We start from the raw sequence: 57394 nt of genomic DNA, 5'->3' as shown, positions 1-57394 counted from the left end.
ATTTCGATTAACCGTCCTGAAGTACATAATGCATTCCGTCCTAAAACGGTAATGGAGTTAATCGATGCATTTGCACAAGCACGTGATGATGCAAATGTTGGCGTTATCATTTTAACAGGTGAAGGTGGACGTGCATTCTGTTCTGGCGGCGACCAAAAAGTTCGCGGTCATGGTGGATATGTAGGTGAAGACCAAATCCCACGCTTAAACGTATTAGACTTACAACGTTTAATTCGCGCAATCCCTAAACCAGTTATCGCAATGGTAGCAGGTTATGCAATTGGCGGTGGACACGTACTTCATATCGTATGTGATTTAACAATCGCAGCAGACAACGCTGTATTCGGACAAACTGGTCCTAAAGTAGGTAGCTTTGATGGCGGATACGGAGCTGGTTATTTAGCTCGCATGGTAGGTCATAAGAAAGCTCGTGAAATTTGGTACCTATGCCGTCAATACAGTGCACAAGAAGCACTTGATATGGGCTTAGTAAACACAGTTGTACCATTAGAAGAGCTAGAAGCAGAAACAGTCCAATGGGCAGAAGAAATCTTAGCAAACAGCCCAATGGCACTTCGTTTCTTAAAAGCTGCATTCAATGCAGATACAGACGGTTTAGCTGGTATCCAGCAACTAGCGGGAGACGCAACGTTATTGTACTACACAACTGACGAAGCAAAAGAAGGCCGCGACGCGTTCAAAGAAAAACGCCGTCCAGACTTCGGACAATTCCCTCGTTTTCCGTGATTAAAAGCGGAAGCGGCTCGTTCAGAATGTGAGAGGGATGGAGCTTCAGACGAAGAGGCGTAGTTTGCCTCGCAGGAAGCAGCAAAGCCATCGACTATTCTAGCTGCTGTAGCTGGATAAGATTAAAAGCGGAAACAAAAACAAGAGACTTGATTGTACATCAAGTCTCTTTCTTTAATGGAAGGAGAATGTGTAATGGAGACAATGCCCAATTGGTTAATGCAACGTTCTTTTTTAACACCAGAGCGCACTGCGATTGAGACAAAAGAGGAGAAGATTACATTTTTAGAACTGCATGAAAAAGTAGGATCTGTTTGTGAACACCTTTCATACTTACAGATAGAAAAAGGTCAAAAAGTGGCTGTTCTGATGAAAAATGGTACCCAGATGATTACAGTAATTCACGCCTTATCTTATATTGGGGCAGTAGCTGTACTTCTAAATACACGTCTTTCAAGAGAAGAGCTACTTTGGCAAATGGATGATGCTGAAGTTGTTTGCTTAGTAACGGACCAAGAATTTGAAACAGAACAGGTACTAGTATATGCATTTGAAGAGGTAGTGAACGGACCGAAGAAAACTGCAGTCGTTCAAGAGGAGTTTTCTTTAGAAGAATCGATGACAATTATTTATACGTCAGGAACAACAGGCAAACCGAAAGGGGTTATCTTAACATACGGTAATCACTGGGCGAGTGCTGTTGGATCATCACTTAACTTAGGGCTTCGCGATGATGATTGTTGGTTAGCGTGCATGCCAATGTTTCATGTAGGCGGATTATCTCTGTTAATGAAAAATATTATGTACGGTATGCGGATTTTACTCGTTCCGAAATATGATCCTGATTTCATTCATGAGGCAATAAAAACTCGGGGAATAACAATCATATCTGTCGTTTCTAAGATGTTAATGGACTTATTAGAAAGACTTGGGGAGGAAACATATCCGAGCTCTTTACGTTGCATGTTATTAGGCGGAGGACCAGCACCAAAGCCACTTTTAGAAACATGTGTAACAAAAGGAATCCCTGTGTACCAAACATATGGTATGACAGAAACATCCTCGCAAATTTGCACACTTTCAGCTGATTACATGTTAACGAAAGTTGGTTCAGCAGGAAAAACGCTTTTCTCATGCCAGCTTCGAATTGAGAAGGATGGAGAAGTAGTGCCACCGAATGTTGAAGGAGAGATTGTTGTAAAAGGACCGAATGTGACACATGGCTATTTTAAACGTGAAGACGCAACGCGTGAAACAATAATAGACGGTTGGCTTCATACTGGAGATCTTGGGTATTTAGATGAAGAAGGATTTTTATATGTATTAGATCGTCGTAGTGATCTCATTATTTCAGGCGGAGAAAATATTTATCCAGCGCAAATTGAAGAAGTACTGCTTGCAAATCCTAAAGTGGCGGAAGCTGGAGTTGTTGGGAAAACAGACGAACAGTGGGGACAAGTGCCTGCTGCGTTTATTGTTAAGGCTGACGATATAACAGAAGAAGAACTGATTCAATTTTGTGAAGAAAAATTAGCGCGATATAAAGTACCGAGAGAAGTGCATTTCTTACTTGAATTACCACGTAATGCTTCGAAAAAATTGTTAAGGCGGGAACTAAGGCACCTGCTGGAGGAGATGTAAATGAGAATTAAAAAGGCGACGCTTTATGTAACAGAAATGCCTCTTGTGATTCCTTTTGCAGCAAGTTACGGAACGTATGAAACGCGGGAAAGTATTGTCATTGAACTTGAGGATACGGACGGATATATCGGGTTTGGGGAAGTTGTTGCGTTCTCAGAACCATGGTATACAGAAGAAACTGTAACAACGGTACTTCATATGCTTCAAGATTTTTTAATACCAGATGTATTGAAAGCTGAAATTACACATCCAAATGAAATTCCGAGTCTCTTTCAGCATATAAAGCGTAACCGTATGGCAAAAGCGGGAATAGAAGGCGCTGTATGGGATTTGTATGCGAAACACGAAAACAGGTCATTAGCGATTTTACTTGGAGGAACACAGTCAGAAATTGAAGTCGGTGTTGTGATTGGGTTAGATACGATTTCTAATATGTTAAAACGAATTGAAATGTATGCAGAAGAAGGATATCAACGTTTTAAGGTGAAAATCAAACCGGAATTTGATTATGAGCTAATAAAGGAAATACGAAGAGTCTTTCCAAAGGTTCCATTAATGGTCGATGCAAATTCAGCGTATACGTTAGGGGATATTGAGCGATTAAAACGATTGGATGAATTTCAGTTAATGATGATTGAACAGCCTTTAGCGGATAACGATTTTCTCGATCACGCTAAGCTCCAAAAACAAATAGAGACACCTATTTGTTTGGACGAGAGTATTCATAGCTTAGAAGATGCAAGAGTAGCTATTACACTTGGAAGCTGCCGCATTATAAATATTAAACCGGGACGAGTTGGCGGTTTAACAGAATCAATCCAAATTCATGATTATTGCAAGGAACATGGTATTCCTGTTTGGTGCGGCGGTATGGTTGAAATGGGGATTTCACGTGCGCAAAATATTGCGTTAGCATCACTCCCAAACTTTACGATTCCGGGTGATATTTCAGCTTCAAGTAGACACTGGGAGCGAGATATTATTTCACCAGAAGTAACATTGCAAGGCGGGAAAGTAATTGTTCCAAAAGAGCTTGGGTTTGGATATGGCGTAAACCGGGAAAGATTAGAAGAGATTACGAGAAAACGGATTGTATGTGAGAGGTGAATGTATGAGGCAGCAGGAAGATATATTGCGGGTTATACAAGCATATTTGTTAAAGGTGTCATTTGTAAAAGTTGCATATATTTTTGGGCCTCACGTAAGGAAAGAAGTAACAGATCAATGTAGTCATCACATTGCGATTGAAACGAAGAATGCTTCGCACAAACAATTTCAATGGTTATGTTTTGAGTTGACAGAAGAGCTGGAGGGAAGAGTGAAATTTGATGTGGTACATTTAAATACACTCTCTAATCAACAACTACAAAAGCGTATATTGCAAGAAGGAAAGTTGTTTGTACAGCGTATATAAAGTGAAACTTTAATCAGTGGGGAGCTTCATCCCTCACTGATTATTAGCCCTCACCAATCGGGCTTTTACGGGCAGTTCATCACCTGCTTAACTTCTTTGCTTTCACTGAATGAGGTGGGAGTGTTACTGCCCACAAATAGCGGGATAAAGAGCCTACGATGATTCAATTATCGTAGGTTCTTTTGTGATTCGCAGGCATTGCATTCTTTATTGATGGTTTATCAGTAAATCCAAGGTTTCGTTGTATCTTTTCGTAAAACAAGCCTGTTTTTGGGAAAAACAAGCTCCCGATTTCCCATGTAAACATAATATAAATTGAATCCGCTCATTTAGAACATGATAGGATCCCCTTGTTGTTACGAATGATACTAAAGGAGGAATAGAGTAATGAGTGATAAGTGCGATGACAGATGCGATGACAGACATGAACATCACCATAGACACATAAGACACGGCTGTGGAGGCGGTTTTGCGCTTCTAATCGTATTGTTTATTTTATTGATTATCATCGGTGCTAGCTGCTTCGGTGGTGGCTACGGTGGCGGTTGTGGATATGGCGGCGGCTATGGTGGCTTTGGTGGTGGTTACGGATACTGCTAACAAAAACTATTGAGAATAGCCTTGTGCGCATGCACAAGGCTATTTTATTCACAATTTAAGGCGTTGTGATAATTTATTCATGTAAAGGGAACGGATTAAAAAGAAGAAAATAATCTCGATCATCCCAAATAAAGTAAGTACAAATGATAATTCTTTGAGTAGAGAAATTGCGAGTATGTTTTGTAAAAAAACGATGGCAAATATTGTATGGAAGGCAGCGACTATATAAGGTACGAAAAATAAAATTGCCAATTGAATCGTTGCAGAACGAAACATCTCGGACTCTGTTAGTCCAATTTTTGTAATGGCAATATACTTTTGCTCTTCTCTTGTTAAATCATTATACATACGGAAGTACAAGACACTTGCTGCTCCAATAAAGAAGATGATACCGAGAAAAGTGCCAATAAAGAAACTAGAGACATTACTCTTTTTACTGTATGCTAGTTCGTCACTAGATGTAAAAAGACTGAATGGGATAGCGTTATGTTGTTTTTCTTTCTCTGTTTTCTCCAATAAATCGTTTCGATCTTTATCTATACTATTCACCACATTTTTGGTAGGGATAAGAGTGTCTTCCCAATTTTCAACAATATAGTTATAAATGGTAATGGTTTCAATATGCGGAATCATATTATCAATGACATGATCTTGCATCACAATTGTGTCAGGAAGAGCGTATTGTGGCTCTACTCCTTGATTTAAAAATCCTTTAATGAGAAATTTTTTTTTGTTAGATTCCAAAGTTATTGTTTCTTGCTTTGCAAATGGATTGGTTATTAAATTTAATAGAGTTGGTGAAAACCTAGAAATTATATATGTTTCGTCTGGTCCTAACTGAATTTCTGGTTTTTTTAACAGCGTAGCTAGTGTATTATAATCACTCATTTTCATAATAGCAACGTCTTGTTCTAGAGCTTTATCTTTTAAAACTGCAAATTTATATTTTTGATACTGAAATTGATAATTGGTAAGCTCTTGCTCTATCGTAGCAATATGTTTTTGTTCGAATGAATTTCCTGGATCAGATGTATAGGTGAACGGAACAGGATAACGTTCTAAAATAGTTGCTTTTGTGTAATTATTCATAGCAAAGAGCGGTGTAATAATTGTAAAAGCAAGCGCAGATAACATGGTAACAATAAAGAGCATATTAATATTACCACGCGTACGTGCAACTAAATCTGAAATCCATAACATATTTATTTGTTTCATATAAAATCTTCTTCTCTTTTTTAAAATAGATATAAAGAGAAGAATCGTTTGAGAAAATAATAAATACGTTCCAATTGTTACAAGTGGCAAAATGGATAAAATAATAAAGAATACGGAGCCATCTTGTATGTTTTTTTCGGTGACATATCCTTTTGGGTACCCCGCGATATAATAACATAGTCCTAAACAAGCTAAAGCAAATAAAGAAATGAGAATAGAAGGCCGTTTTTCTTTTCTTAACTTTTGCTCGTTTTTAATGAGACGAATCGTTTTACGTGTACGAACAAACATAGGTGTAAACGTAGAAACGATAAAAAATAGAACGATGAAAGTTACAGTTGTGACGATAATTGCCCTTGTAGGCCAATATAAGTAGAGCCCTGTTGCACCTGTTAATTTGGACGTAACCAATAGAAAAAAGTTAGAAAAAACAAGACCACCTTGAATACCAACAAAAATGGCTAATATTCCAATCATCATATTTTCCATAAATACAAGGCGTTTTAATTGTTTCTTAGAGATACCGAGAACTGTTAAAATACCAAATTGTTTTTTACGTACGTTTAAAAATGCTCCAATCGAATACAGCAAGAAAAAGAACGAGAACATGATGATAACAAATTGCGCCATTCCGATTAAATTCATCAGAGGTCCTTGTTCATGTAAGTTCTGTAAACGCGGATGGTACGAGTATACAGTAAGTGAGAAGAAAACCATTATCGAAAAAGCACTACTTAAAAAATATGCAAAATATGCTTTAGAATTACGCATGACATTTTTTAATGCAAATTGCCAAAATGTCATCCACGTCTTCCTCCTAATAATGCTAATACATCAAGTATTTCTTGATAGAACTTTTCTCGATATAGTCCGCGGTGTAATTCATTATAAAGTTCACCATCTTTAATAAAAATCACGCGGTTGCAATAGCTCGCTGCGAACGGGTCATGTGTTACCATTAAGATCGTTGCTTGTTCTTCTTTATTTAATTTTGTAAAAAGTTCCATTACGTCGATTGCTGCTTTAGAGTCTAAATTTCCTGTAGGCTCATCAGCAAGCAAGAGAGATGGATTATGAATAACAGCGCGAGCTACCGCAGTGCGCTGTGCTTGTCCACCAGAAACTTCGAAAATCCGCTTGTCTAAAATGTGGTCAATCCCAAGTTTCTTTGAAACAATATCTAATCTCTTATCCATTTCTTTTAGCGGAACATTGTCTAACGTTAATGGTAATACGATATTTTCACCAATTGTTAACGTATCTAATAAGTTAAAGTTTTGAAAAACAAACCCTAGTTCTTGGCGGCGGAAAACAGCTAGTTTTTCCCTGCGGAATGTGTGCGGCTGTTTCCCGTTAATAAAAACTTCGCCTGCAGTAGGAGAATCGATTGTTGAAATTACATTTAAGAAAGTAGATTTACCGCTTCCTGAAGGCCCCATAATTGCGACAAATTCTCCTTTATCTACATGTAAATTAATATTTTTTAAAGCGGTATGAGGGACTTTGCCCTCATACACTTTAGAGACATTTTTAATGTGTAAGACTTCTTCCATAAAGAATCACCTTTCTATTTTTTAAAGACTAATATGTCGAGATAGTTTTTGCATATATAAGGAACGAATTAACAAGAAAAAGATAATTTCAACCGTTCCAAATATCGTAAGAACAACTGTAATTTCAGCAAATAATGATAGATTTATGACTTCTTGTAGCATTTTTGTAGCAAACATTGTATGAATGGAAGCCATGATGTACGGAACGAAGAATAAGATCGCTAGCTGAATGGTAGCGGAACGCTTCATTTCAGATTCTGTTAACCCGATTTTTGTAATCGTAATATATTTTTCTTGTTCACTTGTTAAGTCCGTATACATACGGAAGTAAAGGACACTCCCGGCACCAATGAAGAAAATGACACCAAGGAAAGTACCAATAAAGAAGAATGAAGCGGCGCCTAGTTTAATTTGGTATAGCGTATCACTCGCTTCCCACATGATATATAAAGGTTCTTTAGATGCGATACTTTTTCGATCTTTTTCCAATTTATTAATATATTCTTCAGCGATTACATATGTCTTTTCCCAGTCTTGTACTTGAAAGTTATACAGTGTCATATGTCTCATGTTATTCGATAAAGCATGTACTGTATCATCAGATAAAATTAGTAATTGTAGTGTCAGACCAGCTGGTGTTACGCTAAAATTCTCATAATCTTTTACATGTAATGTAAGTGAATTTTGCGAAAGTGTAACGTTTTTTTGTTTGAAATCTTCTTGCAGTGGACTCAATATGTTTTGATATCCATATCCAGGTAGGATGTATGTTTCATTCTCTTTTACAAAAAGGTGCTTGAGATGTAAAGCAGTCGCAAGTTTATTATAGTCACTTTCTTTTAATACATATGCTTCTCTTTCATAAGGAGTGGTTTTGTCCTTTTGTAATGAAACTGCATATAAGTCTGTTTTGAACTTTTTATAGGTAAATTGTTCTTCGCTAAGTCGTTTTTCTAACCAGTCCATATGCTGTGAAGCAAGTGGATTGGCATCGTATGAAATATAGGTGAACGGGAATGGATTATTTTTGGCAACATCCAACTTTATGAATTTCCCAAACCCATATATGAATGTAATCATTGTAAATGCGAGAGTAGATAGCATAGCTACAATAAAAAGCATATTAATATTTGTTCGAATACGGCTTGCTAAATCTGAAATCCACAGCATATTAATTCGCTTCATGTAAAATTTTCGTCTTGTTTTCAAAATCCGAATGAGCAGGAAGCAAATTTGTGAAAAGAAAAAGTATGTTCCAATTGCCACAAGTGACGGAATGACGAAAATGCTAGAAAACATGTAAATCGATCCTATCTTTGGATCTAAAGATAGAAAGAACATTGGATTTCCGGCTAGTATATATCCCGACAGCAAACATAAAGCACCAAATAAAGAAATAAGTATAGATGGTTTTTGCTCTTTTTGCTTTACTTTTCCTTCTTTTAAAAGGCGTACTGCTTTTCTTGTTCGGATGAGCATAGGAGTAAAAGCAGAAACAACGATAAAGAGTCCAAGGAAGACTGTTGCAGTTAAAAGGATGGCCCCTGAAGGCCAATATAAATACAATCCTGGGACGTGTGTGATTTTTCCTGTTACTAACAAGAAAAATTGTGAGAATACGAGTCCAAGTTGAATGCCAACAAAGATGGACAATATCCCAATCAACATATTTTCCATAAAAACAAGACGTTTTAATTGCCTTCTCGATATTCCTAAAACGGTTAAAACTCCAAATTGTTTTTTACGAACTTTTAAGAAAGTACCGATGGAATAAAGCAGAAAGAAAAAGGAAAAGCACACAATGACCACTTCTGAAAATATCATTAACCCTGTAATTCCATCAACTGTACTAAAATTTTGTAGCCGAGGATGAAATAAATACACCGCAAATGAGAAGAAAATCGCAATGGAAAACGCACTGCTTAAAAAATAGGCAAAATAAGCACGGGAATTTCGCGTTACGTTTTTAAATGCAAACTGCCAAAAAGTCATGCTGTATACCTCCAAATCGAAGATATAGATGTAGTCATGTTGCAAAAAATGTATGAGAGTGAGTTCTCATACATTTCGCTGAAATTGTGTATGTTCATTCTTCAATCACCTTCCCCGAGCCGTCTGCTTGATGATTTAAAGCATTATGGAAGATGATCTTAATGCTAGTCCCTTTACCTACTTCAGAGTCTAACTTCACGGAATGACCTAAATAAGAGCAAATTTTACTGACAATATAAAGCCCCATACCAGTTGATTCTCCGAAAGTACGTCCATTTTTCCCTGTATAAAATGGTTCAAATACTCTTCGGATATCTTCCTGCGGGATACCAACACCTTCATCACGAATTTCCAAAATAATATCTTTCCCATTTCGATAGCCAGATAAGAAGACTTTCTTGCCTCGCTCGCCAGAATAGCGAACCGCATTCGTCATTAACTGATAAATAATGAATTTCAGCCACTTTGCATCAGAAGCAACCATAAGATCAGAATGAACTTCTAGAACAGGGAATACACCGTTACGAATAAAGAGTTCTTTTAAGCCGTTAATATTTTTTGTTACGGCATCCTTTAGTGAAATCGTTTCTACATGGAAGTCTTCGTGGAAGTTATTGAGTCTCGCCATATATAACGCCATATCAAGTCCTTGATTTAATCTTTCTAGTTCTTTCTTAAACTTCGGAATGAGATGTTCATCTTCCATTTCTAGTACCATCAGCTGCATAATAGAAACTGGCGTTTTCATTTGATGTACCCAGTGGTTAATAAACAATTGGTGTTCTTGTTGTTTGACTTCATATGATTGCAGTTCTTTTTGGAACAAACGATATTGAGTCCGAACAAGCTCATTTACGCCGTGTGGCATAGGTGCGGTCGCTCTTTCAATAAACGCATCTTCCATTTTTTCCGGTGGCTCACTTAATCTGTGATACATTCTGCGGTTGCGAACATAACGATAAACAAGGAAGCAAATAAATAAATATAAACTTAATACGATGAAATAAAATTTATTGTTTTGAAATCCATCAACTGCATCATAGAGAATAAAAATGATACCGAAATTTAATGCATATAATAGAAAAAATGCAAAATGATCACGCAAAAATAACTTCATGCTTATTCACTCCAAGTTGCGTTAAAACGATACCCTAATCCGCGTACTGTTTCAATTGCGTTTTCAATACCAAGCTCATTAAATTTCTTACGAAGACGTGTAATGTTTACGTTTAACGTGTTTTCTTCAACGAAGCTTTCATCATCCCAAAGCGCAGCTAATAGATCTTCGCGGTTTGCTGTACGAGGGTGTTTCGATAATAACATTTCAGCTAAGATAGCTTCTTTCTTTGTAAGAAGAACTTGCTTCGTTCCAAAATGGATTTCTGGTCGTTCCGGGAATAATTTTAGCCCTTCAACTTCAACAATTCGTTCTGAAATATTTGGAGCATAATCACCGTAAATACGGCGTAATTGACCTTTAATTTTCGCCATTACAACATCGTAGTGGAATGGTTTTGTAATATAATCATCCGCACCGCTCTCAATCGCCATAATTTGTTCCATCTCACCAGCACGAGCAGAAATGAAAATAATCGGGCAAGTAGATTCATGACGAATTTGACGGCACCAGTAGAAGCCATCGAACTTCGGTAAGTTTACATCTAGAAGCACTAGGTGTGGTTTCACTCTATTAAAAGAATCCATAATATCATCAAAGTTATCCGCAACAACAGCTTCATAACCATATTTTTGAATGTGAGACTGAAGTAAAGATGAGATATTTGGATCGTCTTCAACGATTAAAATTTTATACATATGTATATTCCTCCTAAAAAAACAATTGTAGCTATAGTGTACCATGTGTTTCTTGTCTTTTCATTACCTTGAAACGAGTGCTAGTAAACAGTATAGGACAAAAGTGGAAAAAGTAAAAAGGGTTATGGATATAATTGACAATATACGTTTTTTATTTTAACATTTAGATAAATATCTAAATGTCTAATTATTGAAAGGAAGAAAGACATTGAACCAAGCATTTAAAGCATTAGCAGATCCAACAAGGCGAAAAATATTAGATTTATTAAAAGAAGGCGATTTAACAGCTGGTGAAATTGCCGAACAGTTCAATATGACAAAGCCAAGTATTTCACATCATTTAAGTGCACTTAAAAATGCGGAACTTATACAAGATGAAAAAAGAGGGCAATTTGTTGTGTATTCCTTGAACACAACTGTTTTTCAAGATTTATTAACTTGGGTGTTTACGTTTACGAATAAAGGGGGAGAGGGGAAATGAAAAAGCATCTTTTTGCAATTATATTAATTCTTACAACTTGCTTAATATGGGCAATTTCTTGGCCATACTTGCCAGATACAATCGCAACCCATTGGAGCGGCGGGACTGCTGATGGATTTTCATCGAAATTAACTGGAATGATGTCTATGGTTGGTATCATGATTGGTTGTTATGTATTTCTAAATGTTTTACAAAAAATTGATCCAAAGAAAGAAAACTATGAAAAGTTTTCTAAAGCTTTGATGATGATAAATAATAGCCTGCTAGTTGTCTTATTTATCGGAAACATAGATATCATTACAAATGGCTTAGGTTATAAATTATTTATTAATCGGGTCCCGGAATTACTTGTTGGAATTTTATTTTTAATTATTGGTAATTATTTACCGCAGTGTAAACCGAATTTCTTTGTGGGTATGCGTAACCCATGGACGTTAAGCAATGAAGAAGTATGGCGCAAAACACATCGCTTTAGCGGAAAAGTATTTGTAGCTTTAGGACTTATGATGATGGTAAGTATTGTTGTGCCAGCTGAATGGAGATCTTATATGATGCTTACAATGATATTAATTGCTGTGGTGTTGACGAATGGATATTCTTATATTTTATATAAAAAGGAACAATTATAAATAGTAGATACGATTCTGTAAGGACGTTTGCAAGTAATGATATTTGGTAAGGATGAAGTCTTATTGCGTATCATTTTAGTTATTCAGGTCTGAATATTCAGTCTTGGTATACGCGAGTTTAAATTGTTTGGGGGAGAGGGCATGTTAGAAATCATAAATTTTAGCAAAACCTACAAAGGTGGCAAAAAAGCAGTAGATGATTTGAGTTTAACTGTTCAAGCGGGAGATATTTTTGGGTTTATCGGACATAACGGCGCTGGGAAAAGTACGACGATTAAGTCACTAGTAGGTGTTATAGACTTTGAGGAGGGCGAAATTTTTGTTGATGGACATTCAGTAAAAAAGGACCCGATTACGTGTAAGAAGGTCATGGCATACATTCCTGATAATCCAGATTTATATGAACAACTAACAGGGATTCAATATTTGAACTTTGTGGCGGATGTTTTTGGGGTGTCTGTAAAGGACAGAGAAGAACGGATACAAACATATGGAGATGCTTTTGAGATTACACCATATTTGGGGGATTTAATATCCTCCTACTCACACGGTATGAAACAAAAAGTAGCGATTATATCAGCAGTTGTGCATCATCCCAAATTATTAGTTTTAGATGAGCCTTTTGTTGGTCTCGATCCAAAGGCGGCTCTTGTACTTAAGGGGATGATGAAGGAACTTTGTGAATCAGGCAGTGCGATTTTCTTTTCTACTCATGTATTAGATGTAGCAGAGAAGTTATGCAATAAGATAGCGATGATTCATAAAGGGAAACTAGCAATCTCGGGGGAAGTAAAGTCTTTAATCAAGGGAAATTCATTAGAAGAGCTCTTTATGAAGGTGCTTGCTGATGAAGAATAATACGCTAGCGCTTTTAAAGATCCGTCTGATAACGCAGCTTGGTCTAAATACTTTCAAGTATGAAAAAGATAAGAAAAAGAAGCAGAGTAAAATTTTAATTTCAGTATCAATCGCCTTGGTTGCTGCCCTTTTGATGCTATATTGTGGAGGCGCGGCATATGGATTAATCAAACTGGGGATAGGGGAAGTCATTCCAGTTTATGCATTCGTTATTAGCAGTATATTAGTTTTGTTTTTCACTATGTTTAAGGCGAATGGTGAAATTTTTGCCTTTAAGGATTATGATTTTGTCATGTCTTTACCGATTCGTGTAGATACGATTATTGCTAGTAGATTTTTGTATTTGTACGTATTAAATACTGTCTTTTCAATGATCATCATGCTGCCGATGGGGATTATTTATTGTATATATGAGAATCCATCAATATCTTTCTATGTAATGTGGATCATAACTCTGTTTACAGTATCTTTAATTCCAACAACAATTGCGGCTGTTTTTGGTGCATGCATTACGGCGATAGCATCTAAGTTTAGACATGCGAATCGAGTCACTACCGTTTTAAGTTTTATGGCAATTATTATATTTGGCTACTTTATGTTCAAGCAGGGAAATGCGAAATATAGTTTTACTGACTTAGAAGGGATTGGAGCAATCGTTTCAGAGCAATTGACTAAAGTGTATCCGCTAGCTAACATTTTTCAAAAAGCAATTGTCGATGCGAATATAGGAGCTTTTATTCTTTTTGTCAGCATATCAGTTATTTGGTATTATCTTTTTGTAAAAATACTCTCTTTCAAATATAAGCAAATCAATACAGGAGTTTCTACGTACCATACGCGTTCCGATTACAAGATTGATCATATGAAGAAAGAAAAAGTGTTGATTGCATTATATAAAAAAGAACGGAAGCGTTTCTTTTCTTCTACAGTATATGTGATTAATATCGGTATGGGAGTTGTCATGGCAGTCATATTCTCACTTGCAGTCGTTATAGTAGGGCCAAGTCAATTTATTGGATATCCTGGAATCGAAACGCTTTTACAAAAGGTTGCTCCATTTGTTATTTCAGCAATGATTGCAATGACGTGTACAACGTGTGTGTCATTGTCGCTCGAGGGGAAAAACGTATGGATTATCAAGTCATTGCCTCTTACACCGAAAATGATCTATGACAGTAAGATTCTCATGAATCTTTCACTCAGCATACCTACATCAATTATTAGCGCTATCCTTATGATTATAGGTTTAAAGCCAGGTATTTGGACTTCAATTTTAATCGTAATTACCCCAATCACATATTCCTTTTTTTCAGCAGTATGGGGTGTTTTTATTAATAACCGATTTGCTTATTATGATTGGGTATCAGAAACCCAAGTAGTGAAACAGAGTATGGGAGCTGTTCTTGGTATGCTTGGAGGCATGATTCTGGCAGTCATTCCTGCCTTCCTTATAGGTACTGCTGTGATATCAAACTATAGAATGTTTACTTTTGTAGTTGTTGTAATGATTTCGATTATGACTGCAGTGTTGTATAGCAATGAGTCTAAAAGAAGGATAAAGTGAAGCATTAGTCTAAAAAAGCTGTCTCCAAAAGGGTGTTAAAAATGACCTTTTGGGACAGCTTCTTTACTTTAATAATCAACTAGGAATATATTACCTTTTTACAACTGGTATCCATATTTCACTTTTAAAAGTAGATGAAGTCACATCTTTATTTTCATTCCATAGGATTTCCGGTCCTTCCATTTGTTCATAATTCGAAGATGGAAACCACTCGGAATAAATACGTCCCCATACATTTTGCAATGCATTAGGAAATGGCCCAATTGCTTCAAATATAGCCCATGTTGAGGCAGGAACTTCAAGTTGCTTGAACTGCTCTGGACAAGTTTTCGTTGTTGCGACGCCAATATAGTGATCAAGTTCTCCTTTTTCCTCCATTCTCCCTTCAGAAAAATTGGTAGAAGCACTGATGAGTCCTGTAGGATCCACATTCGAAAGGGTCTTTAATGTGTGAATTGATTGACTGTCTAAGCTTTTCCACATAGAAGCAATTTCTTGATTTACACCACTAAAAATAATCGGTACTCGTTTCTTTATACCAACGATGCGAAACGTCTCTTTTTTTTCGATTCGATAGTTCATTTCATTTCCTCCTTTAATGGATAACTGGAAGGTCATTCGTGAGTAAGCCTTAAGGGTATGGCTGCTATTTCTAGCCTCTGACGGTGTTATCCCATGCAGATTTTGAAATGCACGTGAAAAGGAATCTGGCGAGTTGTATCCATATTTTATAGCGATATCAATGACTTTTACATTGCTAGCATTTAGCTCAAATGCTGCAAGAGTAAGGCGTCTACAACGAATATATTCTGAAAGCGACGTGCCTGAAAGGAAGGAAAACATTCTTTTAAAATGGTATTCCGAGCAGAAAGCTAGCCTAGCCACTTCTTTAAAGTCAATGTCATTCGTAAGATTGTCTTCAATATACTGTATTGCTGCATTCATATTTTTAAGCGAATCCATCATATGACCTCCTTTGTTAATAGAATAGCAGGAATGAAATAACCTCATCCGACATTTCGTGCACAATTATATAGGGTACCTTACAGAAATGTAATGTTTCTGTAAGGAGAATGAATGGATGGCTATTTATCCCAATGCTATAGTAGCAAAGTAGTTATTTCATGAAGTTAAATGTCCATATCTTCTGCTAAGTAGCCTTACATAACTGTCATGTTTGTGTAAGAAACATCGATAGTGGCAAGAGTAGGAGTTAGATATAGTGAAAATAGAGAATAGAAGAAGTGAGGGATATAGAGATGAAAACAGTGTTAGAAGCGAAAAATATTAAAAAAGTATATGATACAGGTGGAAATAAATTTGAAGCGTTAAAAGGTATTAACTTACAAGTGCAAGAAGGTGAATTCGTTGGAATTATGGGACCTTCTGGATCTGGTAAAACGACTCTTTTAAATGTTCTTTCTACAATTGATAATGCAACGAGCGGTGAGATTTTAATTGATGGGAAAGACATTGTGAAAATGAATGATGATAAATTAGCATTGTTCCGCCGTGATCATTTAGGATTCATTTTCCAAGATTATAACTTATTAGATACGCTAACGGTGAAAGAGAACATTGCATTGCCACTTGCGTTATCAAAAGTGAAAGCGAATGAAATTGATCGCCGCGTTCTTGAGATTGCGAAGAAGTTCGGCATCGATCATATTTTAAGTCAATTTCCATACCAAGTATCTGGTGGACAGAAGCAGCGCTGCGCAGCATCACGTGCAATCGTTACAAATCCAAGTATGATTTTTGGGGATGAGCCAACAGGAGCACTTGATTCCAAATCAGCAACAGACTTATTAGAAAGTATGAAGTCATTAAATGAATATGATAATTCAACAATTTTAATGGTAACGCATGATGCGTTTGCGGCAAGTTATTGTAAACGTGTTATCTTCATTAAAGACGGTGAGTTATATAAAGAATTGCACCGCGGGGAATTAACTCGTAAACAATTCTTCCAACAAGTAGTAGACGTAATGTCCGCAATTTCCGGAGGTGCCATGGATGACGTTATCTAGCATTGCCCTCCGCAATATACAGCGGAACTTTAAGGATTATTTTTTATATTTTGCATCTATGATCTTTAGCATCGTCATTTATTTTACATTTAAAGCGCTGCAATATAATTCACAAATGGAAAAAGCAGCGGAAGGATCTAAGAAAATTAGCGGAGCATTCCAAGTTTCCAGTGTGATGCTGATTATTTTCGTAGCGGTATTTATTATATACTCTAACGGGTTCTTTACACGGAAACGTAAAAAAGAAGTTGGATTATATTCACTGCTTGGTATTCGAAAAAGACAAATCGGTAAAATGTTATTTTATGAAAATATGTTGATGGGCTTAATGTCATTAGTAATCGGGATTGCGATTGGTAGTGTACTGTCGAAGTTGTTCCTTGAATTGTTAGTAAGTATGATGGGACTGAATTTAAATGTTCATTTTGAAGTACCAATGTCTGCAATTATTGATACGGCAATTATCTTTTTTGTGATTATCCTTTATACATCACTTCAAGGATATCGTTTAATCTATCGCTTTAAATTAATTGAACTTTTCCGTGCAGAACGTGAAGGAGAAACGATGCCAAAAGGATCAATGATTATGGCATTGATTTCAGTGTTCTTAATCGGTTCTGGCTATTTCTTATCACTGATGTATATTAAAGCAATTAAATATATAGACTTTATGACAGTTGCGCTTTATATTTTACTTGCAACAGTACTTGGTACGTACTTACTATTCATGTTCTTTACAGTATTTGTATTAAAACGAGCAAGACATAAGAAATCATCTTTCTATAACGGTATGAACATGGTAACGACGTCACAGTTACTGTACCGCATTAAAGGAAATGCAAAATCTCTAGCAACTATTGCAATATTAAGTGCGGTAACATTAACGGCAGTTGGTACGTCTGTTACGATGTATTACAACACGTTTAAACAAACGAAAGATTATGCGCCGCACAGTTATTCTTACGAGAAAAAGGATGCGGCACTTGATAATAAAGTAAATGCGATTTTGGGTGAAGAGAAACAGAAGCATCCTGTAACGAACCAATTCGAAATAGAAATGGTTCCTGTTAAAGGGAAGTTTGAAGGCGAAAAAGCAGATATGGGTATGAATACAAATTATTTAGTTACCGAGAAATATCAGCTTGTATCGCAATCAGCATTTAATAACATAGCAAAGAATATGGATATAGAGGCTGTAAGTTTGGCGGCTAACGAGGCATTCGTATTTGATGGTATGTATATTGAAGGGCATGAGTTCAGCACTGTATATAAAGGGAATAAAGCGGTATTCCCGATTGGTAATGAAGCGAAAACATTAACGATTAAAGGTGCTGAAGGACGTAATATAACGAACTTAGGAGAACTATTCGTTGTTGTACCAGATGAAGTATATAAGAGTGCGAAGGCAGTAGCTGACACACGTATCGTTAAAAATATCGATGTAAAAGATGAGAGGAATAGTAAAGTGCTAACAGAGAAATTAAAGAAAGTGATGCCAGCTGGAGAATCAGAAGTTGCGCGACCTTTCAATGATTTCTACACGGGTTTCCATGGTATGCTGGAAGCAACAGGATTAATGATGTTTATCGGTCTATTCTTAGGACTTGTCTTCTTACTAGCAACAGGCTCTATCATTTACTTCAAACAGCTAACAGAAGCAAGTGCAGACCGCGATCGTTACGTTGTACTACGTAAAGTCGGGGTTACAAAACAAGAAATGAAAAAGGCAATTGCGAAACAAGTAAGCTTTATCTTTGCAATTCCATTAGTAGTAGGGATTTGCCACAGCTTATTTGCATTAAAAGGATTATCAACGTTAATGCCATATGAAATTTTGATTCCATTATTAATGAGTATTGGTGTGTATAGCGTCATTTATATTGGATATTACTTCTTAACAGTTCGTTCTTATTACAAGATCGTGAGCTCGAAGTAATGAAAGGAGCAGCTATCGCTAGAAGCGATAGCTGCTTTTTTACATCTTCATAAAATCTTAAGAAATTCCCATGCTATTTTTTAAAAAATGATAGTTATACTGGGAGCTATATTAGACGATATTGAATGAACGGGAGAGGTTAGAGATGCAACTTATTACATTCTTAACCGAATTTGTGAAACATCCAAAGAATACTGGAGCAATTGCACCTAGTTCTAACATATTAGCCAAAAAGATGGTAGGCGCGATTAATTTCGAAGAAGCAAAGTATATTCTAGAATTGGGACCTGGAACAGGATCATTTACGAGAGAGATTATAAAGAGAAAAAAAGAACATACAATATTTATCTTGATTGAAATTAATGAAGTTTTTTTCAAAAAGTTACAGAAGCAGTTTAAGGACGATCCAAACGTTTTGGTTATACATGGATCAGCCGAGAACATAAAGAAATATATAAAGGAGTTACAAATAGAGAAGGTGGATTATATATTATCAGGGTTACCTTTTACATCCTTACCAACGGAAGTATCATCTCGTATTTTATCCAGTGTAATGGAGTCATTAAGTGAGGATGGCGAGTTTATTACGTTTCAATATTCGCTTGCAAGGAAAGCATTTATCCAAACCTTTTTTCAGGAAATTTCACTAAAAAAGGTTTGGTTGAATCTTCCTCCAGCACATGTTCTTAGTTGTAGAAAAAGGCTAGGAGGTCATACGCCTAATGGAATTACATGAATTGTTATCCTATATTGAGCAGTATGGCTATGCGGCTTTATTCTTTTGTTTATGGCTTGGGATTGTAGGTATGCCAATTCCAGATGAAATGATTGTGATGAGTGGTGGGTTTGTATCGTCAGTAGGCATACTAAGTGTAATTCCGGCATTTTTATTAACCTATTTAGGTGTCGTATCCGGCCTCTCTTTAGGATATATACTTGGAAAGGTTTTTGGTGATAAAGTACTTGATAAATTGATGAAAAAGAAAAAGGCGAAGTATCTTTTACAATCACAAGAAATGATTGGTAAATATGGACATTATGCATTAGTAACAAGTTATTTTATACCTGTCGTTAGACATATTGTTCCTTATTTGGTTGGTATGAATCGTATGTCATTTAAAACATATGCTTTGTATTCATACACGACGGGATTTATGTGGACGTTGCTTTATTTTATGCTTGGTTCTATGTTTGGTAAACACATCGAGGCGATTGTAGAACTTGCGACGAAGTATGGCCTCTATTTTGGTGGCACAATTGTCGTCATAGCAAGTGTTTTATATTTATATATACAAAAGAAAAATCAGGTAATAGGATAGATTACTTGTCTAAATATTCGTAGACAGTAAGGAAAAAAGCAGCTATTTTAAGTAATAGCTGCTTTTTTCAATCATTTATTTCAAATTCATAATTAGGAAGTAAACTTGCACTGTAGATAAGGAGAAAGAGGATCTTCTCTTTATTGGATTTCATAATTGAGGAATGTAGGGGAAATGGAACCTAATCTTTACAATTTTTGTAGTAGTCGTGTCCCGCTATTCATATCACCTTTACATAAAGGACATTTGGGTTCTTCTTCTAAAGAAAAGTTTTTACGCATCCATCCTAAACAATCTTCTGTTTGGCATTCCCATACAGCGATTTCTTCTGGATCTTCTACAGGCTTATTATTTCTTTTCCAATACATACAATCACTCCTCTAAAGTGAAAAATTTTTCTAAAAAAAATAAAAAGGTTGTTAACGTTTTTTGTTAACAACCTTTTATATTTTTAATTATAATGTTTATTTTATAAAAATGCGAACTTTATAAATTACCAAAGTATAACAAGGACTCTATTATACTAATTCTGGGTTATAAATCATCGTAAAATGTCCTGGCAATAATTTAATTTGGCACGGTGTATGAAGAGAGCTCTCTCCTACCTAAAAAGAAAGGTTTTATGTTGGTTTTTTAATTTGTATTTATATAGTAGTGGATGATATGAATAAACTTCCATCAAAAATTGATGGAAGTTGTATGTGGTTTTATTTTTCTGTTACTACTGAAGCGATAAATGGTAAGTTACGATATTTTTCTGCACAGTCAATGCCATAGCCGACGATAAATTCATCTGGAATTTGGAAGCCTACATACTCGGCTGTCAAATCAACTTTACGACGCTCTGGTTTATCAAGTAATGTACAGAACTTTAATGCTTTTGGTTTATGCATAAAGAAGTGGTCTTTTAAGAAGTGAAGTGTTAAACCAGAATCGATAATGTCTTCTACAACAATTACATTTTTGCCTGTAATGTTGACATCGATATCTTTTAACAATTTAACTTTTCCTGTTGTTTCCGTTTGGTTGCCGTAACTAGATGCAGAGATAAAGTCGATTGTTACTTCATTTTTAATGTGACGAATTAAATCAGCAGCAAAGACGAAAGAACCTTTTAGTACTGCGATCACAACGATTTCTTCTCCTTCAAAATCGCGTTCAATTTGCAGTGCTAGTTCTTTTACCTTTGTTTGTAATGCTTCTTCAGAGATTAAAGTATCTTTTATTTCAATTTTCATTAGGATCCTCCTGCGTTGTAAAACTTGTGAACATTTTGACTGTAAAGGATTGAAGGGGAAAAGTCAAAAAAGAGAAATACATATTGGCTAAAGGTTTATATTAGGAAAGCCAGAATAAAATAAAATGAAAGTTCGATTTGAAGTTTTCATGATCCGTTCATGCTAGAGAAATTGAGAGGAGAATGGAATGTTTAAAAAAATAATCTCAATAATTCTTCAACTATTTATTATGATTATGCTATTTGTAGTGATTGTAAGTCTTCCGATGTTATTTATAAATGGGAAGAAAGTTGGAATACATGTAGAGCATTTTTTTACACAATGTATACATGTTATCTCTGCACTTATACATCCAGAAGAGTTAAAGCTGAAAATGGCTACACAAGTAGCGACTGTTTCAAACAATGTACAAATATTTAAGATACAAGAAAGGGAATTTCCCTTATTTCCACTTATATTTAAGCCATATACATATTCACTCGTGCTTATACTTGGAGCGCTTATAGTTTCTATATGTTCGTCTTTTTTATGTAGTATCATTGCGGCGGTTTCACCGAGGCGTGTACAGAGAGTGATAGAAGAAGCTGTATTTTTTCTTAAAACAATTCCAGATGTCTTCCTAATTTTTTTTCTTCAACTTTTCATGGTAAGTATATATAGGTATACCGGATTTTTACCACTACATCCATTTTCTACGATGCAAAATACATCTATTGTATTACCACTTCTCATTTTAGCTATTATACCTACCATCTCTTTATTCCAATTTCAAATGCTACTTATAAATGAGGAGCAGAAGCAAGGTTATGTTATGTTTGCGAGAGCGAAAGGGTTTGGTAACATGTATATTTTGTGCAGGCATATTTTTCGCAATATGGTTGTTTCAGTTGTGAATCATATTGAATCAATATTACTAGCCTTGATAACGAGCTTATTCGTTTTTGAGTATATGTTTAACATAAGAGGTTTATTTTCGATTTTGATTAGCGGTCAAGATCTGGTGGTTATCGTTTATTTGCTGCTGTTATTTATAGTGCCTATGTATGGAGTAATAGTAGGATTGAATTGGTTAAGGAGGAAGTTGTATGCATAGCCAGCGTTATAAGTACTTCTTATTCCCGATTATTTTATTATTAATAATAAGTATTGCACTCCCATATTTTCAAGAGGAGTCTAAGGTAGTGGAATATCGATACAATGAAAAAGGAGAAATTGTTGAAGCGGCTCCTTTTTCAATTTCCCGTGCACATTGGTTTGGAACGGATCGAGAAGGAGAAGATTTATTTTATAAAGTAATAGATGGGGCTAAGTACACAATTTTAATTTCATTTTTTGTGGCAGTTGCTAGAGTAATCATTTCTTTATTGATGAGCCTGTTCATTCATAATGATAAGTGGGGAATTTTTTTCTTACAACGTGTTACTGTTAGTTTGCAATTTTTTCCGCAAACGTTATTTTGTATCTTATTTCTTACACCATTTATCATTTATGAGCTACGAACGAAACCTATTGTCACAAATATAGAAGTACTATGTATACAATTTCTTGTATTCGTTTTTGTAGCAGTGCCAGGAATGACACGATTTTTTCATAAAGAAGTTCAGCAACTTTGGAACAAGGAATATGTAAAGAGTTCTTTCTTATTAGGAGGAAGCAGATGGCATGTGTTTCGAACTCATATTATGAAAGTATTACAACCACAAATTATATTTCAAATTGGAGAGCAAATGGTGCAAGTATTATTAATTATGTTACATCTTGCTCTGTTTAAATTATTTTTAGGGGGAACGAAAATTGTTTCCGGGCAAGCTCATGATCAATTTAGTATATATGTTCCATACCTAAATGACTGGGCAAATTTAATTAGTTATTACTATGGAGAATTAATGCTAGAGCCAAAAATTATTATAATCCCAGTTATGTTTTATATGATTCTTTTATATTGTATGACGAAAGTAGTGAACGGATATAAACATAATAGAATAGAGTAAGCAGAAGATTTATATAGAGTATTATTTTTCGTCCAACGTGGTTAGAGAGTAGAGGTGAGGAAATAAAAAAGAATTTGATTTATCTTAGAGGAATTCCTTTATTTGTATAATAGCATTCTTTTTACAAAAATCCCCACAAAATAATCTGATGATATACTGATCATATTGAGAAAGCGCTTCTATGGAGGGTGATAATCATGAAAAAGAAACAGTACACAAGTGTTACATTTATAAAAGCATTACTTTTAACAATTGTTCTTGGTATGTTGGCTTACTTAATTGATGTTCCTGCTATTCGCATTCCACTCATTGGGATGACTTTAGTTCTTGGAGCAATTTCTCATGGAATGATGTTGCAACTGTATGAAGCTGGATTAGATGATATGAAAAAATATATAGATGAAAAATGATTAAAAACCCTCCATTCGTTTAGATGAAGGTTTTTTTCATTTCTTACAAAAATGTAAGGTGATTTGTAAGAAAAATCGATAGTTGAGTAGTCGTCTTTTGGATAAACTTATAGATGTAAGGTAAAAGGCAAGCACATTTTAGGTAAAATAAGCTTTAGGCACTATATGTGAAAAGGAGTAGGAGGGAATGGAGAAACGTTGGACGACCCTTGCTTTGTTATCAACTAGTAATAAGATGGTACTAGATGAAGAGATGTGCCTTTTGCACTTGTTTGATCGGGAAAACGATCATTCTTCTTCACAGTTTACAATGAAGTGGTGTAAATGGAGCGAAAGTTGTAAGTTTGAAGAAGAGACCCCTAATGAAGAGCAAAGGATCATTCTCACAAACCCGATAGAGGCATGGGCCTTCCAACGTCGTAAGTGTAACGTCAAAAATCACTTAAAGAAAACTGAGCCGAGACAATTAGTTATCACTCCAGCCCCTTTTATTCTAAACTCACGCGAAAGTAACAATTAGACACTGAGACACAGAAAAAGCATTGTAGAGGGAATCTACAATGCTTTTTTATCCCGTATAAATTTCCATTTATACGGGATAAAAAAGGAATTTAGTAAAAGAGAAACATCTATATTAATTGTAAGGATGTAACGGTGAAATGTTACTATTAAAATATAAAAGTAACAAAAATGATAAAAATATTACATTTGTATTACAAAATAGTTGTTTATCCCTATAATTCGTAATATAATTTACTTGTAGGGTATAGAAACTAAAAAATAATTTATTATTTGGGAGACTGGGAAAAATGAAAAAAATTATTTTGCTAGTTTTAATGTCTGTAATGTTTTTAGTACCTGCCGTTTCTCATGCAGAAACAAGTGGAAATGTAAATCAGGCTGTCCCGAAAGAAGAACAAGCTATACAAAAAATGGGATGGGTAAAAGATGGAGATTCATGGTATTACTTTGATAAAGATGGAAAAGCTCATGAAGGATGGTTAAGTTATAACGGAAATTGGTATTACTTTATAGATAGAATCATGGTGCAAAAAGATTATGTTAGGGTAAATGGAAGAGATTATTATTTAGGTAATGATGGTGTTATGCAGACTGGTTGGATAGCAGATGGTGAAGATCGCTGGTTATATGCAAACCAAGATGGATCATTCAAAACAGGTTGGGTGAAGGAAGGAAATAAGTGGTATTATATTCATCGTGGATTAATGGCAACTGGATGGGTAAGAAATGATACAGGTTGGTATTATATGAATCCGAATGGTACGATGAAAACAGGTTGGTTACAAGAATCTGGGAACTGGTATTATTTAAAATCTGACGGTGCAATGGCAACAGGCAAACACTTAATTAATGGTACTTGGTATTCATTTAAAGATAACGGTGTTATGCTCTAGATATTTAAAAAAAGAGGCTGTCGAAAGTAGTTGAATTAGCTACTTTCGACAGCCTTTTTTTATTCCGTAAATAGAGAGGTGTGCATAGGGAATTTTGCTTTCTTGAAGGTAATTGAATCTTTAAGAAAAATCCATTTCATCTGCATCTCATATTTACATAACAGATATATTCTATAAATACATCCGATGCGATGTGAAAAAAGTATACTAAGGAGAGATATAAAATGAAAAAGAAACTTTTACCAATCTGTGCGATGGCACTTTTATCAGTAGGATATTCTTCGGTAGCAAGTGCGTCTACTGGGACAATGACAAAGGAAGAAGTAGCACAAGTACAGCAAGATACAACGAAAAAAGAAGCAGCAATGCAGGAACAACAAAAACAAGATAAGATGAAAAAAGAAGCGGCAGTGCAAGAGCAACAAAAACAAGATCAAATGAAAAAAGAAGCGGTAGTGCAAGAGCAACAAAAACAAGATCAAATGAAAAAAGAAGCAGCAATGCAGGAACAGCAAAAACAAGATAAGATGAAAAAAGAAGGAATTCAAGAGCAACAAAAACAAGATAAGATGAAAAAAGAAGCAGCAGTGCAAGCTACAAAAGGTGAAAAACTACCAAATACAGCATCAAATAGCATAACAATGATGACGTTAAGCGCGTGCCTTGTAGCATTAGGATCATTGTTTGGATTTACGCGCCGTAAAATTAAAGCGTAAAACAAAATATAAATTAGTCTATAAAGAATGGGATAATTTCATATATTAAAAATGGTAGGATATCCCTACCATTTTTTGCATGGAGGGATTAAAGTGAGACTTATAAATCGTATTGGATTTGCTTTCATGATAGTCGGTATTCTTATGGGGACGTATTATTTTTTTGAATGGTATAAAGGAAAAAGTTCCGCACAAGATTTAACGACAGAAGAGATAAAGCATTTTGAAAAAATAGAATTAAAAGGGCATTCCACTGAAACATCTGTGAATTCTCAAGTACCTTCTTCTCAAATGCAATATAAAGAAGGAGAGAAAGTAGCGATGTTAAATATCCCAAAAATAAAGAAGAAGTTCTCTATATATTGGGGGGCAAGTGATACCACATTGAAAAAAGGGGTAGGTATGTTTGTTAGTGATATGACAACAGCTCCATCTGAAGGAGGACACACTGTACTGAGTGGACATCGCGATACTGTATTTACAGAGCTAGGAGAGCTTAAAGAAAAAGATAACCTCATTGTGGAATACGATAATAAGATTTATACTTATGAAATTCAAAAAATGTGGATTACACATGCGGATGATCGCACAGTCATAGTAAAGAAAGAAGAACCAACATTAACGCTGACGACGTGCTATCCATTTGATTATATAGGTGATGCACCAGATCGATATATTATTGAAGCGAAATTGATTGCTACTGATTCAAAATGAGAGTATAGTACTCTGTCTTTAGCTATTTAGAATGAGAGAAGGGGGAAGGGAATATGACAAAAACAATTTTAATTGTTGAGGATGAAGATATTTTACGCGAAATATTGAAAGATTATTTTCTAAATGAACAATATAAAGTACTTGAGGCAAGAGATGGGAAAGAAGCTTTATCCTTGTTTGAAGAAGAAGAGGTTCATTTAGTTATTCTTGATATCATGTTACCGGAATTGGATGGTTGGTCTGTTTGCCGAAGAATCCGTAAAACGTCTCAAGTGCCGATTATTATGCTCACGGCACGTGTGGATGAAGATGATACGTTACTTGGATTTGAGTTAGGAGCGGATGATTATGTAACGAAGCCATATAGTCCGCCTATTTTACTAGCGAGGGCAAAGCGATTACTTGAAAGTCGAATACTTACAAGTAAATCTCCAAGTAATGAAGATGATACGCTATCTATTCATGGAATTTGTGTTCATTTCCCATCACGTATCGTTACGATAGAGGGAGTGGACATTAATTTAACACATACAGAGTTTGAGATATTGACCTATTTTATGCAGAATCAAGGGATTGTTTTGACAAGAGAGCAATTGATTTCAAGAATTTGGGGATATGAATTTGCTGGTGATGACCGGACAGTGAATAGTCATATCCGTAATTTACGAAATAAATTAGGAGATAAAGCAAAGTACATTACGACTGTTGTTCGGATGGGGTATAAATTTGAGGGGAATGTATGAGCAAAGGGATTGTACTCAAATTATTTATTCTTACAACAGCACTATGCATGTTGATTTTAGCGACGATTTTTATTGGACAAACGATATTTTTTAAACAATATTATGCCAACAGAAAAGTTAGTGATATTAAAACAAATATAAGTTCCTTTGAGAGAGAGTATTTGAATAGTGATGGTAACACAGAAGCAATTCAGAAACTGGAACAAGATTTTTATAGAGAAAATAATACATGGATTACAGCATTAGATAGTGATGGGAATTTAAAACATGCGACTGATTTTTATTTAGAAGTAAAGCTGGATCGGCTATCGCAGAAGGAACTTGGAAAAACAAACCTTACAATCCCTCTCTATTATCTTATAGGGATAGAAGAGGTTGAAAATGAAAAAATGCCGTATTTTTCAGGGTTGCAAATTTCAGTTTATGGAATGGTTAGAGATTCTACATTTGTTCCTGCTGTATTAAATTTAAGTAAGGGTAGTATAAATTGGTCCAACAAGCCATTAGATAAGAAAATAAATGAAATAGCTCCTAAGGTGAAAGAGGAAAAGAAAAGTGCTGCTCAAGTTCCTAGTACTGGTTTTGGGGGAACCGTTACAAAAGTGCAACTACCTGATAGTAAAGGGATAGTGAATCCACTTTATAAAAACACTTTGTTCTTGGAGAGTATAAAAGAATTTCAAGCGGACTTACTGTTAAATGAAAATAAAGATAACAATGATGCCTTAAGAATAAATGACTATGAAAAAAATGATATAAAATATAAATTATTAATCAAACCGATAAAGGAAAAGGATGGCTCTTTAACATATATATTCGCGATGGCGTCCTTGCAGCCCGTAGATGAAGCAGTACAAATGGTAAAGGATTATTATGTATATATTATTGCATTTGTGCTAGTACTTACCTTGTTGGCATCTTTTTATTACTCAAAACAAATTGCAAAACCGCTATTACGAATTAATGATACAACGAAAAAAATTGCACATTTAGATTTTTCGGAAAGAATCCCAATTACTTCAAAAGATGAGATTGGCGATTTATCTAACAACATTAATATATTATCAAATACATTGCACACACATATTGAACAATTAGAACAAGATATTGAAAAAGAAAGAAAGCTAGAAAATACGAGAAAAGAATTTATTTCAGGTGTCTCACATGAATTGAAAACACCGCTAAGTATTATGAAAAGCTGTATTTCGATTCTAAAAGATGGGGTAGCCGAACATAAGAAAGAATATTATTTTCAGGCAATGGAAAAAGAAGTGGATAAGATGGATATGTTAATTTTGGACATGCTGGAGTTAGCTAAATTTGAATCTGGCACGTATAAAATGCAGATGGATACTTTTCATATTGATGAGGTCATTGAGCATATATGTGGACAACTATCATTAGAAATAGAGAAGAAACAACTTCATATTCACAAACACATATCTCCAGCTCAAGTTGTTGCAAATCAACATCGCATTGAGCAAGTAATTGTCAATTTCATTACGAATGCAATCCGTTATACACCTGAAAAAGAGGATATTATTATTTCTACAATAGATGAGCTAAATCAAATAAAGATTTGTATAGAAAATAAAGGCACTCATATTGAAGAAGAACAATTAGATAAAATATGGGACCGTTTTTACCGTATAGATACAGCTCGTCAACGTTCAAACGGTGGAACGGGACTCGGACTTGCTATTTCCAAAAATATTTTGGAACTTCATGGCGTAGAGTATGGTGTAAATAATACAGCAGATGGTGTGTTGTTTTACTTCTATTTAAATAAAAAAGTGTAGTAGGATTTGTCTAAATACACAGAATGAAAAAGGTCTTTCTCAGTAGAGAAAGGCCTTTTGGTTTTTATCCCGTATTAACGGGCAGTAAGACCCCCACCTTCACTTCGTTTAGAGGAGGGGATCTTCTCGGTTAAAATGATAAAAAATAAGACTGCCATTTAGGCACTCTTATTTTTAAAATTCATATTATGCGCACCAATACTTTTAAATAAGCGTGGTGAAGTTGAAAAAAGGAGTAGTAGTAATACTGTGCATAATGCAAATGAACCGAGCATTGTACTACCATTCACGATCAATGAATAAAGAACAGCTGACTGTCCTGGTGGTGCGTACTTCCCAAAGAAGATAACACCAGCAATAAAGTGACAGAAATAACGGGCAAAGCTACCAACAAATGTAGCAAGGATAATATAAAAAAGCGCCTTTTTCCCTTGCCCGCTTTTTGATGAAGGTTTATCTTTGCGGCTACCAATGTCGGATTGTACGTTAGATGTATGTTGGTTGTTCGCAAGTGCCTTTTGAATTGGACGATAGAATAAACCAGCAAAACCGATAAAAGCAAATGCAACGAAGTACTCAATAAACGCTTGAACTGGCGTTAAAATGTAAACATCGCCGACTACAATTTGTAGTAGACCCCAAATGAGTCCTCCTAAGAAAGCAGTTTTAAAGCCCCAGCGGTAAGCGATAATAAAAATAGGAATCATTGCAAATGAAACAGAACCGCCTGTTGGAAGTTTAATTGATAATGGTAAAATGTCGATGATCAAGGCGAAGGCTGCAAGGATTGCAGATTCAATCATCGCTTGTAAATTGGTGTTACGCATGTTGTTAATCCCCCTAAATCCAAGTTGCACAAAAAAGAATACTTATCATAGGGAGATATGAAATACGTAAGTAGAAAAAGAATGAGGTATTTCAAGTTCAACGTTTGCACAATTCCTACGTTAGCATTAACTAACAGGTTCTAAGGGTCGGAACGAAGTGTTCCCTCTCAGCAGCAAAGCTCCCCCTGTGATAACGAGATTCTTTATTTGTTAGGTTTATTGTAATTGAAATGGATGAGAATGGCAAATGAATATATAAATACAAATTGAAACGGCATAAAAACCTTCTTTCTAGGTGGAAGAGAGGATTCGGCCATGGATAGAAGCGGTCAGACCCTCTTCCTGCTCCACGCCAAGTGAAAGCAAAAGGAGAAAACGAGTGGAGATCTCCTTTTGTTTTCATAGCAGCGACTTATATGCCAGCAAATCAACATGGATATATATAATTCTCCCGAAATGTTAATAAATAGGAAGAAAAAATATATAGTACTTGATTCATAGAATGTGATATAATTTTCTTGAAAATAATTATCATTCTCTTTCGAGGGGGAAGATTATGAGCTTAGTTGATATTAAAATAGGTGAAAAAGTATTAGTTAAAAATTTACAAACGTTAGATAAATTATTAAAGCGGAGATTAGCTGCTTTTGGTCTTTCAGAAGGAAGTGAACTTCGTATGAAACAAAAAGCGATGTTTAAAGGGCCGTGTACATTAGAGTGCCGTGGACAATTAATTAGTATTCGTCATTGTGACGCGAAAATGATAAAGGTGGAATTAGCGTGAATAAGGTTGCATTGCTAGGGAACCCGAATACAGGGAAAACATCATTATTTAATGCGCTGACGGGTTCTTATGAATATGTAGGAAACTGGAGCGGAGTAACAGTAGAAAAGAAGGTTGGTAAGTTAAAGGGGAAGCAAGGGACATTAATTGATTTACCAGGTATATATGATTTAAATCCTGTTTCTCGTGATGAAGGTGTCGTTACAAAGTTTCTACTAACAGAAGAATTTCATCATATGCTAAATATTGTTGACTCTTCTCAATTTGAGCGCAATATGCATTTAACATTGCAACTACTAGAGTTTGGTAAACCAGTTTCTATCGGTTTAAATATGATTGATGTTGCGAAGCAACGCGGAATTGTTATTAATGCGAACAGATTGTCAGAAATATTAGGAGTAACGGTCGTTCCTGTTGTTGCGAGAAGTGGTAAAGGTTGTGAAGAATTACTGGCTACTCTTCATGAGAACGAGAAGAAAGAGAAAAAGTCTTTCATTCTTTCTTATGGTAAAGAAGTAGATGCAGGTATTGAAGAAATCATGGATCTTTTAACTCAAGCAAATTATGAGCATCCTAGATGGCTTACACTTCAATTTTTAAGTAATAACGAAGTAGTAGAACAAGAAGTTAAAAGATTGCCTGTTTATGAAAAGTTTGTAGCAATTCGTTCTAAATTAGAAGCGAAACTTGATAGTACGCTAGAACAGCATATTTACCGGACACGTGCAGCGTATATTGAAAAGTTAAAAACAAATGTCATTCAGCATGAAAAGGAAGGAAAGATTCCCTTTTCAGAAAAAATTGATAAGTTAATTACACATAAAATTTTAGGACTTCCAATCTTTTTAGCAGTTATGTTTTTTATTTTTCAGGTTACGTTTACGTGGATCGGTACGCCTTTATCAGATATGCTTGATGAATTTCTTGGTGGGCAGTTTACGGATTGGGTAACGGCAGGTTTAACAAACATTGGTGCCTCTGAGTTTATTCAAGCGCTCGTTACAGAGGGGATTATTGCCGGCGTTGGTGCGGTATTAGTATTCGTTCCACAAATTTTTGCATTGTTCTTCTTTATTTCGTTATTAGAAGACTCAGGGTATATGGCCCGCATTGCAGTTGTAATGGACCGTATTATGGAATTCTTTGGTTTAAACGGAAAAGCATTTATTCCTATGATTATCGGTTTTGGTTGTAACGTTCCTGGGATTATGGCAGCGAGAACGATTGAGCAGGAAAAAGAAAGATTACTTACCGTTTTAGTAACACCATTTATGTCTTGTTCAGCGCGTTTACCTGTATATGCATTATTTGCGGGAGTCTTTTTCCCGAATAGTCAAGCGACTGTTGTGTTCTCTTTATACATTGCAGGTATTGTACTTGCTTTACTCGTTACAAAAGTAATGTCTCTTACTGTTTTAAAAGAAGAAAAATCTATTTTCGTTATTGAGCTTCCGCCTTATCGTGTACCACAAGCAAAAACATTGTGGCTTAGTACGTGGGAAAAAGGAAAAGGTTTCGTACGTAAAGCTGGTACATTTATCTTTGGTGGATCTGTTGTTATCTGGTTACTCAACTATGCTGGTCCATCTGGATTTGGCGTAGATATGGGAGATAGTTTCTTAGCAATGATTGGTGGGTTCGTGGCACCAATTTTAGTACCGCTCGGTTTTGGAACGTGGCAAGCAGCGGCATCATTATTAACAGGATTTTTAGCAAAAGAAGTTGTTGTTTCTACAATGGCCATTATTTATGCGGTGAAAGAAGATGTATTAGGAAATGTAATGGGAGCGCACTATACTGCATTATCAGCATATGCATTTATGTTCTTCATTTTATTATATGTTCCATGTTTGGCGACAGTAGCTGTTATTCGTCGTGAAACAGGATCTGTCAAGTGGACAATTTTCTCTGTTGTTTATCCACTTATAGTGGCTTATGTATTAACATTCGTTATATACCAAGTCGGATCCTTACTCGGATTCTAGAAGGAGATGTATCATAATGATGGTCAATATTGTAATTGGAGCTATCATTTTTGGTTATGCAGGATATACATTATTCAATTTCGTGAAGAGAAGTAAAAAAGGGAAATGCGCAGCATGTTCCTTAAATAAATCATGTCAGTCAAATAGTTGTAGTCCTGATATGGAGCAAGTCGTTAATAAGTAGAAAAAAGCTTTGCGGATTTCGCAAAGCTTTTTTTATCCCGCATTAACGGACAGTATCACTCCCACCTCAAAATTCAGCGAAAGCAAAGAAGTTAGGTGGGAGATGAACTGTCCGTAAAAGCTCGATTGGCGAGGGCTAATAATCAGTGGGGGATGGAGAAAACCCCCACTGACTAAAGTTTCACTTTATGACTTGCTATTTAATTTTCACAAGTTGTGATGCGTCTAACCCGATCCCTACTAATTTTTTCATTTTTCCTGTCTCCTTTTTATATAATAGTAAATACAAATGTATTGTTTTTAAAATTTAGAGAAGCAAAAGTGTTTTTGGTTTTAACCTCGACTTCTGATTTCATTTTATAAGAATAACGCCCTTCTACCTATCGAGTTAGCTTACAGTAACATTACAATGATGTAATTTAGTGAAAAGAGTTAAAAATGTGAGAAATGGCAACTAAAAACAGCACATAACCTTTTTTGATTAGATGTTATTTGTATTACGAACGTTTTATTTAATAAACTCCGAAATTCCTTTTAACAGGAAAAGAATACTTACTACCCAAGTGATTCCTGATAAGGCTAATTGAAGTGAATTTTCTTCTGATGCCATATTGTAGTTAGAAAAGTTAGGTCCAATTAGGAGGGGTATCAGGAGGAATAAACTTAAAGAAAGGGTTAAGAAGTGTGCAATAAACCAGATGATATTTTTTTCTTTGTACTTAATGAACCAATATATTAGAAGTATTAAAGAAACAATAACTACAAGATAGGAACCTGTAACTAAATACTCTCTAACCCCTTGTTCCATCGGTATATACATATCACTCATTTCATCTAAGCATCTATATCTATTTTTAGTATGAGTCATTATTATTTTAGATAGTCCTCAGGGTGTTGGGAATTGCTTCGAATTGATTGTATATCAATCAGATGTGCCTTTTTGTTCTGACTTCTTTATTTATAGTAGTTTGAATAATTGATTTTGAGGATATCAAAGGATTTGACATGAGGTCAATGTTGAGAAGGGAATGTCATATTATAGTTTGCATATTCAAGAAATAACATGTAAGGACATCTTAGTTTTGATATAATGTACACATAGGCTTTAAAAATGAATATTCTTACTGTAGAGGAAGAATTTTTAGTTTTCCAGGTATTGAATTTGAAATATGAAGCAGTTTATAGGAGGAGTTTAAATGTCTGTTTTTAAACGATTGAGAGATTTAACGATGTCAAATGTGTATGCATTAATTGAAAAGGCAGAAGATCCAGTTAAGATGACGGATCAATATTTACGCGATATGCAAGAGGATGTACAAGAAGCTGAGAAGAGTGTAGCAGCTCAAATTGCGCTTGAGAAAAAGTTTAAATTATTGTTTGAAGAACAAGAAGCACTTGTAAAGAAACGTGAAGAACAAGCACATATGGCTGTTCAAGCAAATAATATTGATCTTGCGCGCCGTGCTTTAGAAGAAAAACAAAATGCAGAGCAAAAGATGAATGAATACAAAGCGAGCTATGAGCAAAATAAAGCAGCAGCTGATAATCTTCGTGCGAAATTGGAAGAAATGCGCAAACAATTAACTGAACTGAGAAATAAACGTGAAACACTTGTGGCGCGTGTGAACGCAGCGAAAGCACAAAAGAATATTAATCAAGCAATGTCTGGATTTGATGCAAATACAGCAAAAGCTGGTTTAAGCCGTATGGAAGAAAAAGCTCTTCAATTAGAGGCTGAAGCAGAAGCAAGCGGTGAAATTTATAAAAAAGAAAAGTCGTTAGATGATGAATTTGCGGCTTTAAATAAAAACTCAGCTGTGGATGATGAACTAGCACGTATTATGAAACAGTATGAGAAATAATATAAAAATGAAAAACTTTTCTTTTTAGGTTGGAGAGAGGAGCGGTCAGTGCCCTTTTTCGCCCCATGCCGCGTGAAAACAAAAAGAGGAGACCTGTTTTTGTTTTCATAGCCGCGGTTTATGTGTTGGAAAATCAAAATGGATATATAGAAGATAAAGGAACCGACATGTCATGAAAATCAATCATGTCGGTTTTCTATTATTCTCTAGAGGAGGTTTCACCATGACATGGATGAATGTGTTAGCCATGCTTGTATGGACAGGAGCAAGCGCTGTTCTTTTATTTGTACTTATGTGGGTTGATTCTATCTTTACAAAATATAATGATTTGGCAGAAATTAAAAAAGGGAATATTGCTGTGACAACGCGCTTTATTATGAAGTTATTTGCGCAAGGATATATTTTGTCACAGTCGATTACGAAAGCAAATGATTTATGGCAAGCGCTGCTTGCATCGGCAGTTTCATTCGTTATTTTGTTAGTTGTAGAAATGTTTATCGAACTCATTTTGAAAAAAGTGGCTGGTTTAGATTTAGAAGGGGGAACGAAACAAGGGAATGTTGCACACGCTTTATTAGCTGGTTCGTTACATGTTGTCGGGGCCCTCATCTTAGCAGCTTGTCTATAACGAGAAAAGGAGGGGATAGATTATGAGTTTATTCAAACGAATTAAAAATATAATGAAAAGTCCGGAGCCCGTTAAGCCAGAAAAAAGCCTATTAACGTTAACGCCTGGTGATATGATCGAAGTTTCATTAGTGATGTACGAAATGATTGGAAAAACAAGTATGCATTCTCGGAATGAAATTATTTTAACATTGCAGGACGGAAAGACCATTCGCTATTTAAAAATTGAAAATCGTGAAAGCACCTATTATAAACTATATGCACCAATTGATGGTCGTTTAGATTCTATAGATGAGATTCCAACAACGATTGAAATGGATGATATCGAGTATCATATGGAAGAGCAATATAACGGACGTGTTGTTGTGATGGGGAAAACGCCATTTGCAATATCTGATGAACAACACGTATGGGAGTTCCAATCTGACAACCGGAAGCTACTTCGCATTGAGTGGCAAGATGGCCGTACAATGATGTATGAGGGAGAATCGATTCTTTCTGCTGATGTACAAATTATAAGGGCAACGTAAGGGGGAGGTAATCATGTCAAACCGATTGTTTACCATGATTAAATCATTCATAATCCCTATCTTTGCCATTGTTACGTTACTTGTAATTGCTGGTTTTGCTTTATCGGGGTGTCAAAATGAAAAATCGATTCAAGATCGTTACCCATTAGAATCAGTTGCAAAAGACGGCAAGCAAGAATCATATGTGTATAGGGCCGCCAATCGATCAGTTCCAGAGGTGGCAAAGGAGCTGATTGATGAAAAGGAACCAAAACAAGCGTCTAAAGAAGATGAAAATCAGATGTTCCTTGTGTATTCTGATAAAATATACAACATTCAGAAAGACAAAGAGAAACCATCGGATACATTAGTTGAGATAAGTAACAAAGAGTTTGTCCGTCAAAATTATCAGCCATCTTTCTTACAAGGTTATATTTTAGCAAGTATATTAGACGATATATTTGATTCGCGTAAATCGTATCATGGCGATTACCGTGGATATACAGATCGGAAAAATCATAAACCGGTTATTCCAGAAAGACCGCCTACAAAAGAAGAGAAGAAGACACCACCGCCTATTACAAAGCAAGGTAAGGGTTCTATTATTAAGAGAAGTGATAAAGTAGATCCAAAGACATCCGTAGGCGATAAAGGAAGTATTACAGAAAAAGAGACGAAAACTGTACCACCGTCTACTGAGAATAAAGGAAAGATTATTAAATCACCGGGCGGTTCTAGTGGTTCAGATGTGAAGCCGAAATCTTCGATTAAAAGTCCGCCGAAGAATACGTCTCCCCCTAAAACACGGGTTGGCGGATCTGGGAAGATTACGAAGAGAAGATAAACATAAAAAAGCTCAAGAAGTGAAGGAAATGCTTCTTGGGCTTTTTTTCGAGCACTATGATACAAATATAATTATTTATCCCGCTATTCGCGAGCAGTAATACTCCCACCTAGCGTCGGGCTATCGTCCTACACACGCTTGAGGAAGGAGCATTCTTTCGGATAGAGTGTTAAAAGAAGGAGATAGAGGCCTATTGTTTTAAATAATGATTTAGTGAGATTTACGTACTTTTACAATTTTTTTTACCGATAAAAAGGATTTGTCCTCCTATGGCTAAAAGTAATATACCAGCTATTATATAAGGCAAAGTGATAGGTTCTATTCCTTTTTCTAAAAATATTCCGTTTGTCATTGTCCCAATGGAACCAGAAAAATAATTAATAGAGCTAAGTAAAGCAATTGAAATGGTAGCGTGATCTGGACTAATTTCTAAGAGTGTTTTTTGCAGGGTGGCCAGTGCCGCCCACCCTGTACTTCCCCAAAGAATTAAACAGATGGCTAACAATAACGCAGTTTCGTGGAAAACTCCCATACATATAAATGAGAAAAACATGATTCCCATTAAGTACAGTAATATGATCTTTGGCTTTTTATAAAAATCCATTATAAACCCGATTATAAAACTTCCGGCAATTCCGCCGATTCCCCACATCCAAATAAATAGGATAGATTTTTGGAATCCATATGCAATAATGATGGGATCTAAGTATGTATACAAGCCCAGACTACAAAAGCTTAATATCATTGTAATAAGCATGACAAGAGAGATTTTTTTGTTTTTGAACATACTTAGCCGTTCTTTTAATGTTGGCAAAGGACTAGATTCTATCATAGGGAATTTAGTAAAGAGAGCAAATATCCCGATTGCCCCAATTGTGACGATAAACCACATCGCCATGCGCCATTCATAAATGGAAGCGATATATATACCAAATGGAACGCCAATTACGGTTCCAGCACTCATTCCGAGTAAAACAGTGCTTAAAGCTCTCCCCCTTCTTTTTTCAGAAACTAATGTAACAGCAGCAGATGACGCCAATGGTGAATAAAGACCAGCACCTATGCCAGCTAGGCCTCTAGAAATTAATAGAATAATAAAATGATGAGTCACAGCAGTCAGGAAGTTAGAGACTGTGAAAAGGAATAATGCTGCTAATAATGTATGTTTTGTATTCGTCTTTCTCATACATGTAGCAAATAAAGGTGCCGCAATGGCATAACAGATTGTGAAGATACTTACGGTTTGCCCAGCAGTCCCGATTGAAACATGAAAATCATCGGCGATTTGAGGCAAGATTCCTGCCATTATATAAGCATCTACTCCTAGTGCGAACATCCCAAATGTTAATAAAAAAATCTTATTCAATGTGAGTCCTCCTTTTGATGAAGTGTTCTATTTTTATCGTAACGAGTATAATGAAATTAGTGAAATTCATATTTTACATAGGAGGTATGAACAAAACTCATGACGATAGCTAGATATGAAATTTTTCAAAAGGTAGTAGAGTTAGGGAATTTTACTAGAGCGGCAGAGCAATTAAACATGACACAATCAGCTGTGAGTCATGCGATTGCTAGTTTAGAAAAAGAGTTTGGTCATCCTTTATTACACAGAAATAAGCAGGCTGAAATAAGAAGAACTGAGTTTGCAAATCGTATTTTTCCGCATATTCAAAATGTGCTAAAGAGCGAAGCGGCGATTAAACAAGAAGTGTCTATACAAAATAAGAGATTGGAAGGTACGCTCAAAATCGGGGCATTTACGAGTGCGGCGGCACAAATACTACCGTCTATGTTATTGCAGCTTAAAAAGAGTTACTCAGGTGTTAAGGTTTTATTATTTGAAGGTACATATGGAGAAGTAGCAGAATGGATTGAGAATGGTACAGTGGATATTGGATTTGTATTAGAATCAAATACAAAGAATCAAATAAAATCAATCCCAGTTAGCAAAGATGAAATTGTATTAGGGTTACCGAAAAATCATTCGTTGATGAATCAAAAAGTAGTGGATGTTCAGCAAATTGATGGAATGGATTTTATTATGCCAAAAGGTCCGTATCAGCCATTAGTGATAAAAAATTTAGCTGATTATCAAGTAAGTCCAAACATTATATTAGAAGTACTAAATTGCGAAACGATTGTGAATATGGTCTCGCAAAATATTGGAATTACAATGGGGCCTGAGCTGTTTTTTAAATCACATAAAAACATTGAAATGAAAAAATTAAAACAGAAACAATATCGTCATATTCATTTAGCATGTAAAGAAAGTTCACCGATAATTGATGCTTTTTTAGCATGTAATCAATTATCGATCAGTTCCTAGGACTGTATGGAAATTAAAAAGGCTAGAAGAGGAAACGAAATGAAAGTATAACATGTCCACATATCGGCGATTTTTAAGATATATCGATGGAAACGATTCATATATCGGCGATTTTTACAATATATCGACCATTCGGCACAGTGTAATAAAAATATCAGTTTCAAAAAAGCCATCCTTTCATAAGGATGGCTTTTCCAACATAAATTAACTAAATAAAAAGCTAAGGGCTGATAAGAAAACAGAGAATCCTAAAATAACTCCTACGACCTTAGTATGACGCTTACGACTCATAACGACGATCGCAATGTACTCCCGAATCATCGCATTTGGCCAGTAATAGAAAGCAGTTTTTGAGCCGATTCCTTGGCTGTTTAATCCAGCTTGCTTTGCATATAGTCCAGCACGGAAAAGATGAAAATTGTTCGTTGTAAAGATGCTCTTATACCTATCTTTTAAAGAATCCATAATTTGTTTTGAGAAAAGCATGTTTTGATACGTATTGACGGAACGATTTTCTTGCACTGTATGTTCGATAGGAATGCCTTTTTCAATAGCGTATTTTTGCATAGCCTCAGCTTCAGGAAGATTTTCATCTGGACCTTGTCCACCAGAAAAAATGATTGTAGGCGGAGAAGCGACCGCTGCTTGCTTATGGTAAAAATCAATCGCCTTATTAATTCGGCTTGCTAAAAGTGGTGGCACTTTATCATTGATTAACCCACTGCCAAGAACAATAATGAAATCTTGATTACGTCTTGGTCTATTAAATTGATACAGGAAATAAGCGGTTAAGAAAGTCGATATATGGAAAAAGAAATAGACCATAATGAAAAATATTCCTGTAAAAATGGGCTGGAAGTGAGGAGAGAAAAATCGAGTTGGATCAACTATTAAGGACAGCATAATAAGCAACATACCCATTCCAGCAATTAAAGTTAAGCAGTTAGATAAACGACGTCCTTCTTTTCTCATTAAAATTCTCGCATTGAGAAATAGTCCAATCATTAAAGCAAATACGCCAAAGGTTAGCATTAAGAAAATGATTATAAATGGTATAATTGCAATAAATCTAAATATCGCATAATTCGAGCTGAAACCTAAATAGAGGAAAAGGATAAGGGATGAACAAAAGAATAAATTAAATAGAAATCCGATTAATAAACTTCGAGGATCTCTTAAATAAAAGAATAGAAAAATAACGAGTAAAATAAGCGTAATACTTCCAAAAAACATCAATTTTGTAAACACCTCAATTTTTTTATATGAATAATTTTCTCATTTATTATATATTACATTTCATAAATAACGTAGTTGAAAAATAATTCATTATAAACATTGTTGTAGAATATCTTTTTCTTTTTTACTGTAAACATGCTATTTTTTTAGGCTCTTTTCATAAACTGAAAATAACATAATGAAGGTGAGTGATACGATGCCTGCTGTTATTGATGGTGTAGTTATTGAAAACTGTAATGGTTCAATTAATTTAGGTGATAAATATAATGTACATCCAATCGAACAAACGAAAGCATATAACGGTTCTGGATCGTCTAATGTAGGATTTAGTGTGAGAGCTTTTAATGGAATTAGTGCTACAGATGTGTATGATAACGATGTGAATGATCAAGGGATACAATTTACGCTATAAGCCTTAAATGAAAAAAGACGCTCCTAAGCGAGCGTCTTTTTTCATTCTAGTGATATCCTTTTGCAGAGTCTTTATGAATTTTTTCTTTGAAAATCGTGTAGCTCCATAATTGATATCCGATAACGATTGGTACCATTACCATTGCGACGAAGAACATGATTTTTAAGTTTAGTTCACTGCCTGCTGCTTGGTATAGTGTTGTACTATATGCATCGTTAATACGTGATGGCAACATTCTTGGGAACATACCTGCAAATCCGGTTGTCATAAACATAGCAATTGTTAAGCATACAAATGTAAATGCAAAACCAATTTTATGTTTGTAAACCATAATGATTGCTAAGACACTCATTAACATTGCTAGTAGCGGAAGAATGAACAGTACAGGATATTCCGTAAAGTTTTGGAATAAGTTTGTACGGTTTGCAGTAGCTACATAGAAAATCGCAAGAATAATCGCAGCTGCCATTGAAAATGGCTTTGCAATTTTATAAGCACGATCTGATACTTCACCAGTTGTTTTAATCATAACCCAAAGTGCACCGGATACGACAAAGATTGCGGTGAAGAAGAGCCCGCCTAAAATACCGTAATGGTTTAATAAGCTGAGTAATGTTCCTTCGTAGCCGTCTTTTCCGATTTGCAGACCGTAGTAAAGGTTAGCAAATGTAACACCGAATAAGAAGGCGATAAGAAAGCTACCAATTGCAAACGCCCATTTACAAATGCTTTGCCAAATTGGTGAGTCATCTTTATGCATAAATTCAAGCCCTGCTGCACGAGCAAAAAGAGCAAGTAATACTAAAAATAGTGGTGTATATAAGTAGCTAAACATATTCGCATATGTGATCGGGAAGGCGGCGAAGGTTGCACCGCCCGCTGTAATTAACCATACTTCGTTACCACCCCAGAACGGGCCAATTGCTTCTTGCATTTGATTTCGTTCCTTCCGGTCCTTGGTAACGAACGGGAAAATCATTCCGTTACCAAGTGCATAACCATCAAGAATAAAGTAAACTGTCCAAATTACGCCCCATAAACCGAACCAAATGACTGCAAGCATATCATGAGACATGAGCTGCACCTCCCTGAGTAGGCTCTTCTAATGCTGCAGGTCCTTTTTTTGCGAACTTCAGCATGAGATATACATCGGCAATTAAAAGCAATGTGTAGAACAATACTAAACTAATTAACGAGAACCAAATTTGTGGAACGGAAATTGGTGAGACAGATTCAGCTGTGCGCATCAATTTATATACTGTCCATGGTTGACGACCTGCTTCAGCAACAATCCATCCAGCGTTAATCGCAACATATGGAAGTAATACAGACCACATTGTAATTTTTAAGAAACGTTTTGAGTTTTCTAGTTTTCCTTTTCGGTTTAAATAGAAACCAAACCAAGTTAATGCCATGAAGAATACGCCAAGTGCAACCATTAAACGGAAGCTATAGTAAACAAGGTTTACGTTCGGACGATCTTCTTTCGGGATATCTTTCAAACCGACAATTTCTCCATCAAATGAGTTTGTATAGAAGAAGCTGCCGAGTTTTGGAATTGTTAATAATTCAAAGTTCTTCTCATTCTTCACATCGGGAATTTGGATGATTGAGAAGCCTTGACCTTTACCAGTTTCCCAAACTGCTTCCATTGCAGCCCCTTTTGCAGGTTGCATTTTTGCAGCGAAAGCACCAGATTGGTGACCGATGAAAGGTGTTGCAGTTGCTGCAAATAATCCTAAAACTAAACCAAATTTAAATGATTTTTTAAAGAACTCCACATCGTTTTTACGTAATAAATGATAGGCACTGATTGCCATAACGAAGAAAGAACCAACAATATAACAGCCAACAACTGTATGGAAGAACATATGCCATGCATATGGATTTGTAACAAGTGCCCAGAAATCATTTAACTCAGCGCGGCCATTACGCACCACGTAGCCAACAGGGTTTTGCATAAATCCGTTTGCTGTAATAATCCAAAGCGCGGAAATATTTGTTCCAAGTGCAACCATCCACATACAAAAAGCACGGAACTTTGGTGAGATTTTATCTTTACCGAATAACCAAATTCCCATGAAAGTAGATTCTAAGAAGAAAGCAACAAGTGCTTCGATTGCGAGTGGTGATCCGAAAATATCCCCCATATATTTTGAGTACTCAGACCAGTTTGTCCCAAATTGGAACTCCATCGTAATACCGGTTATAATCCCCATTACGAAGTTAATCGTAAATAGCTTACCCCAGAAATTCGCCATTTTTCGATAAGTGGGATTTAATGTACGTGCATATTGTGTTTCCATACACGCTACTAAAATAACAAGTCCGATTGTCAAAGGTACAAACAAAAAGTGATAAAAAATAGTAATTGCAAATTGAAAACGACTCAGTAACAGAACGTCGGACATAATAAAGATTCACTCCTTTTTAACATTATCTACATTTAGTTTATAGTGGAAACGTGAGTAAAGTATGGGAGAGTTGTTACAGAGCTGTGTGTATATTATGAAGAAATTATGTCGATTGTCTGAAAAATTATATATTTGCAATAAAGTAATATCCTTTTGGTATTTTTTTGATTTTGGTACACTTAGTATGTAGTTTAAATGAAAGAAAAGAGGGGCTATTTACTATGAAGTCATTAGAAGAGATTTTGCAGTATAATGAAAAATTCGTTGAAGAGAAAAAATATGAAGAGTATGAGGCAGGAAAATTCCCGAATAAAAAAATGGTAATCATTTCTTGTATGGATACACGTCTCGTTGAATTATTACCAAAAGCAATGAATATGCGTAATGGTGATGTGAAAATTATTAAAGTAGCGGGCGCTGTTATTTCCCATCCATTTGGAAGTATTATGCGTAGTATTTTAGTTGCTGTATATGAGCTTGGCGCAGATGAAGTATGTGTTGTTGGTCACCATGATTGTGGTATGGCAAAAATACAGGCGAGCAGCACAATTGAAAAAATGAGAGAGCGCGGCGTGACAGAAGAGAAATTAGATACACTTCGTTATTCTGGAATCGATTTAGAGAGATTCTTACAAGGATTCTCTAGCGTAGAAGAAAGTGTAGAACATAGCGTTTCTGTACTTCGTAACCATCCATTACTTCCAGCAGAAGTGCCTGTCCACGGTCTTGTTATTCATCCTGATACAGGAAAATTAGATCTTGTTGTGAATGGCTACGAAGCTTAATTTCTTTTTTCTTTTTTGTCCGGGACGGGGTCAAATCCTCCTGGATGAAAAGGGTGACATTTTAAAATACGTTTTAGTGTGAGCCAAAAACCTTTGAAAGCACCGTGTTTTTGAAACGCCTCTAATCCATAATGGGAGCATGTTGGATAAAAGCGACATGTAGGTGGTGTCATCGGAGAAATAAATTTTTGATAAAAGCGTATGATTCCGATAAAAATCTGTTTCATAACGGTCTCCTTTCCAGCATATTCTTCTAGTATTATAGCACGGGCTATACATAATACTTTACTAATTCGAATTTCCGTTATATCATATTGGATATAACGGAATTAAAATTAAAGCGGGAGAGATGTTTTATGCCATCAGTAGAAAGCTTTGAATTAGATCATACGATTGTAAAGGCACCTTATGTAAGACATTGTGGTGTTCATAAAGTAGGTAGTGACGGTATTGTTAATAAATTCGATATTCGTTTTTGCCAACCGAATAAACAAGCGATGAAGCCAGATGTTATTCATACGTTAGAACATTTATTAGCGTTTAATTTACGTAAATATATTGATCGTTATCCGCATTTTGACATTATCGATATTTCACCAATGGGTTGCCAAACAGGATATTATCTTGTTGTAAGCGGGACACCAACTGTTCGTGAAGTCATTGATTTATTAGAACTTACATTAAAAGATGCGGTTCAAATTACAGAAATTCCAGCTGCAAACGAAACGCAGTGTGGTCAAGCGAGGCTTCATGATTTAGAAGGAGCAAAACGCTTAATGAATTTCTGGTTAAGCCAAGATAAAGATGATCTTGAGAAAGTATTTGGTTAATAGATGAAAAAGCTGCCTGTGAAAAGGCAGCTTTTTATAGTTTAAAGAACATCTTAGAGGAGTTAATAAATAAAAATTTAGAGGGTTTTCTGCGCGATTAAACCAATTATGATGGCTTGAATCATCATATTTAACTTTTACTGTCAAATTAAATTAAGAAAATATACTTTGTTTTCACTTTAATCGAATAAAAATAAGCCTCTTTAATCACTCCAGCATCATTAATAAAATTAGATAATGGATTAGCAGTTAAATGATCGTTTTTCTGAAAAACAGAGAGCGTGGTTTTTAGTTAGATTTTCTTTCGTGGTCTCCTATGTATATTTTTCAGTCCAGTTTAAAATATGAAGTAAAAAGGTGTAGTATTTTTTACTAAAATATATAGCGATATGACAATGTTTTTCACTAAAAATATTTTGACTTTTTTGAATTTTTTTAGTAAAAAGATAATATGACTTTATTTTTTAGTGGAATGAACTCGAAGTTAGGAAGGAAAACAACTCGTGCGAAGATGGGGGATAGTGGGCATTATAGATTTCATAGTTTAATGGGCAGTAAACCAGATTTAGAAGCCGAGTTGTGTATGGGATAAAGGAAATTCAGTATAAAGTGAAACTTTAATCATTGGGGAGGTTATTCATCCCCCAATGATTATTAGCCCTCACCAATCGGGCTTTTACGGGCAGTTGATTCCCGACTTAACTTCTTTGCTCTTGCTGAAATTTGAGGTGGGGGTCTTACTGCCCGTTAATGCGGGATAAATAGCATGAGGAGGATCTTAGATGATACATAACCAGTTAATGGAGAGTTTTAAGAAAATATTTCACCAAGAGGAGTATCGTACTTTCTTTGCTCCTGGTCGGATTAATTTGATTGGAGAACATACTGATTATAACGGAGGAAATGTGTTTCCATGTGCCATTACTTTCGGCACTTATGCGTTAGCAAGTAAACGAGATGATGCGTTAATATGTGCCTATTCATTGAACTTCCCCGAAAAGGGTGTTATTTCATTTTCTTTACAAGAATTAGATTATAAGCAAGAACATGATTGGGCGAATTATCCAAAAGGTATGATTCGTTATCTCATAGAAGCTGGATATAGCATTGATTCAGGAATTAACATTATGTTTTATGGAAATATTCCAAATGGTGCGGGATTGTCATCATCTGCCTCTATTGAGCTTGTAACAGGAGTAACGATGGAAGGATTATTCCAATTTGAATTAGATCGTATAGAATTAGTTAAAATTGGTAAAAAGGTGGAGAATTATTTTATCGGTGTAAATAGTGGCATTATGGATCAATTTGCTATTGGGATGGGAAAAGCAAGATATGGGATGTTGTTGAATTGTCAAACACTGAATTTTACGTATGCGCCATTGCAGTTGGATAACTACAATATCATTATTATGAATACGAACAAGCGTCGAGAGCTTACTGCTTCTAAGTATAATGAGAGAAGAATGGAATGTGAACAGGCACTTGCAAAATTGCAAGAGGTAATTGATATAAGCTCCTTAGGAGAACTAACTGAAAAAATGTTTGAACAATATAAGCATGTAATTAAGGAAGATAGCTTAAGAAAACGGGCTAAACATGTTGTGTATGAAAACTGTCGAACATTGCAATCTGTAAAAGAGTTAAAAGAAAATAATATAAAAGAATTTGGAAGATTGATGAATGAATCTCATTGTTCTTTACGTGATGATTATGAAGTGACAGGACGAGAACTAGATACATTGGTTGAATCAGCTTGGAAACAAGAAGGGGTTATAGGAGCACGTATGACAGGTGCAGGGTTTGGTGGTTGTGCGATTGTGATCGTTGAGAAAGAATATACGGATCAATTTATTAGTAACGTTGGACAAAAATATAGAGACACCATCGGTTACGAAGCGACATTTTATGTTGCCGAGATTGGGGATGGGGCAAGAGAATTACAGAAAGAGGCCATGCAATAAATGGCATATTACATTAGTTCCTGTGCTTGTATAGCAATTAATAGAGCAAACTTCAATGTAGTAGTTACAGTTAATGTATAACTATTTTATTTCTCTTTATAGATGTTTAGGATGGGTATGAAAATAATCCGAATGGATATAACGATTCAGCGGAGGGAAAGTATCATGAATGTTTATCAAGTCATTGAGCAACTTATAAAACGGGCATGTTCACTTCGGTTTATCGAAAGAGAAGATAGAATTTATATAAGAAATCAAATTCTTCACCTTCTTCATTTAGAGCGTTTTGAAATGCAAAAAAGTAAAGCGGAAGAAAAAGAAATAACAGATTTACTAGAAGATTTAGTTCAGTATGCGAGTGAACAAGGAATTATCGATGGTCATTCTCACAATAGAGAAATATTAGCGAATCAAATTATGAACTGCTTCATGTCAAAACCATCGACTATTAATCAATGTTTCTATCAACATTATGAGTGTCATCCAGAATATGCAACCAATTATTTTTATGAATTAAGTCGAATAAGCAACTATATTCAAACGAAGCGTGTTCAAAAAAATATTAGTTATAAAGCTAATACAGAGTATGGAGAATTGGACATTACGATCAATTTATCTAAACCGGAAAAAGATCCAAGGGAAATTGTAAACGAAAACGTAATACAAAACACGGATTATCCGAAATGTTTGCTTTGTATTGAAAATGAAGGATATGTGGGCAGAATTGGCCATCCGGCACGTTCTAACCATAGAATGATTCGAATGGAATTATTAGGAGAGCGATGGTACTTACAATATTCTCCGTATGTGTACTATAACGAACATTGCATTGTGCTAGCAGAAATGCATCGGAATATGGAAATAAATTGCCAAGCTTTCGGAAGATTACTTTCTTTTGTGAAACGGTTCCCTCATTACTTTATTGGCTCCAATGCTGATTTACCTATTGTAGGCGGGTCTATTTTATCACATGATCATTATCAAGGTGGGAAATATGAATTTGCGATGGCAAAAGCAGCAGATGATTATGCATTTAAATTGGATAGATTTCCGGGGGTTCAAGGTTCGGTAGTGAAATGGCCCATGTCGGTTATTCGCCTAAAAGGTAAGGATTCTAATTTATTAGTAAATGTGGCTGATTACATTTTGGAAAAATGGAAGCAATATAGCGATTCATCTGTTCATATTTACGCACATACAGACGGTGTGCCACATAATACGATTACGCCTATTGCTCGCAAGCGAAATGAACAGTATGAGTTGGACCTCGTATTACGAAATAATCGTACAAGTGAGAAGTATCCCTTTGGTATCTTTCATCCGCATCAGGATGTACAACATATTAAGAAGGAAAACGTCGGTTTAATTGAAGTGATGGGATTAGCTGTACTTCCAGCAAGGCTGAAATTAGAACTACAAGAGGTAGAACGATATATATTGTATAAAGACAATTGTGTAGCAGAATATCACAAACGATGGGCAGAACAACTGAGAGAGCGGTATAAAAAGGAAGCGAATGAAGAGGATATTCACCATATTGTTCAAAAAGAGTTAGCGGCTAAGTTTTTAAGGGCATTAGAAGATGCTGGGGTTTTCAAACGAAACGATGAAGGAATAGCTGCATTTAAACGTTTTATACAAAGTTTAGAGGAGCGGAAGATAGGGATATGAAAGCCTTTCAAAATGTATTTGGTAAAGTAAATGGAGAAGATGTGTACGCTTATACATTAAAAAATGACAATGATATAGAAGTTACGTGTTTAAATTACGGTTGTGTGATTACAAAAATCATTACTCCTGATAGGAAAGGAAATTATGAAAATATCGTTTTAGGTTTTGAAGAATTAGAAAACTATGAGAGATATTCTCCATACTTTGGAGCAGTTGTAGGAAGAGTGGCTGGTAGAATCAAAGGTGCTCAATTTGAGTTGGATGGCAACACATATACGCTAGTAAAAAACGATCAAGACAATCACCTTCATGGTGGTTTAAAAGGATTTAGTTATATCGTTTGGGATGCTAAAATAATAGGAAATAAGAAGGAAAATGGAATTGAATTTACTTATACTAGCCCTAACGGAGAAGAAGGATATCCAGGAACTGTACATGTAAAAGTGATCTATACATTAAATAACGCGAATGAATTTTTGATTCGTTATGAAGCGCAGTCAGATAAAACGACCATATTAAACGTAACAAATCATACGTATTTTAACTTAAGTGGTAATTTAAAACGGGATGTCTTACAGCATACTTTAAAAATGAGTAGTGATCAATTTCTAGAATTAAACGAGCAATTATTACCAACGGGTGAAATATTGGATGTAATAGATACGCCCTTCGATTTCCGAGCAGGAAGGCAAATAAAAGAGGGAGTATATTCTCGCTATTATCAAAATGAATTAGTAGGAAAAGGATATGATCATCCTTTTCTTTTGAATAGCAACTGCGACCAGGAAATCATATTATGGGATGAAGAAAGTGGTCGCAAATTAGTTGTGGAAACAGATGAAGTTGGGGTAGTTTTGTACACAGGAAACCAATTACCAGGTGATTTTGAAATATGTGGGGTACAATCCAAAAAGTATTTAGGGCTTTGTCTAGAAACGCAAGGATTGCCTGATGCCATTCATCATCCGAATTTCCCTTCTTATATTTTAAATAAAAATCAATTATTCTCCTCCTCAACGAAATATACGTTTCGGATTGAATAATTGAGAAGAGCAGGTGAATCAGGTATGGCAACGATTAAAGATATAGCAGAGAAGGCAGGCGTATCCATTGCTACTGTTTCTCGGGTGTTAAATAATGATCCATTGCTTTCTGTCAGTGATGGAACGAAGAAGAGGATATTTGAGGCAGCAGAGGAGTTTTCTTATAAGAAGCGTACAAAGCGTAGAAAAGAATTGCCGAAAATTACTTTGGTTCATTGGTATACAGAAGAAGAAGAGCTTAACGATTTATATTATATGTCCATTCGTTTAGGAATAGAAAAAAGATGTGAACAGAAAGGTTTGAAAATTGTAAAACTTTTTCATAGCCAAATGGAAGAGTTGATGCAAGAAAACATTCAAGGCATGATTGCAATAGGGAAGTTTAGTGAACGAGAAATAGGTTTATTTGAAACGATAACAAAAAACATTGTATTTGTAGATTATTCTCCAAATGAAGATATTTTTGATGCGGTTGTGGTAGATTTTGAAAAGGTAACCATGAAGGTGATTGATCATTTAATAGAAAAGGAACATCAAAAGATTGGATACATAGGAGGACGGGAAACATTTAAAGATCAGACTTCTGAAATTGAAGATCCAAGGGAACGTGCTTTTATAAAATATATAAAGGAAAAAGAATTATTTTGTGAAAAGTATATATACACGGGTCAGTTTTCAGTAAACGATGGTTATTTATTAATGAAGCAGGCGATAGAAGAGCAGCAGGATCAGTTACCGACGGCTTTTTTTGTTGGAAATGATGCTATGGCAATCGGATGTTTGCGGGCACTACATGAATGTGAGATTCCTGTTCCAGAAAGAGTAAATATAATTGGTGTAAATGATCTCAGTATTTCTCAGTATCTTTCTCCTGCGCTCAGTACAGTGAAAGTATATACGGGGCTTATGGGAGAAACAGCAGTAGATTTATTAATGGAAAGATTTTCAGGACGGAATGTAGCTAAAAAGGTAATTTTGTCAACGAAATTAAACATTAGGAAAAGTAGTTTTTAGTAAATGAATAAATGAAAAAAGAAACTCCTGCTTATTGAAACAGGAGTTTTTTTTTATGGGGGTATATTAATGGGTTAGTGTGTGGTGTAATATGGGTTTAAAAGGATTATATTCAAGATTATAGGGGATGATTGAGTGAACGATGCAAAAATTCAAATCAAAAAAATCAAGAGAAAAGTAGCATTGGTATTATTTATTGCGCTAGTAATGATCATTGGCTTCGGATATTGGAAGTTTTTTAGTTTGCAAGGCGTTCCAAAAGGAGAATTGATTCGAACTGTGAAATCTCCAGATGGAAAACATGCTATAAAAACTTATTTTCATAACGCCGGATCATTAAGTGCAGATGCTGTTAGAGGAGAATTAGTTAACCTTAGTTCCAATTCTGCCAAAAATATATATTGGAACTATCCAGATACAGATCCACACATTGAATGGATAGATAAAGATAGAGTTAGAATTGGAGATCAAGCGTTAGATATTTCAAAGAAAGAAACTTATGATTGGCGTGACGATGATAAGCATATTAAAAAAGAGCCGAAACAGTTTATTCAGTAAATGATATGTAGTAAGAGAAGTAGAGTATGGCTGGTTATTTTAACTCTATAAATTGCCTTATTTAGTGAAAAAATTTTGATACCATAACGAAGAACATAAGAGCGGAAATCCCAAAATAAGGAATGCTCATTGATTTTCGCCCTGCTTTTATTTCATTTATGCCGATAAGGATAAATGAACAACTAAAACTAAGTTGTACGTAAGGGGTGATTGCGAGGCTATTGGTAAAAAAAGAATATATACAAAGAATAAGTGTAAGCAGGAGAAAAATACGTAATCCAGTTAGCATTAAAGTCCCTCCTTTGAAAGTTCAAATTAACGGAATAAATCGAATGTAGCTAGAAATAAAGTAAGTGTTCCGGCTAATAAATAGAATGTTCCAGTTGCTTTCTTTTGTTTACTCAACTCTTCAATGCTCATAGTAAGAGCCACTAAGCCTAAAGCAATGAACAAAGCATAATGCCTCTGTTATCTGTGATAAAACTATAGATAGACAAAGCGAGTGCAATGAGTGCAAATGTAATTCGAGCGATTTTTAGCATATTAATCCCTCCGTAAGAAAATAGTCGTTACATAATATACTTTACTGCGAGAACAGCCCACACGAAAATTCCTGCTACCATACAGGTCAAACCTGTGCTTGGGTCTTTCCTTTGTATTTGTTCAATCGCGATTATAAACATTAAGGCTCCTAAGAAAAATTGTGAAAGAGTAAGAAATGAATCATTATGTGTAAATAGACTGTACAAGGATACGATAATGACAATGAAAGCAGTTAAGAGGCGGAGTATACGAAGCATATTATTGATCCTCCTTTTTATTTGCCAGATAAGGATTGTCCTCTGGTTTATCAACCGAATGTTTATATGAATAGCCCTTATTAATCGTTAACACAGAGAGTACCAATACGAGAATGACAATAATGACGCCGATGATTAATATTTTTAACATCCAGTTCCCCTCCTGTTCTTAATTTTACCATTAAATGAAACTTCGTTTTACATAATTTTGTAATTGTTGAAAACAATAGAAAGTAAAAGGGTGAAAGAAGGGCGTTATATGGATAATAAGAAAACTTACTATATATCAGTAGGAAATGGTCAGATTTCGCAGGTGAAAACGGCAGATACATATAGCTTTGAAATCCAGGCGAATGATGAGGAAATTACCCAGCTTCGGGAATACTTCGATCAAGCGTATCGTGAAGATCTTGGCTCTTTTGTACGTTCGCACGTTCCGTATGTGGAGTATCATCATGATTCGAATAATGACCGGTATGATGAACAACTGCAGAAAGCCTATAAGATGATTTATGATTTAGGGAATCATGAAACGAAAGAATTAGTCGCGCAAATGGGAATAATCAATGGATTGTAGTTGGATAACATTATGCATATGAATGAGAATTGTGCTACAATTTGTGGTAGGAAAAACTTGTAACCATCTATAGGGGAGTAATGGCATGTACAAATTTAAAGATTATTACCACAACACTGTACAATTATCGTTTGAACGTTACCCATTTTCTCCTGAGCCAAAGCATGTTTGGGTTGTATGCCGGTACGGGGATCAATGGTTATTAACGCATCATTTGCGCCGCGGTCTTGAATTTCCAGGTGGCAAGGTGGAGCTGGGGGAAACACCGGAAGAAGCGGCAGTTCGAGAGGTTCATGAAGAAACCGGTGGTATTGTTTCTGATTTAACTTACTTAGGACAATACAAAGTATCTGGAAAAGACAAAATAATCATTAAAAACATTTATTTCGCAACAATTAGTGCAGTAGAAGAACATACGCACTATGAAGAGACAAAAGGGTCTGTTCTATTAAAAGAAATCCCGGATAACATTAAAACTGATAGGAAATTTAGCTTTATTATGCGTGACGATGTATTAGCGCGTACGATGAAACATATAGAAGAACTCGGCTGTTTTACGAAGTAAAGGGGCCGGGTTCTTTTTGTTATTAAAATTATATTTGTTCCTTCGGTATATATTCCGGCAGAGTGCTTGTAATGTAGTGCTACCGATATATATTCATGGAAAAACTTATATGGAGTGTTAAAAAAGATAGAAACAAACTCACGATATGTATCATAGAGTAAATTTATATAAGAGGAAGACAAAATAGCTATTTCATAAAAATAAATTAATTTTTTTCTGGCTCCCCTGTAAAATGCTTCACTCGTTCGAATCCTATAATAAAAAAATGATTTAAGGAACATTAACATAAAAAGAAGGTTTGTGCGTATGAGTATACACCGTACATATATGCAATAAAAACACACAGAGTTATAACTAATACTATTACATGCAATCAAAAACTCACTGGATTAACTGAATAATATATTGTCTTAATATTATTCAGTTAACAAAAACTTAAAAAGGAAAATTTATCTTTTTAATTGCATTTAGAATGTTGATATTATAACATTAGAGTTAAATTGAATTATGAAAATTAGTGTATAGTAACACCTAATCCTAGTGGATTTTGAGAACTTGACTTATGGCAATCTCCAAACTAAAAGGCCCTATGTAGTCATATCGCGCTACATAGGGCCTTGAAACGTTTGGGGGCTGCTTTTTTTTGATTTAATATGTTTATAGAAATCAAATGTTGAGTTTTTAATTATCTTGCTAGAATTAGATCTTTATATTTTTAAATCAAGTGGATAAGGAAAGGTGAACTACACATGTTGAAGAAAACTGCAGTAGCTGTTTTAACATTAGGCTATGTGCTTAGCCCAATGCAAGCTTTGGCTGAAACAGAGAATGAACAGCTACCTTTGGAACAAAAAATTAGTACTGAGCAACAAAAACAATCTAAACAGGGCAATCAATTACTACCCGAGCAAAAGAAGCAAGAACAAGAAATTAGTACTGAGCAACAAGAACAATCTAAACAGGGCAATCAATTACTACCTGAGCAAAAGAAGCAAGAACAAGAAATTAGTACTGAGCAACAAGAACAATCTAAACAGCAAGATCAGCTATTACCTGAGCAAAAACAGCAAGAACAAAAGACAATACAGCAAGATATAACAAAGCAGCCTGGAACAGCAGGTGTAAAAAGTGAGCAACCACTAGGTACTAGTGAAATAGAAACGAATCAACCTACTGTTAAAACAGTACAGGCAGCACCTAAAACACAAGTAGGTTGGGTGAATAGAGATAATAAGTGGTATTATATTCAGCCAGATGGAAAACAGAAAACGGGTTGGCTGCAAGAAGGAACTACTTGGTACTATTTGCAACAAGATGGGGCAATGAAAACAGGCTGGTTGAAAGAAGGGACAACCTGGTATTACTTGCAAAGCAATGGAGCAATGAAAACGGGCTGGTTACAGGAAGGGACAACCTGGTATTACCTGCAAAGTAGTGGAGCAATGAAAACGGGCTGGTTGCAGGAAGGAACTACTTGGTATTATTTAGAAAGCAATGGAGCAATGAAAATAGGCTGGCTACAGCTTGGAGATAAAAAATATTATTTAGAAAGCAATGGAGCAATGAAAATAGGCTGGTTGCAGCTTGGGGATAAAAAATATTACTTCGAAAGCGATGGAGTAATGAAAACAGGTTGGCTGCAGCTTGGGGATAAAAAATATTATTTAGAAAGCAGCGGAGCAGCGAAAACAGGTTGGCAGTCAATTAATGGAGCATGGTACTACTTCAACGGAAGTGGAGCAATGCAAACAGGCTGGCAGTCAATTAATGGAGCATGGTACTACTTCAACGGAAGTGGAGCAATGCAAACAAATTGGCAGTCAATTAATGGAGCATGGTACTACTTCAACGGAAGTGGAGCAATGCAAACAAATTGGCAGTCAATTAATGGAGCATGGTACTACTTCAACGGAAGCGGAGCAATGCAAACAGATTGGCAGTCAATTAATGGAGCATGGTACTACTTCAACGGAAGCGGAGCAATGCAAATGGGCTGGTTGCAGGAAGGAACAACCTGGTATTACCTGCAAAATAGTGGAGCAATGAAAACAGGCTGGTTGCAGGAAGGAACAACTTGGTACTATCTGCAAAGCAACGGAGCAATGCAAACAGGTTGGCTACAGGAAGGAACAACTTGGTACTACCTGCAAGGCAATGGGGCAATGAAAATAGGCTGGTTAGATGAGAATGGTAAAGTATACTATTTTGATACAAATGGTGTTTGGATTGACAATCCAATCATATTTGGTAAAACAATTATAGTTGATCCAGGACATGGTGGATATGATTCAGGGACATTATATGAAAATATATATGAAAAAACGATTGCCCTGCAAGTAGGTTTGAAGTTAAAGAGTTTATTAGCTCAGAGTGGTTCAAATGTTGTGATGACACGAGCAACAGATATCTTTATTCCATTAGGAGATCGTGTTCGTATTTCAAATGAAAACAAAGCAGATATTTTTGTTAGTGTGCATGTAAATTCAGCTGATGCGACTGCAGCAGAAGGAATTGAAACGTTATATAATTCTGAACACCCAAAAAGTAAACAAGCACTTACTTTAGCAAATGCTGTACAGAATGCTTTAATTAAAAATACAGGTGCTAAAAATAGATTTGTAAAAGATCGACCAGAACTTCGTGTGTTAAAGGCAGATAATAGTGCACCACCTATATTAGTAGAAACAGGATTTTTATCAAATCCTAATGAAAGAGTAAAATTGACTTCTGACAAATATCAAAATGTACTGGCACAATCTGTGTTTGAAGGAGTTCTAAAATATTTTTCTAATTAGAGGTAGCGTAACATTGCTAGTAAGCTAGGAAAAAGAAATACACTCTTAAAATGAAAAAACGCTATTCTTTCTCTAGAATTATAGGAAAGGATGGCGTTTTTGTATCTGATGAATTACAACTTTAGCTTTATACTAACGTGAAAAGTGAATTCTTTAAGGGTGACGACTTATTTATCCAAGTTTTACGAATGAAAGTACCTCAAGTAAATTTTCAACTACACGAGAATGTTCAAACTCTCCCCAAAATGAATCTTTCTTCCAAACTGCAGGAATCCCGGCGTTTTCAGCACCGGTTACATCGTTTTCCGGATGATCTCCAACATAGATACATTCTTCTGATTGGACGTTTAATTGTTTGAGGGCACGCTCAAAGATAGCTGGATGAGGCTTCTTAATACCTTCTGCTTCCGAAATGAGAATGGTATTTGTATAAGTATGTAAGTTCAAAGCGCGAATATTGTTCATTTGAAATTCGGTTATGCCGTTTGTAATAATCCCCACTTTAATATTCTTGTTTTGTAATTGCTGAAGTAATTCATGCATATTTGGAAAAGGAATGCAGTGGTTTGCGAATTCTGTTACGTAATCATGCAAGAGTTGTTCGGCTGTCACACTTGTAATTGCATATTCTTTAAGCAGGGTAGCGTATACTTTATCTTTCCAAGTATAGCCGTTATTGTCTAGCTGAATGAAACGAGAACAGTATTCTGATTTAATAATGCTGGTAAAATGATGAGCATAACGATCATATTGTTCATGAATAAAATGTTCTAAAGATTGATGCCGATCTAACAATGTTCCATCTAAATCAAATAGCACAGCACGAATCATAATAATCCCCCTTAAAATGAAAAAACTTCCTAGAAATAATTATCGCATATTTCTAAAAAAATGCATGGCATAAAACTTTTTGACGTGGAAGAAGGGACCAGAATTTCCAAATAGAATAGGTATAAAAGAGATATTATCGCAAAATTAAAACAATTATAACGCGCATGTTGAAGATGCAATGAATTCATTCTCAAGAAGGTAGAGCGTATGAAAACCATTCTTGCTATTGCTGGTCTCATCTGGGTAATGTCTCATGGTGTTCCGATTTTCGAAGGAGAACAAATCCGTAATGTATTAAATCAACATTTTGATGAGTATCATATTGTGGATCGGAAAGATAATATCGTAACAGTGCGTGTGAAGGATTGTTTTCATACGGTCATGATTCAAGGAAACACTGTAATGAAAGATACAAAAGTATGTGATCAGAAATAAAAAAGCTATGATTTCTTAAAAATAATGGTATAAAAAAGAAAGAGCTGACCCAAGTATTTTGTTTTGAGTCAGCTTCTTTTTTTCTTACCTATTAATAGTTTCTCGAATCCTTCAACAAACACATACATAAGAGTAGCAAGTGCACATGTCAGTAATACACTCAGCAGTACAAGCGTAAAGTTAAATACTTGGAATCCGTAGCTAATTAAATAACCGAGTCCTTGTTTGGAAACAAGAAGTTCACCGAAAATAACACCAACCCATGATAATCCAACGTTTACTTTTAAAGTTGAAATGATAGCTGGAAAGGAAGACGGTAAAATAACTTGTTTATAGCATTGCCATTTATTTGCGCCGAATGTATCCATTACTTTTATATAATTAGAATCAACTTCTTGAAATGCACCGTAAATAACAAGAATGGTGATAATGATGGAAATAATAACTCCCATTGCGATCGAAGAGGAGATGTTTGGGCCGAAAATAACGATAATAATCGGGCCAAGTGCTACTTTTGGCATTGCATTTAACACAACAAGGTATGGGTCTAATACGCGAGCTATAAGCGGTATCCACCAAAGAACGGTTGCGATAATTGTTCCGAGAACTGTACCGAGAATAAAACCAATACCTGTCTCAAGCAGTGTCGTCCATATGTGAATCCAAAGTGATCCGTCTCCCCATTTACTTACAA

62 protein-coding genes and 1 riboswitch (2 of these 63 cut by a window edge) are annotated in these 57394 nt (G+C 35.4%); of the genes, 42 read left to right on the top strand and 20 right to left on the bottom strand.

Features of this window, described 5'->3' with window-relative positions; genetic code table 11:
- From menB to ORL93_RS15540, 5 genes are all read left to right on the top strand, one after another.
- Positions 1–747: the 3' portion of a 1,4-dihydroxy-2-naphthoyl-CoA synthase gene (gene menB, locus ORL93_RS15560; protein ID WP_003201443.1), read on the top strand. It extends 72 nt beyond the left edge of the window; the window shows 747 of its 819 coding nt (coding positions 73–819); the start codon falls outside the window, past its left edge; it ends in the stop codon at positions 745–747.
- A gap of 195 nt (positions 748–942) precedes the next feature.
- On the top strand, positions 943–2388 hold the full coding sequence (locus ORL93_RS15555) for an o-succinylbenzoate--CoA ligase (RefSeq protein ID WP_097795688.1): 1446 nt from the start codon (positions 943–945) through the stop codon (positions 2386–2388).
- Complete coding sequence (gene menC, locus ORL93_RS15550; RefSeq protein WP_097795689.1) at positions 2389–3495, top strand: o-succinylbenzoate synthase; 1107 nt, start codon at positions 2389–2391, stop codon at positions 3493–3495. It abuts the gene before it with no gap.
- A 4-nt stretch (positions 3496–3499) separates the two neighbouring features.
- On the top strand, positions 3500–3802 hold the full coding sequence (locus tag ORL93_RS15545; protein WP_018764639.1) for a hypothetical protein: 303 nt from the start codon (positions 3500–3502) through the stop codon (positions 3800–3802).
- Positions 3803–4189: 387 nt separating this feature from the next.
- Entirely contained in the window at positions 4190–4402 is a 213-nt protein-coding gene (locus ORL93_RS15540; RefSeq protein WP_018764638.1) for a YjcZ family sporulation protein, read from the top strand.
- A 48-nt stretch (positions 4403–4450) separates the two neighbouring features.
- Here the strand turns inward: ORL93_RS15540 and ORL93_RS15535 are convergent, their stop codons facing one another.
- The 5 genes from ORL93_RS15535 to ORL93_RS15515 all read right to left on the bottom strand — a co-directional run bounded on the left by ORL93_RS15535 (position 4451) and on the right by ORL93_RS15515 (position 10977).
- Positions 4451–6421 carry an FtsX-like permease family protein gene (locus ORL93_RS15535; protein ID WP_033799175.1) on the bottom strand — a complete coding sequence of 657 codons (1971 nt, stop codon included), beginning with the start codon at positions 6419–6421 and terminating at the stop codon, positions 4451–4453.
- On the bottom strand, positions 6418–7170 hold the full coding sequence (locus ORL93_RS15530) for an ABC transporter ATP-binding protein (protein WP_006096319.1): 753 nt from the start codon (positions 7168–7170) through the stop codon (positions 6418–6420). The genes ORL93_RS15535 and ORL93_RS15530 overlap by 4 nt, the downstream gene beginning before the upstream one ends.
- Before the next feature lie 21 nt (positions 7171–7191).
- Positions 7192–9162 (bottom strand): FtsX-like permease family protein, encoded by a 1971-nt coding sequence (locus ORL93_RS15525; protein WP_097795690.1) that lies wholly within the window; start codon positions 9160–9162, stop codon positions 7192–7194.
- Positions 9163–9256: 94 nt separating this feature from the next.
- Positions 9257–10279, bottom strand: a complete 1023-nt coding sequence (locus ORL93_RS15520; RefSeq protein ID WP_006096321.1) for a sensor histidine kinase — start codon at positions 10277–10279, stop codon at positions 9257–9259.
- 2 nt (positions 10280–10281) lie between these two features.
- Positions 10282–10977: a response regulator transcription factor gene (locus ORL93_RS15515; RefSeq protein WP_006096322.1), complete on the bottom strand. Its 696-nt coding sequence runs from the start codon at positions 10975–10977 to the stop codon at positions 10282–10284.
- A 208-nt stretch (positions 10978–11185) separates the two neighbouring features.
- On the opposite strand from ORL93_RS15515, the gene ORL93_RS15510 reads away from it, so the two are divergent.
- The 4 genes from ORL93_RS15510 (at position 11186) to ORL93_RS15495 (ending at position 14509) form a co-directional block, all read left to right on the top strand.
- A complete protein-coding gene (locus tag ORL93_RS15510) occupies positions 11186–11458 on the top strand; it encodes an autorepressor SdpR family transcription factor (RefSeq protein WP_033799176.1) in 273 nt (90 codons plus the stop codon).
- A complete protein-coding gene (locus tag ORL93_RS15505) occupies positions 11455–12087 on the top strand; it encodes an SdpI family protein (RefSeq protein ID WP_018764633.1) in 633 nt (210 codons plus the stop codon). The genes ORL93_RS15510 and ORL93_RS15505 overlap by 4 nt, the downstream gene beginning before the upstream one ends.
- Positions 12088–12228: 141 nt before the next feature.
- Positions 12229–12945 (top strand): ABC transporter ATP-binding protein, encoded by a 717-nt coding sequence (locus tag ORL93_RS15500; RefSeq protein ID WP_003204770.1) that lies wholly within the window; start codon positions 12229–12231, stop codon positions 12943–12945.
- Complete coding sequence (locus tag ORL93_RS15495; RefSeq protein WP_033796497.1) at positions 12935–14509, top strand: putative ABC transporter permease subunit; 1575 nt, start codon at positions 12935–12937, stop codon at positions 14507–14509. Before ORL93_RS15500 ends, ORL93_RS15495 begins: the two co-directional genes overlap by 11 nt.
- 90 nt (positions 14510–14599) lie before the next feature.
- On the opposite strand, the gene ORL93_RS15490 is transcribed toward ORL93_RS15495, so the two are convergent.
- Complete coding sequence (locus ORL93_RS15490; protein ID WP_033799178.1) at positions 14600–15472, bottom strand: AraC family transcriptional regulator; 873 nt, start codon at positions 15470–15472, stop codon at positions 14600–14602.
- A 296-nt stretch (positions 15473–15768) separates the two neighbouring features.
- On the opposite strand from ORL93_RS15490, the gene ORL93_RS15485 reads away from it, so the two are divergent.
- The 4 genes from ORL93_RS15485 (at position 15769) to ORL93_RS15470 (ending at position 19794) form a co-directional block, all read left to right on the top strand.
- Positions 15769–16539, top strand: coding sequence for an ABC transporter ATP-binding protein (locus tag ORL93_RS15485; protein ID WP_003201420.1), 771 nt, complete (start codon positions 15769–15771; stop codon positions 16537–16539).
- Positions 16526–18475 carry an ABC transporter permease gene (locus ORL93_RS15480; protein ID WP_033796499.1) on the top strand — a complete coding sequence of 650 codons (1950 nt, stop codon included), beginning with the start codon at positions 16526–16528 and terminating at the stop codon, positions 18473–18475. The genes ORL93_RS15485 and ORL93_RS15480 overlap by 14 nt, the downstream gene beginning before the upstream one ends.
- Before the next feature lie 145 nt (positions 18476–18620).
- Positions 18621–19211: a class I SAM-dependent methyltransferase gene (locus ORL93_RS15475; RefSeq protein ID WP_097795694.1), complete on the top strand. Its 591-nt coding sequence runs from the start codon at positions 18621–18623 to the stop codon at positions 19209–19211.
- Entirely contained in the window at positions 19198–19794 is a 597-nt protein-coding gene (locus tag ORL93_RS15470; protein WP_018782046.1) for a DedA family protein, read from the top strand. Before ORL93_RS15475 ends, ORL93_RS15470 begins: the two co-directional genes overlap by 14 nt.
- A gap of 188 nt (positions 19795–19982) precedes the next feature.
- On the opposite strand, the gene ORL93_RS15465 is transcribed toward ORL93_RS15470, so the two are convergent.
- Positions 19983–20162 carry a cold-inducible protein YdjO-related protein gene (locus tag ORL93_RS15465; protein ID WP_006096330.1) on the bottom strand — a complete coding sequence of 60 codons (180 nt, stop codon included), beginning with the start codon at positions 20160–20162 and terminating at the stop codon, positions 19983–19985.
- 339 nt (positions 20163–20501) lie between these two features.
- On the bottom strand, positions 20502–21032 hold the full coding sequence (gene hpt, locus ORL93_RS15460; protein ID WP_003201413.1) for a hypoxanthine phosphoribosyltransferase: 531 nt from the start codon (positions 21030–21032) through the stop codon (positions 20502–20504).
- 187 nt (positions 21033–21219) lie between these two features.
- Here hpt and ORL93_RS15455 point away from each other — a divergent pair, with 187 nt between their 5' ends.
- The 9 genes from ORL93_RS15455 to ORL93_RS15415 all read left to right on the top strand — a co-directional run bounded on the left by ORL93_RS15455 (position 21220) and on the right by ORL93_RS15415 (position 28820).
- Complete coding sequence (locus ORL93_RS15455) at positions 21220–22125, top strand: ABC transporter permease subunit (RefSeq protein WP_006096331.1); 906 nt, start codon at positions 21220–21222, stop codon at positions 22123–22125.
- The gene (locus ORL93_RS15450) at positions 22118–23023 is read left to right on the top strand and encodes a peptide ABC transporter permease (RefSeq protein WP_265959182.1); all 906 of its coding nucleotides are present in this window, start codon (positions 22118–22120) and stop codon (positions 23021–23023) included. Before ORL93_RS15455 ends, ORL93_RS15450 begins: the two co-directional genes overlap by 8 nt.
- 194 nt (positions 23024–23217) lie before the next feature.
- On the top strand, positions 23218–23433 hold the full coding sequence (locus ORL93_RS15445) for a hypothetical protein (RefSeq protein ID WP_029427337.1): 216 nt from the start codon (positions 23218–23220) through the stop codon (positions 23431–23433).
- Between the two features lie 187 nt (positions 23434–23620).
- The gene (locus tag ORL93_RS15440) at positions 23621–23953 is read left to right on the top strand and encodes a hypothetical protein (protein ID WP_018764625.1); all 333 of its coding nucleotides are present in this window, start codon (positions 23621–23623) and stop codon (positions 23951–23953) included.
- A 289-nt stretch (positions 23954–24242) separates the two neighbouring features.
- On the top strand, positions 24243–24848 hold the full coding sequence (locus tag ORL93_RS15435; protein WP_006096334.1) for a PspC-like choline-binding domain-containing protein: 606 nt from the start codon (positions 24243–24245) through the stop codon (positions 24846–24848).
- Between the two features lie 224 nt (positions 24849–25072).
- Positions 25073–25564, top strand: a complete 492-nt coding sequence (locus ORL93_RS15430) for an LPXTG cell wall anchor domain-containing protein (protein ID WP_006096335.1) — start codon at positions 25073–25075, stop codon at positions 25562–25564.
- Positions 25565–25657: 93 nt separating this feature from the next.
- Entirely contained in the window at positions 25658–26278 is a 621-nt protein-coding gene (locus ORL93_RS15425) for a class D sortase (protein ID WP_265959181.1), read from the top strand.
- 53 nt (positions 26279–26331) lie between these two features.
- The gene (locus ORL93_RS15420; protein ID WP_003201411.1) at positions 26332–27021 is read left to right on the top strand and encodes a response regulator transcription factor; all 690 of its coding nucleotides are present in this window, start codon (positions 26332–26334) and stop codon (positions 27019–27021) included.
- Positions 27018–28820, top strand: coding sequence for a sensor histidine kinase (locus tag ORL93_RS15415; RefSeq protein ID WP_097795698.1), 1803 nt, complete (start codon positions 27018–27020; stop codon positions 28818–28820). Before ORL93_RS15420 ends, ORL93_RS15415 begins: the two co-directional genes overlap by 4 nt.
- Positions 28821–28978: 158 nt before the next feature.
- Here ORL93_RS15415 and thiT read toward each other — a convergent pair whose 3' ends face one another.
- Positions 28979–29647: an energy-coupled thiamine transporter ThiT gene (gene thiT, locus ORL93_RS15410; protein ID WP_097795699.1), complete on the bottom strand. Its 669-nt coding sequence runs from the start codon at positions 29645–29647 to the stop codon at positions 28979–28981.
- Positions 29648–29741: 94 nt separating this feature from the next.
- A riboswitch (TPP riboswitch) is annotated at positions 29742–29843 on the bottom strand.
- Positions 29844–30203: 360 nt separating this feature from the next.
- Here thiT and ORL93_RS15405 point away from each other — a divergent pair.
- Genes ORL93_RS15405 through ORL93_RS15395 form a run of 3 tightly spaced genes read left to right on the top strand, consistent with a single transcriptional unit; the run spans position 30204 to position 32600 of the window.
- On the top strand, positions 30204–30431 hold the full coding sequence (locus tag ORL93_RS15405; protein ID WP_003208854.1) for a FeoA family protein: 228 nt from the start codon (positions 30204–30206) through the stop codon (positions 30429–30431).
- Entirely contained in the window at positions 30428–32416 is a 1989-nt protein-coding gene (gene feoB / locus ORL93_RS15400; protein ID WP_097795700.1) for a ferrous iron transport protein B, read from the top strand. Before ORL93_RS15405 ends, feoB begins: the two co-directional genes overlap by 4 nt.
- A gap of 16 nt (positions 32417–32432) precedes the next feature.
- Entirely contained in the window at positions 32433–32600 is a 168-nt protein-coding gene (locus tag ORL93_RS15395) for a FeoB-associated Cys-rich membrane protein (protein ID WP_003201403.1), read from the top strand.
- A gap of 507 nt (positions 32601–33107) precedes the next feature.
- Here ORL93_RS15395 and ORL93_RS15390 read toward each other — a convergent pair.
- Positions 33108–33428 carry a hypothetical protein gene (locus ORL93_RS15390; RefSeq protein WP_097795702.1) on the bottom strand — a complete coding sequence of 107 codons (321 nt, stop codon included), beginning with the start codon at positions 33426–33428 and terminating at the stop codon, positions 33108–33110.
- 367 nt (positions 33429–33795) lie between these two features.
- Here ORL93_RS15390 and ORL93_RS15385 point away from each other — a divergent pair, with 367 nt between their 5' ends.
- From ORL93_RS15385 to ORL93_RS15370, 4 genes are all read left to right on the top strand, one after another.
- Positions 33796–34461 carry a PspA/IM30 family protein gene (locus ORL93_RS15385; protein WP_003201365.1) on the top strand — a complete coding sequence of 222 codons (666 nt, stop codon included), beginning with the start codon at positions 33796–33798 and terminating at the stop codon, positions 34459–34461.
- 223 nt (positions 34462–34684) lie between these two features.
- Positions 34685–35089 carry a DUF350 domain-containing protein gene (locus ORL93_RS15380; protein ID WP_003201367.1) on the top strand — a complete coding sequence of 135 codons (405 nt, stop codon included), beginning with the start codon at positions 34685–34687 and terminating at the stop codon, positions 35087–35089.
- Between the two features lie 22 nt (positions 35090–35111).
- Entirely contained in the window at positions 35112–35618 is a 507-nt protein-coding gene (locus ORL93_RS15375) for a DUF4178 domain-containing protein (RefSeq protein ID WP_097795703.1), read from the top strand.
- A gap of 13 nt (positions 35619–35631) precedes the next feature.
- A complete protein-coding gene (locus ORL93_RS15370; protein WP_097795704.1) occupies positions 35632–36441 on the top strand; it encodes a DUF4247 domain-containing protein in 810 nt (269 codons plus the stop codon).
- 220 nt (positions 36442–36661) lie between these two features.
- Here ORL93_RS15370 and ORL93_RS15365 read toward each other — a convergent pair whose 3' ends face one another.
- Positions 36662–37807: an MFS transporter gene (locus tag ORL93_RS15365; RefSeq protein WP_255299092.1), complete on the bottom strand. Its 1146-nt coding sequence runs from the start codon at positions 37805–37807 to the stop codon at positions 36662–36664.
- Positions 37808–37906: 99 nt separating this feature from the next.
- Between ORL93_RS15365 and ORL93_RS15360 the strand changes: the two genes are divergently transcribed.
- Positions 37907–38770 carry a LysR family transcriptional regulator gene (locus tag ORL93_RS15360; protein ID WP_006096345.1) on the top strand — a complete coding sequence of 288 codons (864 nt, stop codon included), beginning with the start codon at positions 37907–37909 and terminating at the stop codon, positions 38768–38770.
- Between the two features lie 204 nt (positions 38771–38974).
- Here ORL93_RS15360 and ORL93_RS15355 read toward each other — a convergent pair whose 3' ends face one another.
- Positions 38975–40003: a YdcF family protein gene (locus ORL93_RS15355; protein ID WP_006096346.1), complete on the bottom strand. Its 1029-nt coding sequence runs from the start codon at positions 40001–40003 to the stop codon at positions 38975–38977.
- A gap of 181 nt (positions 40004–40184) precedes the next feature.
- Between ORL93_RS15355 and ORL93_RS15350 the strand changes: the two genes are divergently transcribed.
- Complete coding sequence (locus ORL93_RS15350; protein ID WP_003201384.1) at positions 40185–40418, top strand: spore germination protein; 234 nt, start codon at positions 40185–40187, stop codon at positions 40416–40418.
- Positions 40419–40464: 46 nt separating this feature from the next.
- Here ORL93_RS15350 and cydB read toward each other — a convergent pair whose 3' ends face one another.
- Entirely contained in the window at positions 40465–41493 is a 1029-nt protein-coding gene (cydB, locus tag ORL93_RS15345; RefSeq protein WP_018764612.1) for a cytochrome d ubiquinol oxidase subunit II, read from the bottom strand.
- Complete coding sequence (gene cydA, locus ORL93_RS15340) at positions 41483–42829, bottom strand: cytochrome ubiquinol oxidase subunit I (RefSeq protein ID WP_033799188.1); 1347 nt, start codon at positions 42827–42829, stop codon at positions 41483–41485. Before cydA ends, cydB begins: the two co-directional genes overlap by 11 nt.
- 224 nt (positions 42830–43053) lie before the next feature.
- Here cydA and ORL93_RS15335 point away from each other — a divergent pair, with 224 nt between their 5' ends.
- Complete coding sequence (locus ORL93_RS15335; RefSeq protein WP_003201390.1) at positions 43054–43617, top strand: beta-class carbonic anhydrase; 564 nt, start codon at positions 43054–43056, stop codon at positions 43615–43617.
- Here ORL93_RS15335 and yidD read toward each other — a convergent pair.
- A complete protein-coding gene (gene yidD, locus ORL93_RS15330) occupies positions 43614–43844 on the bottom strand; it encodes a membrane protein insertion efficiency factor YidD (RefSeq protein WP_018764610.1) in 231 nt (76 codons plus the stop codon). The two genes, ORL93_RS15335 and yidD, sit on opposite strands and share 4 nt — an antisense overlap.
- Before the next feature lie 129 nt (positions 43845–43973).
- Here yidD and luxS point away from each other — a divergent pair, with 129 nt between their 5' ends.
- The 6 genes from luxS to ORL93_RS15300 all read left to right on the top strand — a co-directional run bounded on the left by luxS (position 43974) and on the right by ORL93_RS15300 (position 50697).
- Entirely contained in the window at positions 43974–44447 is a 474-nt protein-coding gene (gene luxS / locus ORL93_RS15325; protein ID WP_097795706.1) for an S-ribosylhomocysteine lyase LuxS, read from the top strand.
- A 782-nt stretch (positions 44448–45229) separates the two neighbouring features.
- A complete protein-coding gene (locus ORL93_RS15320) occupies positions 45230–46411 on the top strand; it encodes a galactokinase (RefSeq protein ID WP_097795707.1) in 1182 nt (393 codons plus the stop codon).
- 165 nt (positions 46412–46576) lie between these two features.
- A complete protein-coding gene (gene galT / locus ORL93_RS15315) occupies positions 46577–48082 on the top strand; it encodes a UDP-glucose--hexose-1-phosphate uridylyltransferase (protein ID WP_176549032.1) in 1506 nt (501 codons plus the stop codon).
- Positions 48079–49125 carry an aldose epimerase family protein gene (locus tag ORL93_RS15310; protein WP_265959180.1) on the top strand — a complete coding sequence of 349 codons (1047 nt, stop codon included), beginning with the start codon at positions 48079–48081 and terminating at the stop codon, positions 49123–49125. Before galT ends, ORL93_RS15310 begins: the two co-directional genes overlap by 4 nt.
- Before the next feature lie 24 nt (positions 49126–49149).
- Positions 49150–50139 (top strand): LacI family DNA-binding transcriptional regulator, encoded by a 990-nt coding sequence (locus tag ORL93_RS15305; RefSeq protein WP_097795709.1) that lies wholly within the window; start codon positions 49150–49152, stop codon positions 50137–50139.
- Between the two features lie 135 nt (positions 50140–50274).
- The gene (locus ORL93_RS15300) at positions 50275–50697 is read left to right on the top strand and encodes a DUF5412 domain-containing protein (protein ID WP_265959179.1); all 423 of its coding nucleotides are present in this window, start codon (positions 50275–50277) and stop codon (positions 50695–50697) included.
- Between the two features lie 315 nt (positions 50698–51012).
- Here ORL93_RS15300 and ORL93_RS31525 read toward each other — a convergent pair whose 3' ends face one another.
- The 3 genes from ORL93_RS31525 to ytzI all read right to left on the bottom strand — a co-directional run bounded on the left by ORL93_RS31525 (position 51013) and on the right by ytzI (position 51648).
- Positions 51013–51150 carry a DUF3953 domain-containing protein gene (locus ORL93_RS31525; protein ID WP_371388988.1) on the bottom strand — a complete coding sequence of 46 codons (138 nt, stop codon included), beginning with the start codon at positions 51148–51150 and terminating at the stop codon, positions 51013–51015.
- A gap of 116 nt (positions 51151–51266) precedes the next feature.
- Positions 51267–51497 carry a DUF3953 domain-containing protein gene (locus ORL93_RS15290; RefSeq protein WP_097795711.1) on the bottom strand — a complete coding sequence of 77 codons (231 nt, stop codon included), beginning with the start codon at positions 51495–51497 and terminating at the stop codon, positions 51267–51269.
- Between the two features lies 1 nt (position 51498).
- Positions 51499–51648, bottom strand: a complete 150-nt coding sequence (ytzI, locus tag ORL93_RS15285; RefSeq protein ID WP_016116776.1) for a YtzI protein — start codon at positions 51646–51648, stop codon at positions 51499–51501.
- Between the two features lie 108 nt (positions 51649–51756).
- Between ytzI and ORL93_RS15280 the strand changes: the two genes are divergently transcribed.
- The 3 genes from ORL93_RS15280 (at position 51757) to ORL93_RS15270 (ending at position 55434) form a co-directional block, all read left to right on the top strand.
- Positions 51757–52074 (top strand): HAD family hydrolase, encoded by a 318-nt coding sequence (locus ORL93_RS15280; RefSeq protein ID WP_018764600.1) that lies wholly within the window; start codon positions 51757–51759, stop codon positions 52072–52074.
- A gap of 85 nt (positions 52075–52159) precedes the next feature.
- Positions 52160–52639, top strand: a complete 480-nt coding sequence (gene mutTA, locus ORL93_RS15275; RefSeq protein WP_003202680.1) for an antimutator 8-oxo-(dGTP/GTP)ase — start codon at positions 52160–52162, stop codon at positions 52637–52639.
- A 749-nt stretch (positions 52640–53388) separates the two neighbouring features.
- On the top strand, positions 53389–55434 hold the full coding sequence (locus ORL93_RS15270; protein ID WP_265959178.1) for an N-acetylmuramoyl-L-alanine amidase: 2046 nt from the start codon (positions 53389–53391) through the stop codon (positions 55432–55434).
- A gap of 171 nt (positions 55435–55605) precedes the next feature.
- On the opposite strand, the gene ORL93_RS15265 is transcribed toward ORL93_RS15270, so the two are convergent.
- Positions 55606–56265, bottom strand: coding sequence for an HAD family hydrolase (locus ORL93_RS15265; protein ID WP_018764598.1), 660 nt, complete (start codon positions 56263–56265; stop codon positions 55606–55608).
- Between the two features lie 207 nt (positions 56266–56472).
- On the opposite strand from ORL93_RS15265, the gene ORL93_RS15260 reads away from it, so the two are divergent.
- Positions 56473–56700, top strand: a complete 228-nt coding sequence (locus tag ORL93_RS15260; RefSeq protein WP_265959177.1) for a hypothetical protein — start codon at positions 56473–56475, stop codon at positions 56698–56700.
- 68 nt (positions 56701–56768) lie between these two features.
- Here ORL93_RS15260 and ORL93_RS15255 read toward each other — a convergent pair whose 3' ends face one another.
- Positions 56769–57394: the 3' portion of an ABC transporter permease gene (locus tag ORL93_RS15255; RefSeq protein ID WP_265959176.1), read on the bottom strand. Its footprint extends 181 nt past the window's final position; 626 of the gene's 807 nt are visible here — the last part of the coding sequence; its start codon lies off the right edge, out of view — the gene reads right to left on this strand; the stop codon is at positions 56769–56771.

It is taken from the genome of Bacillus sp. DHT2, assembly GCF_026241455.1.
Lineage (GTDB): Bacteria > Bacillota > Bacilli > Bacillales > Bacillaceae_G > Bacillus_A > Bacillus_A pseudomycoides.
This window is presented reverse-complemented; position numbering and strand designations above follow the sequence as displayed.

Excerpts from the sequence above, each read along its gene's own strand:
- ORL93_RS15380 (WP_003201367.1), top strand. The coding sequence starts at position 34,685 with ATGACATGGATGAATGTGTTAGCCATGCTTGTATGGACAGGAGCAAGC.
- ORL93_RS15495 (WP_033796497.1), top strand. The coding sequence starts at position 12,935 with ATGAAGAATAATACGCTAGCGCTTTTAAAGATCCGTCTGATAACGCAG.
- cydA (WP_033799188.1), bottom strand. The coding sequence starts at position 42,829 with ATGTCCGACGTTCTGTTACTGAGTCGTTTTCAATTTGCAATTACTATT.
- ORL93_RS15500 (WP_003204770.1), top strand. The coding sequence starts at position 12,229 with ATGTTAGAAATCATAAATTTTAGCAAAACCTACAAAGGTGGCAAAAAA.
- galT (WP_176549032.1), top strand. The coding sequence starts at position 46,577 with ATGAATGTTTATCAAGTCATTGAGCAACTTATAAAACGGGCATGTTCA.
- ORL93_RS15430 (WP_006096335.1), top strand. The coding sequence starts at position 25,073 with ATGAAAAAGAAACTTTTACCAATCTGTGCGATGGCACTTTTATCAGTA.
- ORL93_RS15395 (WP_003201403.1), top strand. The coding sequence starts at position 32,433 with ATGATGGTCAATATTGTAATTGGAGCTATCATTTTTGGTTATGCAGGA.
- ORL93_RS15545 (WP_018764639.1), top strand. The coding sequence starts at position 3,500 with ATGAGGCAGCAGGAAGATATATTGCGGGTTATACAAGCATATTTGTTA.
- ORL93_RS15290 (WP_097795711.1), bottom strand. The coding sequence starts at position 51,497 with ATGCTTCGTATACTCCGCCTCTTAACTGCTTTCATTGTCATTATCGTA.
- ORL93_RS15420 (WP_003201411.1), top strand. The coding sequence starts at position 26,332 with ATGACAAAAACAATTTTAATTGTTGAGGATGAAGATATTTTACGCGAA.
- ORL93_RS15375 (WP_097795703.1), top strand. The coding sequence starts at position 35,112 with ATGAGTTTATTCAAACGAATTAAAAATATAATGAAAAGTCCGGAGCCC.
- ORL93_RS15370 (WP_097795704.1), top strand. The coding sequence starts at position 35,632 with ATGTCAAACCGATTGTTTACCATGATTAAATCATTCATAATCCCTATC.
- ORL93_RS15475 (WP_097795694.1), top strand. The coding sequence starts at position 18,621 with ATGCAACTTATTACATTCTTAACCGAATTTGTGAAACATCCAAAGAAT.
- ORL93_RS15535 (WP_033799175.1), bottom strand. The coding sequence starts at position 6,421 with ATGACATTTTGGCAATTTGCATTAAAAAATGTCATGCGTAATTCTAAA.
- ORL93_RS15455 (WP_006096331.1), top strand. The coding sequence starts at position 21,220 with ATGTTTAAAAAAATAATCTCAATAATTCTTCAACTATTTATTATGATT.
- ORL93_RS15525 (WP_097795690.1), bottom strand. The coding sequence starts at position 9,162 with ATGACTTTTTGGCAGTTTGCATTTAAAAACGTAACGCGAAATTCCCGT.
- ORL93_RS15505 (WP_018764633.1), top strand. The coding sequence starts at position 11,455 with ATGAAAAAGCATCTTTTTGCAATTATATTAATTCTTACAACTTGCTTA.
- ORL93_RS15490 (WP_033799178.1), bottom strand. The coding sequence starts at position 15,472 with ATGGATTCGCTTAAAAATATGAATGCAGCAATACAGTATATTGAAGAC.
- mutTA (WP_003202680.1), top strand. The coding sequence starts at position 52,160 with ATGTACAAATTTAAAGATTATTACCACAACACTGTACAATTATCGTTT.
- thiT (WP_097795699.1), bottom strand. The coding sequence starts at position 29,647 with ATGCGTAACACCAATTTACAAGCGATGATTGAATCTGCAATCCTTGCA.
- ORL93_RS15355 (WP_006096346.1), bottom strand. The coding sequence starts at position 40,003 with ATGTTTTTTGGAAGTATTACGCTTATTTTACTCGTTATTTTTCTATTC.
- ORL93_RS15305 (WP_097795709.1), top strand. The coding sequence starts at position 49,150 with ATGGCAACGATTAAAGATATAGCAGAGAAGGCAGGCGTATCCATTGCT.
- ORL93_RS15485 (WP_003201420.1), top strand. The coding sequence starts at position 15,769 with ATGAAAACAGTGTTAGAAGCGAAAAATATTAAAAAAGTATATGATACA.
- hpt (WP_003201413.1), bottom strand. The coding sequence starts at position 21,032 with ATGAAAATTGAAATAAAAGATACTTTAATCTCTGAAGAAGCATTACAA.
- ORL93_RS15480 (WP_033796499.1), top strand. The coding sequence starts at position 16,526 with ATGACGTTATCTAGCATTGCCCTCCGCAATATACAGCGGAACTTTAAG.
- ORL93_RS15470 (WP_018782046.1), top strand. The coding sequence starts at position 19,198 with ATGGAATTACATGAATTGTTATCCTATATTGAGCAGTATGGCTATGCG.
- ORL93_RS15405 (WP_003208854.1), top strand. The coding sequence starts at position 30,204 with ATGAGCTTAGTTGATATTAAAATAGGTGAAAAAGTATTAGTTAAAAAT.
- ORL93_RS15465 (WP_006096330.1), bottom strand. The coding sequence starts at position 20,162 with ATGTATTGGAAAAGAAATAATAAGCCTGTAGAAGATCCAGAAGAAATC.
- luxS (WP_097795706.1), top strand. The coding sequence starts at position 43,974 with ATGCCATCAGTAGAAAGCTTTGAATTAGATCATACGATTGTAAAGGCA.
- ORL93_RS15265 (WP_018764598.1), bottom strand. The coding sequence starts at position 56,265 with ATGATTCGTGCTGTGCTATTTGATTTAGATGGAACATTGTTAGATCGG.
- cydB (WP_018764612.1), bottom strand. The coding sequence starts at position 41,493 with ATGTCTCATGATATGCTTGCAGTCATTTGGTTCGGTTTATGGGGCGTA.
- ORL93_RS15450 (WP_265959182.1), top strand. The coding sequence starts at position 22,118 with ATGCATAGCCAGCGTTATAAGTACTTCTTATTCCCGATTATTTTATTA.
- ytzI (WP_016116776.1), bottom strand. The coding sequence starts at position 51,648 with ATGTTAAAAATATTAATCATCGGCGTCATTATTGTCATTCTCGTATTG.
- ORL93_RS15530 (WP_006096319.1), bottom strand. The coding sequence starts at position 7,170 with ATGGAAGAAGTCTTACACATTAAAAATGTCTCTAAAGTGTATGAGGGC.
- ORL93_RS15320 (WP_097795707.1), top strand. The coding sequence starts at position 45,230 with ATGATACATAACCAGTTAATGGAGAGTTTTAAGAAAATATTTCACCAA.
- ORL93_RS15435 (WP_006096334.1), top strand. The coding sequence starts at position 24,243 with ATGAAAAAAATTATTTTGCTAGTTTTAATGTCTGTAATGTTTTTAGTA.
- ORL93_RS15260 (WP_265959177.1), top strand. The coding sequence starts at position 56,473 with ATGAAAACCATTCTTGCTATTGCTGGTCTCATCTGGGTAATGTCTCAT.
- menC (WP_097795689.1), top strand. The coding sequence starts at position 2,389 with ATGAGAATTAAAAAGGCGACGCTTTATGTAACAGAAATGCCTCTTGTG.
- ORL93_RS15360 (WP_006096345.1), top strand. The coding sequence starts at position 37,907 with ATGACGATAGCTAGATATGAAATTTTTCAAAAGGTAGTAGAGTTAGGG.
- ORL93_RS15440 (WP_018764625.1), top strand. The coding sequence starts at position 23,621 with ATGGAGAAACGTTGGACGACCCTTGCTTTGTTATCAACTAGTAATAAG.
- ORL93_RS15280 (WP_018764600.1), top strand. The coding sequence starts at position 51,757 with ATGGATAATAAGAAAACTTACTATATATCAGTAGGAAATGGTCAGATT.
- ORL93_RS15350 (WP_003201384.1), top strand. The coding sequence starts at position 40,185 with ATGAAGGTGAGTGATACGATGCCTGCTGTTATTGATGGTGTAGTTATT.
- ORL93_RS15515 (WP_006096322.1), bottom strand. The coding sequence starts at position 10,977 with ATGTATAAAATTTTAATCGTTGAAGACGATCCAAATATCTCATCTTTA.
- ORL93_RS15270 (WP_265959178.1), top strand. The coding sequence starts at position 53,389 with ATGTTGAAGAAAACTGCAGTAGCTGTTTTAACATTAGGCTATGTGCTT.
- ORL93_RS15385 (WP_003201365.1), top strand. The coding sequence starts at position 33,796 with ATGTCTGTTTTTAAACGATTGAGAGATTTAACGATGTCAAATGTGTAT.
- ORL93_RS15390 (WP_097795702.1), bottom strand. The coding sequence starts at position 33,428 with ATGAGTGATATGTATATACCGATGGAACAAGGGGTTAGAGAGTATTTA.
- ORL93_RS15415 (WP_097795698.1), top strand. The coding sequence starts at position 27,018 with ATGAGCAAAGGGATTGTACTCAAATTATTTATTCTTACAACAGCACTA.
- ORL93_RS15540 (WP_018764638.1), top strand. The coding sequence starts at position 4,190 with ATGAGTGATAAGTGCGATGACAGATGCGATGACAGACATGAACATCAC.
- yidD (WP_018764610.1), bottom strand. The coding sequence starts at position 43,844 with ATGAAACAGATTTTTATCGGAATCATACGCTTTTATCAAAAATTTATT.
- ORL93_RS15335 (WP_003201390.1), top strand. The coding sequence starts at position 43,054 with ATGAAGTCATTAGAAGAGATTTTGCAGTATAATGAAAAATTCGTTGAA.
- ORL93_RS15310 (WP_265959180.1), top strand. The coding sequence starts at position 48,079 with ATGAAAGCCTTTCAAAATGTATTTGGTAAAGTAAATGGAGAAGATGTG.
- ORL93_RS15555 (WP_097795688.1), top strand. The coding sequence starts at position 943 with ATGGAGACAATGCCCAATTGGTTAATGCAACGTTCTTTTTTAACACCA.
- ORL93_RS15520 (WP_006096321.1), bottom strand. The coding sequence starts at position 10,279 with ATGAAGTTATTTTTGCGTGATCATTTTGCATTTTTTCTATTATATGCA.